The sequence below is a fragment of the Nocardioides caeni genome (assembly GCF_004912195.1).
GTDB lineage: Bacteria > Actinomycetota > Actinomycetes > Propionibacteriales > Nocardioidaceae > Nocardioides > Nocardioides caeni.
On record NZ_STGW01000007.1, the window covers coordinates 380 to 54206 of the forward strand.

At 70.7% G+C, this 53827-nt stretch carries 65 protein-coding genes and 1 pseudogene (1 of these 66 only partly in view); 17 read left to right on the plus strand and 49 right to left on the minus strand.

The features are described from left to right. Positions 1-26: 26 nt before the first annotated feature. Together ychF and E9934_RS11740 are read right to left on the minus strand one after the other, a co-directional pair. The gene (gene ychF / locus E9934_RS11735; protein WP_136563088.1) at positions 27-1100 is read right to left on the minus strand and encodes a redox-regulated ATPase YchF; all 1074 of its coding nucleotides are present in this window, start codon (positions 1098-1100) and stop codon (positions 27-29) included. An 80-nt stretch (positions 1101-1180) separates the two neighbouring features. Further along, positions 1181-2026, minus strand: a complete 846-nt coding sequence (locus tag E9934_RS11740) for a M57 family metalloprotease (protein WP_136563089.1) — start codon at positions 2024-2026, stop codon at positions 1181-1183. Between the two features lie 178 nt (positions 2027-2204). Here E9934_RS11740 and E9934_RS11745 point away from each other — a divergent pair, with 178 nt between their 5' ends. Next, positions 2205-2990: an exodeoxyribonuclease III gene (locus E9934_RS11745; protein ID WP_136563090.1), complete on the plus strand. Its 786-nt coding sequence runs from the start codon at positions 2205-2207 to the stop codon at positions 2988-2990. Positions 2991-3048: 58 nt separating this feature from the next. Then, on the plus strand, positions 3049-3501 hold the full coding sequence (locus E9934_RS11750) for a DUF6542 domain-containing protein (RefSeq protein WP_136563091.1): 453 nt from the start codon (positions 3049-3051) through the stop codon (positions 3499-3501). Here E9934_RS11750 and E9934_RS11755 read toward each other — a convergent pair. From E9934_RS11755 to E9934_RS11800, 10 genes are all read right to left on the minus strand, one after another. Then, a complete protein-coding gene (locus E9934_RS11755) occupies positions 3465-4088 on the minus strand; it encodes an L-threonylcarbamoyladenylate synthase (RefSeq protein WP_136563092.1) in 624 nt (207 codons plus the stop codon). The genes E9934_RS11750 and E9934_RS11755 overlap by 37 nt on opposite strands. A 17-nt stretch (positions 4089-4105) precedes the next feature. After that, positions 4106-5122, minus strand: a complete 1017-nt coding sequence (locus tag E9934_RS11760; protein WP_193556904.1) for a 4-hydroxy-3-methylbut-2-enyl diphosphate reductase — start codon at positions 5120-5122, stop codon at positions 4106-4108. Between the two features lie 90 nt (positions 5123-5212). Continuing rightward, the gene (gene rplQ / locus E9934_RS11765; protein WP_136563093.1) at positions 5213-5788 is read right to left on the minus strand and encodes a 50S ribosomal protein L17; all 576 of its coding nucleotides are present in this window, start codon (positions 5786-5788) and stop codon (positions 5213-5215) included. Between the two features lie 240 nt (positions 5789-6028). After that, positions 6029-7048, minus strand: a complete 1020-nt coding sequence (locus E9934_RS11770; RefSeq protein WP_136563094.1) for a DNA-directed RNA polymerase subunit alpha — start codon at positions 7046-7048, stop codon at positions 6029-6031. Positions 7049-7178: 130 nt separating this feature from the next. Further along, a complete protein-coding gene (gene rpsD / locus E9934_RS11775) occupies positions 7179-7787 on the minus strand; it encodes a 30S ribosomal protein S4 (protein ID WP_136563095.1) in 609 nt (202 codons plus the stop codon). Positions 7788-7819: 32 nt separating this feature from the next. Beyond that, positions 7820-8221, minus strand: a complete 402-nt coding sequence (gene rpsK / locus E9934_RS11780) for a 30S ribosomal protein S11 (protein ID WP_056750442.1) — start codon at positions 8219-8221, stop codon at positions 7820-7822. A 59-nt stretch (positions 8222-8280) separates the two neighbouring features. Beyond that, positions 8281-8652: a 30S ribosomal protein S13 gene (rpsM, locus tag E9934_RS11785; RefSeq protein WP_136563096.1), complete on the minus strand. Its 372-nt coding sequence runs from the start codon at positions 8650-8652 to the stop codon at positions 8281-8283. Positions 8653-8829: 177 nt separating this feature from the next. Next, on the minus strand, positions 8830-8943 hold the full coding sequence (rpmJ, locus tag E9934_RS11790; RefSeq protein ID WP_008361054.1) for a 50S ribosomal protein L36: 114 nt from the start codon (positions 8941-8943) through the stop codon (positions 8830-8832). Between the two features lie 42 nt (positions 8944-8985). Next, positions 8986-9207 (minus strand): translation initiation factor IF-1, encoded by a 222-nt coding sequence (infA, locus tag E9934_RS11795; RefSeq protein WP_028656368.1) that lies wholly within the window; start codon positions 9205-9207, stop codon positions 8986-8988. Positions 9208-9354: 147 nt separating this feature from the next. Further along, the gene (locus E9934_RS11800) at positions 9355-10404 is read right to left on the minus strand and encodes an LLM class flavin-dependent oxidoreductase (RefSeq protein WP_136563097.1); all 1050 of its coding nucleotides are present in this window, start codon (positions 10402-10404) and stop codon (positions 9355-9357) included. 87 nt (positions 10405-10491) lie between these two features. Between E9934_RS11800 and E9934_RS11805 the strand changes: the two genes are divergently transcribed. Next, positions 10492-11373, plus strand: coding sequence for an ABC transporter ATP-binding protein (locus E9934_RS11805; RefSeq protein WP_136563098.1), 882 nt, complete (start codon positions 10492-10494; stop codon positions 11371-11373). Then, positions 11370-12551, plus strand: coding sequence for an ABC transporter permease (locus tag E9934_RS11810; protein ID WP_136563099.1), 1182 nt, complete (start codon positions 11370-11372; stop codon positions 12549-12551). Before E9934_RS11805 ends, E9934_RS11810 begins: the two co-directional genes overlap by 4 nt. 5 nt (positions 12552-12556) lie before the next feature. Here the strand turns inward: E9934_RS11810 and E9934_RS11815 are convergent, their stop codons facing one another. The 26 genes and pseudogenes from E9934_RS11815 to rpsJ all read right to left on the minus strand — a co-directional run bounded on the left by E9934_RS11815 (position 12557) and on the right by rpsJ (position 28832). Further along, positions 12557-15106, minus strand: a complete 2550-nt coding sequence (locus tag E9934_RS11815) for an FHA domain-containing protein (protein ID WP_136563100.1) — start codon at positions 15104-15106, stop codon at positions 12557-12559. A gap of 102 nt (positions 15107-15208) precedes the next feature. After that, positions 15209-16369, minus strand: a complete 1161-nt coding sequence (locus E9934_RS11820) for an isochorismate synthase (protein WP_158294987.1) — start codon at positions 16367-16369, stop codon at positions 15209-15211. 2 nt (positions 16370-16371) lie between these two features. After that, a complete protein-coding gene (gene map, locus E9934_RS11825) occupies positions 16372-17193 on the minus strand; it encodes a type I methionyl aminopeptidase (protein ID WP_136563102.1) in 822 nt (273 codons plus the stop codon). 11 nt (positions 17194-17204) lie between these two features. After that, positions 17205-17777: an adenylate kinase gene (locus E9934_RS11830; protein ID WP_202977279.1), complete on the minus strand. Its 573-nt coding sequence runs from the start codon at positions 17775-17777 to the stop codon at positions 17205-17207. Next, the gene (gene secY, locus E9934_RS11835) at positions 17774-19084 is read right to left on the minus strand and encodes a preprotein translocase subunit SecY (protein ID WP_136563103.1); all 1311 of its coding nucleotides are present in this window, start codon (positions 19082-19084) and stop codon (positions 17774-17776) included. Before secY ends, E9934_RS11830 begins: the two co-directional genes overlap by 4 nt. Positions 19085-19291: 207 nt before the next feature. Next, positions 19292-19732, minus strand: a complete 441-nt coding sequence (gene rplO, locus E9934_RS11840) for a 50S ribosomal protein L15 (protein WP_136563104.1) — start codon at positions 19730-19732, stop codon at positions 19292-19294. 2 nt (positions 19733-19734) lie between these two features. Then, positions 19735-19923 (minus strand): 50S ribosomal protein L30, encoded by a 189-nt coding sequence (gene rpmD / locus E9934_RS11845; RefSeq protein WP_136563105.1) that lies wholly within the window; start codon positions 19921-19923, stop codon positions 19735-19737. Further along, the gene (rpsE, locus tag E9934_RS11850; protein WP_136563106.1) at positions 19923-20564 is read right to left on the minus strand and encodes a 30S ribosomal protein S5; all 642 of its coding nucleotides are present in this window, start codon (positions 20562-20564) and stop codon (positions 19923-19925) included. The genes rpmD and rpsE overlap by 1 nt, the downstream gene beginning before the upstream one ends. Before the next feature lie 25 nt (positions 20565-20589). Beyond that, positions 20590-20973 carry a 50S ribosomal protein L18 gene (rplR, locus tag E9934_RS11855; protein ID WP_136563259.1) on the minus strand — a complete coding sequence of 128 codons (384 nt, stop codon included), beginning with the start codon at positions 20971-20973 and terminating at the stop codon, positions 20590-20592. A gap of 2 nt (positions 20974-20975) precedes the next feature. Continuing rightward, the gene (gene rplF / locus E9934_RS11860) at positions 20976-21515 is read right to left on the minus strand and encodes a 50S ribosomal protein L6 (protein WP_136563107.1); all 540 of its coding nucleotides are present in this window, start codon (positions 21513-21515) and stop codon (positions 20976-20978) included. Positions 21516-21535: 20 nt separating this feature from the next. Next, positions 21536-21940 carry a 30S ribosomal protein S8 gene (gene rpsH / locus E9934_RS11865; protein WP_136563108.1) on the minus strand — a complete coding sequence of 135 codons (405 nt, stop codon included), beginning with the start codon at positions 21938-21940 and terminating at the stop codon, positions 21536-21538. A 67-nt stretch (positions 21941-22007) separates the two neighbouring features. Next, positions 22008-22193 (minus strand): type Z 30S ribosomal protein S14, encoded by a 186-nt coding sequence (locus E9934_RS11870; protein ID WP_056599702.1) that lies wholly within the window; start codon positions 22191-22193, stop codon positions 22008-22010. A gap of 1 nt (position 22194) precedes the next feature. After that, on the minus strand, positions 22195-22773 hold the full coding sequence (gene rplE, locus E9934_RS11875; RefSeq protein ID WP_162851550.1) for a 50S ribosomal protein L5: 579 nt from the start codon (positions 22771-22773) through the stop codon (positions 22195-22197). Further along, a complete protein-coding gene (gene rplX / locus E9934_RS11880; RefSeq protein WP_238694923.1) occupies positions 22773-23168 on the minus strand; it encodes a 50S ribosomal protein L24 in 396 nt (131 codons plus the stop codon). Before rplX ends, rplE begins: the two co-directional genes overlap by 1 nt. Then, positions 23168-23536 carry a 50S ribosomal protein L14 gene (rplN, locus tag E9934_RS11885; protein WP_011757324.1) on the minus strand — a complete coding sequence of 123 codons (369 nt, stop codon included), beginning with the start codon at positions 23534-23536 and terminating at the stop codon, positions 23168-23170. The genes rplX and rplN overlap by 1 nt, the downstream gene beginning before the upstream one ends. A gap of 91 nt (positions 23537-23627) precedes the next feature. After that, complete coding sequence (rpsQ, locus tag E9934_RS11890) at positions 23628-23900, minus strand: 30S ribosomal protein S17 (RefSeq protein WP_136563109.1); 273 nt, start codon at positions 23898-23900, stop codon at positions 23628-23630. Further along, entirely contained in the window at positions 23900-24139 is a 240-nt protein-coding gene (gene rpmC, locus E9934_RS11895; protein WP_136563110.1) for a 50S ribosomal protein L29, read from the minus strand. The genes rpsQ and rpmC overlap by 1 nt, the downstream gene beginning before the upstream one ends. After that, the gene (rplP, locus tag E9934_RS11900; RefSeq protein ID WP_038681126.1) at positions 24139-24558 is read right to left on the minus strand and encodes a 50S ribosomal protein L16; all 420 of its coding nucleotides are present in this window, start codon (positions 24556-24558) and stop codon (positions 24139-24141) included. The genes rpmC and rplP overlap by 1 nt, the downstream gene beginning before the upstream one ends. A gap of 3 nt (positions 24559-24561) precedes the next feature. Continuing rightward, positions 24562-25386: a 30S ribosomal protein S3 gene (rpsC, locus tag E9934_RS11905; RefSeq protein ID WP_136563111.1), complete on the minus strand. Its 825-nt coding sequence runs from the start codon at positions 25384-25386 to the stop codon at positions 24562-24564. After that, on the minus strand, positions 25386-25808 hold the full coding sequence (gene rplV / locus E9934_RS11910; protein WP_136563112.1) for a 50S ribosomal protein L22: 423 nt from the start codon (positions 25806-25808) through the stop codon (positions 25386-25388). The genes rpsC and rplV overlap by 1 nt, the downstream gene beginning before the upstream one ends. Next, complete coding sequence (gene rpsS / locus E9934_RS11915; RefSeq protein ID WP_136563113.1) at positions 25805-26086, minus strand: 30S ribosomal protein S19; 282 nt, start codon at positions 26084-26086, stop codon at positions 25805-25807. Before rpsS ends, rplV begins: the two co-directional genes overlap by 4 nt. A gap of 15 nt (positions 26087-26101) precedes the next feature. Then, positions 26102-26938: a 50S ribosomal protein L2 gene (rplB, locus tag E9934_RS11920; RefSeq protein WP_136563114.1), complete on the minus strand. Its 837-nt coding sequence runs from the start codon at positions 26936-26938 to the stop codon at positions 26102-26104. Then, positions 26938-27240 carry a 50S ribosomal protein L23 gene (gene rplW / locus E9934_RS11925; protein ID WP_136563115.1) on the minus strand — a complete coding sequence of 101 codons (303 nt, stop codon included), beginning with the start codon at positions 27238-27240 and terminating at the stop codon, positions 26938-26940. Before rplW ends, rplB begins: the two co-directional genes overlap by 1 nt. An 11-nt stretch (positions 27241-27251) precedes the next feature. Then, positions 27252-27857, minus strand: a pseudogene (gene rplD / locus E9934_RS11930) (50S ribosomal protein L4); the annotation flags it as partial. A gap of 5 nt (positions 27858-27862) precedes the next feature. Then, entirely contained in the window at positions 27863-28513 is a 651-nt protein-coding gene (rplC, locus tag E9934_RS11935) for a 50S ribosomal protein L3 (protein WP_136563117.1), read from the minus strand. Positions 28514-28523: 10 nt separating this feature from the next. After that, complete coding sequence (gene rpsJ / locus E9934_RS11940; RefSeq protein ID WP_136563118.1) at positions 28524-28832, minus strand: 30S ribosomal protein S10; 309 nt, start codon at positions 28830-28832, stop codon at positions 28524-28526. Between the two features lie 476 nt (positions 28833-29308). Between rpsJ and E9934_RS11945 the strand changes: the two genes are divergently transcribed. From E9934_RS11945 to E9934_RS11965, 5 genes are read left to right on the plus strand one after another with little or no spacing between them, the layout of a single operon-like run. Beyond that, entirely contained in the window at positions 29309-30454 is a 1146-nt protein-coding gene (locus E9934_RS11945) for a DUF7847 domain-containing protein (RefSeq protein WP_136563119.1), read from the plus strand. Continuing rightward, positions 30451-31113 (plus strand): DUF4129 domain-containing protein, encoded by a 663-nt coding sequence (locus E9934_RS11950; RefSeq protein WP_136563120.1) that lies wholly within the window; start codon positions 30451-30453, stop codon positions 31111-31113. The genes E9934_RS11945 and E9934_RS11950 overlap by 4 nt, the downstream gene beginning before the upstream one ends. Further along, on the plus strand, positions 31110-32270 hold the full coding sequence (locus tag E9934_RS11955) for a DUF4350 domain-containing protein (RefSeq protein WP_136563121.1): 1161 nt from the start codon (positions 31110-31112) through the stop codon (positions 32268-32270). Before E9934_RS11950 ends, E9934_RS11955 begins: the two co-directional genes overlap by 4 nt. Continuing rightward, positions 32267-33325: an AAA family ATPase gene (locus E9934_RS11960; protein WP_136563122.1), complete on the plus strand. Its 1059-nt coding sequence runs from the start codon at positions 32267-32269 to the stop codon at positions 33323-33325. The genes E9934_RS11955 and E9934_RS11960 overlap by 4 nt, the downstream gene beginning before the upstream one ends. A gap of 22 nt (positions 33326-33347) precedes the next feature. Next, positions 33348-34673, plus strand: coding sequence for a DUF58 domain-containing protein (locus E9934_RS11965; protein ID WP_136563123.1), 1326 nt, complete (start codon positions 33348-33350; stop codon positions 34671-34673). 89 nt (positions 34674-34762) lie between these two features. Here the strand turns inward: E9934_RS11965 and E9934_RS11970 are convergent, their stop codons facing one another. Then, on the minus strand, positions 34763-35767 hold the full coding sequence (locus E9934_RS11970; RefSeq protein WP_238694924.1) for a stage II sporulation protein M: 1005 nt from the start codon (positions 35765-35767) through the stop codon (positions 34763-34765). Positions 35768-35808: 41 nt separating this feature from the next. Between E9934_RS11970 and E9934_RS11975 the strand changes: the two genes are divergently transcribed. From E9934_RS11975 to E9934_RS12000, 7 genes are all read left to right on the plus strand, one after another. Then, positions 35809-36636, plus strand: coding sequence for an RDD family protein (locus tag E9934_RS11975; RefSeq protein ID WP_162851551.1), 828 nt, complete (start codon positions 35809-35811; stop codon positions 36634-36636). Positions 36637-36753: 117 nt separating this feature from the next. Continuing rightward, positions 36754-37776: an AAA family ATPase gene (locus E9934_RS11980; RefSeq protein WP_136563263.1), complete on the plus strand. Its 1023-nt coding sequence runs from the start codon at positions 36754-36756 to the stop codon at positions 37774-37776. A gap of 9 nt (positions 37777-37785) precedes the next feature. Next, the gene (locus tag E9934_RS11985) at positions 37786-38676 is read left to right on the plus strand and encodes a DUF58 domain-containing protein (protein WP_136563125.1); all 891 of its coding nucleotides are present in this window, start codon (positions 37786-37788) and stop codon (positions 38674-38676) included. Continuing rightward, positions 38660-39172 (plus strand): hypothetical protein, encoded by a 513-nt coding sequence (locus E9934_RS11990; RefSeq protein WP_136563126.1) that lies wholly within the window; start codon positions 38660-38662, stop codon positions 39170-39172. Before E9934_RS11985 ends, E9934_RS11990 begins: the two co-directional genes overlap by 17 nt. Position 39173: 1 nt before the next feature. Beyond that, positions 39174-40223: a vWA domain-containing protein gene (locus tag E9934_RS19620; RefSeq protein WP_158294988.1), complete on the plus strand. Its 1050-nt coding sequence runs from the start codon at positions 39174-39176 to the stop codon at positions 40221-40223. Beyond that, entirely contained in the window at positions 40220-41179 is a 960-nt protein-coding gene (locus E9934_RS19625) for a VWA domain-containing protein (RefSeq protein ID WP_158294989.1), read from the plus strand. The genes E9934_RS19620 and E9934_RS19625 overlap by 4 nt, the downstream gene beginning before the upstream one ends. After that, entirely contained in the window at positions 41176-41886 is a 711-nt protein-coding gene (locus tag E9934_RS12000; protein ID WP_136563127.1) for a hypothetical protein, read from the plus strand. The genes E9934_RS19625 and E9934_RS12000 overlap by 4 nt, the downstream gene beginning before the upstream one ends. On the opposite strand, the gene E9934_RS12005 is transcribed toward E9934_RS12000, so the two are convergent. Genes E9934_RS12005 through E9934_RS12020 form a run of 4 tightly spaced genes read right to left on the minus strand, consistent with a single transcriptional unit; the run spans position 41887 to position 46401 of the window. Then, positions 41887-42600 carry an SRPBCC family protein gene (locus tag E9934_RS12005; protein WP_136563128.1) on the minus strand — a complete coding sequence of 238 codons (714 nt, stop codon included), beginning with the start codon at positions 42598-42600 and terminating at the stop codon, positions 41887-41889. Positions 42601-42614: 14 nt separating this feature from the next. Then, the gene (locus E9934_RS12010) at positions 42615-43472 is read right to left on the minus strand and encodes an FAD binding domain-containing protein (protein WP_136563129.1); all 858 of its coding nucleotides are present in this window, start codon (positions 43470-43472) and stop codon (positions 42615-42617) included. Then, entirely contained in the window at positions 43469-45925 is a 2457-nt protein-coding gene (locus E9934_RS12015) for a xanthine dehydrogenase family protein molybdopterin-binding subunit (protein ID WP_136563130.1), read from the minus strand. The genes E9934_RS12010 and E9934_RS12015 overlap by 4 nt, the downstream gene beginning before the upstream one ends. Continuing rightward, on the minus strand, positions 45922-46401 hold the full coding sequence (locus tag E9934_RS12020; RefSeq protein ID WP_136563131.1) for a (2Fe-2S)-binding protein: 480 nt from the start codon (positions 46399-46401) through the stop codon (positions 45922-45924). The genes E9934_RS12015 and E9934_RS12020 overlap by 4 nt, the downstream gene beginning before the upstream one ends. 137 nt (positions 46402-46538) lie before the next feature. Between E9934_RS12020 and E9934_RS12025 the strand changes: the two genes are divergently transcribed. Then, positions 46539-47249, plus strand: a complete 711-nt coding sequence (locus tag E9934_RS12025) for a YwaF family protein (RefSeq protein ID WP_158294990.1) — start codon at positions 46539-46541, stop codon at positions 47247-47249. Here E9934_RS12025 and E9934_RS12030 read toward each other — a convergent pair. The 6 genes from E9934_RS12030 to groL form a co-directional block, all read right to left on the minus strand. Further along, positions 47218-48459 carry a sigma-54-dependent transcriptional regulator family protein gene (locus E9934_RS12030; protein WP_136563133.1) on the minus strand — a complete coding sequence of 414 codons (1242 nt, stop codon included), beginning with the start codon at positions 48457-48459 and terminating at the stop codon, positions 47218-47220. The two genes, E9934_RS12025 and E9934_RS12030, sit on opposite strands and share 32 nt — an antisense overlap. A 65-nt stretch (positions 48460-48524) precedes the next feature. Continuing rightward, entirely contained in the window at positions 48525-49643 is a 1119-nt protein-coding gene (locus E9934_RS12035; RefSeq protein WP_136563134.1) for an XdhC family protein, read from the minus strand. Beyond that, positions 49636-50754, minus strand: coding sequence for a vWA domain-containing protein (locus E9934_RS12040; RefSeq protein WP_136563135.1), 1119 nt, complete (start codon positions 50752-50754; stop codon positions 49636-49638). The genes E9934_RS12035 and E9934_RS12040 overlap by 8 nt, the downstream gene beginning before the upstream one ends. Next, on the minus strand, positions 50751-51638 hold the full coding sequence (locus E9934_RS12045) for an AAA family ATPase (RefSeq protein WP_136563136.1): 888 nt from the start codon (positions 51636-51638) through the stop codon (positions 50751-50753). Before E9934_RS12045 ends, E9934_RS12040 begins: the two co-directional genes overlap by 4 nt. 9 nt (positions 51639-51647) lie before the next feature. Further along, positions 51648-52247, minus strand: coding sequence for a nucleotidyltransferase family protein (locus tag E9934_RS12050; protein ID WP_136563137.1), 600 nt, complete (start codon positions 52245-52247; stop codon positions 51648-51650). Positions 52248-52409: 162 nt separating this feature from the next. Further along, positions 52410-53827 carry the 3' portion of a chaperonin GroEL gene (groL, locus tag E9934_RS12055; RefSeq protein ID WP_136563138.1) on the minus strand. It continues 220 nt past the right edge of the window, so 1418 of the gene's 1638 nt are visible here — the last part of the coding sequence; its start codon lies off the right edge, out of view; it ends in the stop codon at positions 52410-52412.

Consider the following 53827-nt stretch of genomic DNA (forward strand, 5'->3'; position numbering starts at 1 on the left):
CTGGCGCGACGCAGTCGCGTGACGGATCACACGTTGAAGCGGAACTCCACCACGTCGCCGTCGGCCATGACGTAGTCCTTGCCCTCCATGCGCACCTTGCCGGCCTCCTTAGCCTTGACCATGGTGCCGGCCGCGAGCAGGTCGTCGAAGGAGACGACCTCGGCCTTGATGAAGCCCTTCTCGAAGTCGGTGTGGATGACGCCTGCGGCCTGCGGGGCGGTGTCGCCCTTGCGGATCGTCCAGGCGCGCGACTCCTTGGGGCCGGCGGTGAGATAGGTCTGCAGGCCGAGGGTGTCGAAGCCGACGCGGGCCAGGATCTCGAGGCCGGGCTCGGTGACGCCGGCCTCGGCGAGGAACTCGGTCGCCTCCTCGTCGTCCAGCTCGATCAGCTCGGACTCGAACTTGGCATCGAGGAAGATCGCCTCGGCGGGGGCGACCAGCTCGCGCATCTGCTGCTTGAGCGCCTCGTCCTGCAGCTCGTCGGCGTCGCAGTTGAAGACATAGATGAAGGGCTTGGCCGTCAGCAGCGACAGCTCGCGCAGCAGGGCGCGGTCGATGAAGGTCGCGATGATCGGGGTGCCGGACTCCAGCGCCTCCTTCGCCTCCTTCGCCGCCTCCAGGTTGGCGACGAGCTCCTTGGCCTTGCGCGACTCCTTCTCCAGCCGAACGACCGCCTTGTCGACCGTCTCCAGGTCCGCGAGGATGAGCTCGGTCTGGATGGTCGAGATGTCGTTGCCGGGGTTGACCTCGCCGTCGACGTGGGTGACGTCCTCGTCGCGGAAGACGCGCGTCACCTGGCAGATCGCCGCGGACTCACGGATGTGGGCGAGGAACTTGTTGCCCAGGCCCTCGCCCTGCGAGGCGCCGCGCACGATGCCGGCGATGTCGACGAACTCGACGGTCGCCGGCAGGATCCGCTCGGAGCCGAAGATCTCGGCGAGCTGCGCGAGGCGTGGGTCGGGGACACCAACGACGCCGACATTGGGCTCGATGGTGGCGAACGGGTAGTTCGCCGCGAGGACGTCGTTCTTGGTCAGCGCGTTGAAGAGCGTCGACTTGCCTGCGTTGGGGAGACCGACGATACCGATGGTGAGTGCCACGGGGCGCGATTCTATGGCCGCACGACGAGGGGACCCGAATCTCCGTCCGGGCCCCCTCGCCGCGAGGGATCAGCGCAGCGTCAGGATCCGTAGAGCGCCCGCAGCCCGGCGGCGTCAGAGGCCTGGAACTCCAGGTCGCTCGAGCTGCCGTTGCACTGCGGGTAGTGCATGATCGACGCGGCGTCGTACGGCGTCAGGGGGCGCCAGTTGTTGTCCTCGAAGCAGGCGCCCGCCTCAGGGCGCGTGTGCTCGTGGCGGAAGCCGAGCACGTGGCCCAGCTCGTGGCCGAGGATGTCACCCGGCTCCCAGTTGCCGGACGACCAGATCGAGTCGTCGATGAGCACGTTGCGCTGCCGCTTCGAGGTGCTCGGGAAGAACGCGCGGGCGATGTACTGCGAGGTGCTGACCGGCTCGACGGAGAACACCACGCTGTTGTTGCGGACGTTGCAGCTGCCGTCCTGGCTGGTGACGTGGACGAAGTTGACCCGCGAGGACGCGGCCTCCCACAGTCCGGCGCCGGCGCTCATCGCGGCAGCCACGACGGCGTGCCGGCTGCCGAACCGGGTGCTGACGCAGTAGGTCAGGTTCGCGGCGGTGGCCGAGCTCCACTTGTCGTCGACGCCGCCGACCGTGTTGACGACGAGATCGGCGTCGTGGGTGTCGCGGTCGTGGTTGCCGAAGGGCAACCCCACCATCCGGTCGTAGAACGCCCGGAGGCCGGCCCTGGTCGAGACGACCTCGTCGCCGTTGACGACGTAGGCACCATCGACGTCGACGTAGGTGGCGGCCTCGAACTCCCTGAAGGTCGGAGCCTCGCCCGCCGTGTCGGCGCCGTCGGCTGCGGCCGAGGAGACGACGGCCCCCGCCAATGCCGCGACCAGGCACGCCGTGCCGGCGGAAATCCTGCTGATCCGAGTAGTCAACATCAAAGAACCTTTCGCCCGAGAGTGGATCGAGCACATCGAAACCCGCGTGAGCACCGACGGACAAGAGTTCTTGCGGTTCAAAAAGGCGCAGGGCCCGCGGCTGCACGAACGTGAGCCGCGGACGGGTTGCTCCCCGCCACCTGTCCGGCCGACGACCGACCACGGATAGCCTCTCCGGGTGCGGATCGCGACCTGGAACGTCAACTCCCTGCGCTCTCGGATCGACCGGGTGGAGGCGTTCCTGGAGCGCCATGACATCGACGTGCTCGCGCTGCAGGAGACCAAGGCACGCGAGGAGCAGCTGCCGCTGATGGGGCTCCAGGCGCGGGGCTATGACGTCGCCGCCCACGGCCTCAACCAGTGGAACGGCGTCGCGCTCATCAGCCGGGTCGGGCTGGAGGACGTCGCCGTCGGATTCCCGGGGCAGCCCGGTTGGGGCGACCCGACCGAGACCGAGGCGCGAGCTCTCGGCGCCACCTGCGGCGGAGTGCGGATCTGGAGCCTCTACGTGCCCAACGGCCGCAAGCCCGACGACCCGCACTATGCCTACAAGCTCGACTGGCTCACCCGCCTGCAGACGGCCGCAGCCGACTGGCTGGACCAGCCCACGGCACTGGTCGGCGACTGGAACATCTGCCCGACCGATGACGACGTCTTCGACGTCGCCCAGTTCAGGAACTCGACCCACGTCACCCCCGCCGAGCGAGCCGCGTTCCAGGCATTCCTCGACGGCGGCTGGCACGAGGTCACCCGCGCCCACGCCCCCGGCTACACCTACTGGGACTACTACCGCCAGCGCTTCGAACGCGACCGCGGCCTCAAGATCGACTTCGTGCTCGGCTCCCCCGCGCTGGCCGCGCGGGTGACGACCGCCTTCATCGACCGCGACGAGCGCGATCCCTCACTGGGGTCGACCTCTCCCTCGGACCACGCCCCCGTCGTGGTCGATCTCGCCGACGCCTGACCCGCCGGGAACGGCGCGGCACCGTCGACCGTCCCGGCTCCGGACCTACCGTGGACGGGTGACCAGCGTCCTCGCCCGCCGCGAGTTCGCCCGTGGCGAGGCCGCCGCGGGCGAGGTGGCGCGGCTGTTCGTCGCGCTGGTCATCACCATGGTGGCGCTCGACCTGGTGCTGTCGGCCGGACTCGGCCTGTTCTTCGATCTTGGCTTCGTCTGCCTCTGCGTGGGGGCTGGGCTGGCCGTTCGTCCCCACGAGTTCTTCACCGTCGGCGTGCTGCCGCCCCTGACGATGCTCCTGGTCGTCGCGCTGGTGGCGATCGGCGACCCCGCCGCCGTTGCCGACGCCGAGGACGGGTTCGTGCAGGCCACCGTGACGGGCCTGTCCCGCCACGCGATCGCGCTGGTGCTGGGCTACGGCGCCTGCCTCGGCCTGCTGTCGCTGCGGCACTCGGCTGCCACGGACCCGCAGGGCCCCGATCAGGCGAGGAAGCGGTCCGGGTCGCCCGCTCCGTGACGGATGACCTCCGGCGCACCTTCCGACCAGTCCACGACGGTGGTCGGCTCCGCCGGCGTCTCGCCTGCCTCGACGACGATGTCGACGTCGTGGTCGAGGTCCTCCTTGATCTCCCAGCCCATCGTGCGCGGCTCGGACTCGCCGGGGAGGATCAGCGTCGAGGTCAGCAGCGGCTCACCGAGCTCGGCCAGCAAGGTCTGCACGAACACGTGGTCGGGGATCCGGACCCCGACCGTGCGCTTCTTGGGGTGCAGCAGGCGCTTCGGCACCTCCGGCATCCCCGGGAGGATGAAGGTGTAGGGACCGGGCGTCGCCGCCCGGATGGCGCGAAACGCCACGTTGTCGACGTGGACCATCTGGCCCAGCTGCGAGAAGTCCCGGCAGACCAGCGTGAAGTGGTGCTTGTCGTCGAGCCCGCGGATCCGCAGGATCCGGTCGCGACCCTCGCGGTTGCCGATGCGGCAGCCCAGCGCATAGCCGGAGTCTGTCGGATAGGCGATCAGGGCGTCGTCGTTGAGGGCGTCGACGATCTGCTGGATGACCCGCGGCTGCGGGTTGTCCGGGTGGACGTCGAGATAGCGGGCCACGAGGTCCTCCTCGGACGCTAGAGCCGGACGGCGGTCTTGGTGCTGCGACCGGCCGCCTTGAGGTCACGGTGCAGCTCCTTGGGGAGCGAGAATGCCAGCGTCTCCTCGGCCGTCTGGACGGCCCGCGCGTCGGGGTAGCCCCGCTCGGCGAGATAGGCCAGGACCTCGGTGACGAGGTGGTCGGGGACCGAGGCGCCCGACGTGACACTGACGGTCGCCGCCCCGTCGAGCCAGGACTCGTCCAGCTCGGACACGTCGTCGATGCGGTAGGACGCCTTCGCGCCCGCCTCCAGCGCCACCTCGACGAGCCGCACCGAGTTGGACGAATTGGCGGAGCCGACGACGATCACGAGGTCGGCGGCGGCGCCGATCTCCTTCACCGCGACCTGCCGGTTCTGGGTGGCGTAGCAGATGTCGTCACTCGGCGGGTCCTCCAACTGGGGGAACTTCGCCCGCAGCCGTCGCACCGTCTCCATGGTCTCGTCGACGCTGAGGGTGGTCTGGGAGAGCCACGCCAGCTTGGCGTCGGCGGGGAACTCGAGCCCGGCGACATCGTCCGGATGCTCGACCAGGACGGTCTGCTCGGGTGCCTCGCCCGCCGTACCCTCCACCTCCTCGTGACCGGCGTGTCCGATCAGCAGGATGGTGTAGCCGTCGGCCGCGAAGCGGACCGCCTCGCGGTGCACCTTGGTCACCAGAGGACAGGTCGCGTCGATCGTCTTCAGCTCACGCCGCGCGGCCTCGTTCACGACCGCGGGAGAGACGCCGTGGGCGGAGAACACCACGCGCGCACCGGCAGGGACCTCGTCGAGCTCCTCGACGAAGATCGCGCCCCGCGCCTCCAGGTTGGCGACGACGTGCTTGTTGTGGACGATCTGCTTGCGCACGTAGACCGGGGCGCCGTAGAGGTCCAGCGCCTCCTCGACGGTGACGACCGCGCGGTCCACGCCGGCGCAGTAACCGCGAGGGTCGGCGAGGAGCACCTGCCGCTCGCCGTCCTCGATGAGGCGCGGGGTTCCGAGGTCGATCGTCATGGTTCCAGTCTATCGAGGGGTCGGGGAGCAGCCGAAAAGGCGGACACCCCGCCGCGACGCGCGCGGCGGGGTGTCCCAAGGATCCGTGGATCAGGCCTTCTCGGAGTCCTCGGCGGTCTCCTCGTCGGCAGCGGCGGTGTCCTCCGCGGCCTCGACCGCAGCCCCCTCGGTCTCGAGGACCTCGGTCGGCTCGGCCTCGGTGATCACGTCGGCCTCGGCCTCGGTGGCCTCCACCGGCGCCTCCTCGACGGCCACGGGTGCGGCGGTCCCGGTGCTCGGCGCGGACGGCGCGAACGCCTCGGTCACCAGCTCGATGACAGCCATGGGGGCGTTGTCGCCCGCACGGTTGCCGATCTTGGTGATCCGGGTGTAGCCACCGGGACGCTCGGCGAAGGTCGGCGCGATCTCGGTGAAGAGGACGTGCACGACGCCCTTGTCACGAATGACCTTGAGGACCTCACGACGCTGGTGCAGCGGGTTGTCCCCGTTGTGCGCCTTGCGCGCCTTGGTGATCAGCTTCTCGGCGTAGGGCCGCAGGGTGCGGGCCTTGGCCTCGGTGGTCGTGATCCGGCCGTGCTCGAAGAGCTGGGTGGCCAGGTTCGACAGGATCAGCCGCTGGTGAGCAGCCGAACCGCCGAGGCGGGCACCCTTCTTGGGCTTGGGCATTGCTGTCTCTCTTTCCTGCCCGGCCGTATGAGGTACCGGGGATCAGTTCCGGCCGTGTCAGGTACCGGAGTTTCAAGGGGGTGGTGCTGTGTCGTGCTGCGGCCAGACCAGGTCTGGACCTACGCGGGACAACTGCCGCGTGGCAGCGTGTCGCCCCTGCGGCGAAGCCGCTCGGATGGCGAGCCTGGGCCCGCAGGGCCCGGGCGAGTCATCCGATGGGCGACACGCTCACGCCATCAATCAGAACTGCTCGTCCTCGACGAACGAGGCGTCGTCGTCCTCGTCGCCGTAGGCCGCGAGGGCGGCCGACGGGTCGAAGCCGGGGGCGCTGTCCTTGAGGGACAGACCCATCTCGTGCAGCTTGGCCTTGACCTCGTCGATGGACTTCGCACCGAAGTTGCGGATGTCCAGCAGGTCCTGCTCCGAGCGGCTCAGGAGCTCACCCACGGTGTGGATGCCCTCGCGCTTGAGGCAGTTGTAGGACCGGACGGTCAGCTGCAGGTCCTCGACCGGGAGGGCGAGGTCGGCGGCGAGCTGCTCGTCGACGGGCGACGGGCCGATGTCGATGCCCTCGGCCTCGACGTTGAGCTCACGGGCCAGGCCGAAGAGCTCGACCAGCGTCTTGCCGGCCGACGCGATCGCGTCGCGGGGCAGGATCGACGGCTTGGTCTCGACGTCGATGACGAGCTTGTCGAAGTCGGTGCGCTGCTCGACACGGGTGGCCTCGACCTTGTAGGTCACCTTCAGGACCGGGCTGTAGATCGAGTCGACCGGGATGCGGCCGATCTCGTTGTCGGCGCCCTTGTTCTGGACGGCCGAGACATAGCCGCGGCCACGCTCGACGACGAGCTCGAGCTCGAGCTTCGCGTTGTCGGAGAGGGTGGCGATCTTCAGGTCGGGGTTGTGGACCTCGACGCCGGCCGGCGGCGCGATGTCGGCACCCGTGACGTCACCGGCACCGGACTTGCGCAGGTACATCGTGACGGGCTCGTCGTGCTCGGAGGAGACGACGAGGCCCTTCAGGTTGAGGATGATCTCCGTGACGTCTTCCTTGACGCCCTCGATGGTCGAGAACTCGTGGAGGACGCCGTCGATCTTGATGCTCGTGACCGAGGCACCGGGGATCGAGGAGAGGAGGGTACGACGCAGCGAGTTGCCGAGCGTGTAGCCGAAGCCGGGCTCGAGCGGCTCGATGACGAAGCGCGACCGGAACTGGTCGACGGTCTCCTCCGACAGGGTGGGGCGCTGTGCGATGAGCACTTGTTTCTTTCCTTTCCGGGCCGACCGCTATATGAGGACCCAGACGTGGTGCGGAATGGGGAGAAGAAGTGGCGGGGACCACACTGCCCGCCCCGGCGTCTCCGTGGAGGGAGCCGGGGCGGGCGCGTGATCACTTCTTGGAGTAGTACTCCACGATGAGCTGCTCCTGGATGGGCAGGTCGATCTGCTCACGGGTGGGGACCTGGTGGACCAGGATCCGCATCCGCGTCGGCAGGGCCTCGAGCCAGGCCGGGACGATCCGCTCGCCGTGGGTCTCCCGAGCCACGATGAACGGGGTCATCTCGAGCGACTTCTCGCGCACGTCGATGATGTCGTACTGGGTGACCTGGAACGACGGGATGTCGACCTTGCGACCGTTGACCAGGAAGTGACCGTGGGTCACCAGCTGGCGAGCGTGGCGGCGGGTGCGGGCGAAGCCGGCACGGTAGACCACATTGTCGAGGCGGCACTCCAGGAGCTGGACGAGGTTGTCGCCGGTCTTGCCCTGGCGACGGGCAGCCTCCACGTAGTACTTGTGGAACTGCCGCTCCAGCACGCCGTAGGTGTAGCGGGCCTTCTGCTTCTCCTGCAGCTGGTTGCGGTACTCGCTCTCCTTGATCCGCGCGCGGCCGTGCTGGCCGGGGGGGTAGGGGCGCTTCTCGAAGGCAGCGTCGCCGCCCACGAGGTCGACGCCGAGACGGCGCGACTTCTTGGTGAGAGGTCCGGTGTAACGGGCCATGGTGGTATCTCCTCTAAGTCCTGGTCAGACGCTCAGACGCGCCGGCGCTTCGGCGGGCGGCAGCCGTTGTGCGGGGCGGGGGTCACGTCCTGGATGGTGCCGACCTCGAGGCCGATCGCACCCAGGGAGCGGATCGCCGTCTCGCGGCCCGAGCCCGGGCCCTTGACGAAGACGTCGATCTTCTTCATGCCGTGATCCATCGCCCGACGGCCCGCGGCCTCAGCGGCCATCTGAGCGGCGTACGGGGTGGACTTGCGGGAGCCCTTGAAGCCGACGGTGCCGGCAGAGGCCCACGAGATCACCGCACCGGTCGGGTCGGTGATCGTGACGATCGTGTTGTTGAACGTGCTCTTGATGTGGGCCTCGCCCTGAGCGACGTTCTTCTTCTCCTTGCGGCGCACCTTCTTGGCGCCCGCGCGAGCCTTGGGAGGCATGCGTTATCTCCTTCGAGGAAGTCTGGTCGTGAGTCCGTGACGAGCCGGGAGGGCTCGGGTCACTTCTTCTTCTTGCCGGCAACCGTGCGCTTCGGGCCCTTGCGGGTGCGAGCGTTGGTCTTGGTGCGCTGACCGCGGACCGGAAGGCCCATGCGGTGACGGCGACCCTGGTAGCTGCCGATCTCGATCTTGCGGCGGATGTCGGCCTGAACTTCGCGACGGAGGTCACCCTCGATCTTGAAGTTCGCCTCGATCTCGTCGCGGAGCTTGACCAGCTCCTCGTCACCCAGCTCGTGGACGCGGAGGTTCGGGCTGACGCCGGTGGCCTCCAGCAGCTGCTGGGCGCGGGTACGGCCGATGCCGTAGATGTAGGTGAGAGCGACCTCGATGCGCTTGTCGCGCGGCAGGTCCACTCCGACGAGGCGAGCCATGGTGGCTTCCTTTCGAACTGCACGGTGGTGTGGTCGTGATGCGTCCAGCTGGTCGTGCTGTTGGGTGCCGGCTCCGGCCATCCGCTCCGGAGGTGGTTCACCGCTGTCCTGGGACGGCGGCTAAGCAATCACGTAGATGTCGTATTCAGTTGTGGGCCCGGGGCCGTGCGGCGGGGCTCAGCCCTGGCGCTGCTTGTGGCGCGGGTTCTCGCAGATCACCATGACGCGGCCGTGGCGACGGATCACCTTGCACTTGTCACAGATCTTCTTCACGCTCGGGTTGACCTTCATGTCAGCCCTTTCTTGCTAGTGGCGGGACAGGTGAGCGGTGGCTCACTTGTAGCGGTAGACGATCCGCCCGCGAGACAGGTCGTAGGGCGAGAGCTCCACCACCACGCGGTCCTCGGGGAGGATCCGGATGTAGTGCTGACGCATCTTTCCGCTGATGTGAGCGAGGACCTTGTGGCCGTTGCTCAGCTCGACGCGGAACATGGCGTTCGGAAGGGCCTCCACGACGGAGCCCTCCATCTCGATGACGCCTTCTTTCTTCGCCATGCCGTCCTTCTGGTTGGGGATGTCTACCGGCGGTCCGGGAACCTCCGTGCCACGCTGCGTGACGCGGTGGACCTCGCAGGGCGTGCACCACACACGGAACCCACGTTGGACCGACACGCCAGTCTATGGTCCGGCGCGTCGCAGGAACTAATCGGCGAGGAGCTGCAGCGTGCGCTCGCGCGCCCTGGCGGAGCGGGGGTCGGCGCCCGCGAAGGCCGACCCGACGGGGTTGACCATCACCTCGTCCACGCCGTACGACGCCGCGAGGTCGGCCAGCTGCGCGCGGGCCGTGGCCGGGTCGCCGATCACCCAGCGCCGGCGCATCGCCTCGACGAGCTCGTCGTGGCCCGGCGGCAGGCCCGCGTCGACGATGGTCTCGGCGTCCTCGACGAGCCGCTGGGCCGCCAGGGGCGCGCCGGTGCGCAGGGACAGCATCTGCAGCAGCTGCGGCAGCGCCAGGCGGTGGGCCTCCTCGGCGGTGTCGGCCACGGAGACGTTGACGGTGAGGAATGTCCGGGGCTCGTCGAGGAGGTCGGAGGGCTGGAAGGTGGAGCGGTAGAGGTCGAGCGCCTCCGCCGTTCCGGAGCCCGAGAAGTGGTGGGCGAAGACGTAGGGCATCCCCTTCGCCGCCGCCATCCGGGCGGAGTAGTCCGAGGAGCCGAGCAGCCAGATCTCGGGCACGCTCGTCGCCCCGGGCGTGGCCCGCAGGACGTGCTGGCGGCCCCGGAGGGCCAACCCGACGCCGGCAGGCTCCATCATGGCGAGCACGTTGTCGACGTACTCCGGGAAGCGGGTGACGGCCTCGTCGCTCACGCCGCCGGCGCCGTGCCGCAGCGCCCAGCTGGTCACCGGGTCGCTGCCCGGCGCTCGACCGATGCCGAGGTCGATGCGGCCGGGGAAGGCGGCTTCGAGGAGGGCGAACTGCTCGGCGACCACCAGCGGGGCGTGGTTGGGGAGCATCACTCCCCCGGAGCCGACCCGGATCCGCTCGGTGGCGGAGGCGATGAGACCGATGAGGACCGGCGGGTTGGTCGCCGCGACGGCCGGCATGTTGTGGTGCTCGGCGATCCAGTAGCGGCGGTAGCCGAGTCGGTCGGCCGCGCGGGCGAGGTCGAGGGTGGCGGCGAGGGCGTCGGCCGACGTCTGGTCGCTGCGCACCGGGACGAGGTCGAGGACGGAGAGGGCGAGATCAGGCATCGAGGACCCAAGGCTCGCGAGGGCGCTGACATTCCCGACGGCGCCGGTGGACGGGCCACGCAGCCGCTCGTTGGCTACGGTCGACCCATGCTCGAGGTGATCGGCCTGACCCGTCGCTTCGGCGACCTGCTGGCCGTCGACGACGTGTCCTTCTCGGTGCCGGCAGGCGGCCTGACCGGGTTCGTCGGCGGCAACGGCGCCGGCAAGACCACCACCATGCGGATGGTGATGGGCGTGCTCGCGCGCCACGCCGGCGAGGTGACCTGGCAGGGTCGGCCGGTGACGGACGAGGACCGGCGCCGTTTCGGCTACATGCCCGAGGAGCGTGGCCTCTATCCGAAGCAGGCGATCCTGGACCAGCTCGTCTATCTCGCCCGCCTGCGCGGTCTCGACGCAAGTCGCGCGCGCACCGAGATCGGCGAGCTGCTCGAGCGGTTCGGCCTCGGTGGTCGGACCAGCGACCCGCTGGAGAAGCTGTCGCTGGGCAATCAGCAACGGGTGCAGATCGTCGCCGCCCTCGTCCCACGACCCGACGCGCTGATCCTCGACGAGCCGTTCTCCGGGCTGGACCCGACGGCCATCGAGGCCATGGCCGATCTGTTGCGCGAGCGCGCCGCCGAGGGCGTGCCGGTCGTCTTCTCCTCCCACCAGCTCGACCTCGTCGACCGTCTCTGCGACCGGCTGGTGGTGATGGCGCGCGGCCGCGTGGCCGCCCAGGGCACGGCCGACGAGCTGCGGGCCGGTGCGCCGGTGCGCTACCGACTGCGGCTGGAGGCGGACGCCGGCTGGACGGCCGAGGTCCCGGGCATCTCGCTGCGCGAGCACGACGGCGTCGACGCACTGGTCGAGGTGGCCGAGGCCGGCGCGGAGCAGGAGCTGCTGCGGCAGGCGAGCGCCCGCGGCGCGGTCCTGGACTTCGGCCGGGTGGTTCCCCGGCTCAGCGAGATCTACCGCGAGGTGACGGCATGACCACCCCGAACCCCCCGGTCTGGCGGGTCGTCGCAGCGCGGGAGGTCGCGGTCAAGCTGAAGGACAAGTCCTTCGTGCTGGGCTCGCTGACGACGCTGGCGATCATCGTCGCGCTCATCGGACTGCAGGTCTTCCTCGACAGCCGGACCGACACCCACGACATCGCGGCGACCACGCCGGAGGCCGGACGCCTGGTCGAGGCGATCGCCGCGGCCGCACCCGAGATCCAGGACGGCGTCGCGATCACCCTTGTCGAGGAGGACGACGATGGGGCCGCGCGCTCCGCCGTCGACGACGAGGACGTGGACGCCTGGCTGACCCAGGACGACGACGGCGGCTGGCGACTGGTGACCAAGGACGACGCAGACTCCACGCTGCTCACCATCATCGAGAGCGTCGTCCGGGCCGAGGTGCTCGCGACCAACGCCGAGGACGCCGGCACGAGCGTCGCCGAGCTGACCGCCGGCACCGAGCTGACGACCGAACAGCTCGAGGGAAACCCCGAGCTCTCCGAGCTCCAGGACATCCTCGGCTTCGCGCTGGCGTTCATGTTCTACCTCGCCTCGATCATCTTCGGGATGACGCTGGCCCAGAGCATCACCGAGGAGAAGCAGTCCCGCATCGTCGAGATGATCGCGGCCGCCGTACCACTGCGGCAGCTGCTCGCCGGCAAGATCGTGGGCAACACGGTGCTGGCGGTGGCGCAGATGGCGATCTATGTCGCGATCGGGCTGGTGGGGTTGAGCTTCACCAGCTTCGGCGACCTGGTCCCGGGCGTGACCGGCACGATGGTGGGGTTCCTCGCCTTCTTCCTCGTCGGCTTCCTGGCCCTGTCCTGCCTCTGGGCGGTGGCCGGCGCCCTGGCCAGCCGCAACGAGGACCTGCAGTCCACCTCGACCCCGGTCACGATGCTGCTGATGCTGGTCTTCCTCGGCTCCGCCTTCCTCGAGGGACGATGGGAGACGATCGGCTCGTTCATCCCGCCGCTGTCGGCGGTCGCCATGCCGGTCCGTCTCGTCAACGAGGACGCCACGTGGTGGGAGGCGGCGATCGCCCTCGGGCTGCTCCTCGCCCTCGCAGCGGCGCTGGTGGCGATCGCCGAGCGGATCTATCGCCGTGCGCTCATGCAGACTGGCGGCAAGCTGTCGATGCGACAGGCCTGGCAGCTCGAGGAATGACCGGGTCAGTCGTCCGCGGTCGCCGAGCGCCGGGCGAGGACCAGGCCGATGCCGAAGGCCATCAGACCGAGGACACCCAGCACCATCAGGTCCATCAGGTAGTGGCCGGCACCGGCACGGATGATCCAGTCCTCGGGGTCGTCGCCGACCTTCGGCGGCAGCTCCATCGCCGACGCGCTCGCGGCGTAGCCCCAGCGTGACGGCGCGAGCCACGCGATCTGCTCGAGCAGCGCGCGGCCGGCCACCTGGAAGAGGGCACCGGACAGCACGAGCTGGAGCATCACGACCCCGACCAGTGCCGGCATCGTCTGCTCGTTGCTGGTGACGACCGCGGAGAGCGCAAGGCCGACGACGGCCATCGTGAACGCCAGGGCCCCGATGGCGATGGCGACCCGGACGGTGCCGAGGCCACCGTCGGCACCCGGGGCGCCGACCGTGGCGAGGAAGGTGACGACCAGACCCTGCACGAACGCAGCAGTGCCGAGGACCATCACCTTGCTGGTGAAGTAGAGACCGGGCGAGAGGCCGACGGCGTACTCCCGCTTGAAGATGGGTCTCTCCCCCACGAGCTCACGGATGGCGAGGGCCGTGCCCATCAGGCAGGCGGCGACGATGAGCACCGTCAGCCGGGTCTTGGCGTCGGCGGAGGACTCCCCCGCCGCGGCCGCCTCCGCGACCGAGAAGCCGAAGTCGCCGGGCACGATGCGGCTGAGTCCGCCGAGGATCAGCGGGAGCAGGAGCAGCATGCCGAGGAGAAGGCGGTCGGCGAGCACGACGGCGAGGTTGCGCTTGACGAGGGTGGCGAGCTGGCGCGACGCCGACTGACGCGGCGGCGCGGGGACCCCGGCGCCGTATGACTGCTGCGGCATGGCGGAGGTGTCGACGGCGTGCTGCGGCACGGGGATGCGCTGCCACAGGTCCGGGTCGTCCAGCAGGTCGAACACCTCGGGATAGTTGGTCTTGCCGAAGTGGGCGAGCACGCCGCTGGGCGGACCGAAGTAGGCGATCCGGCCGCCCGGGGCGAGCACGAGCACGTTGTCGCACACGTCGAGGGCCAGGACGGAGTGCGTCACGACCATCACGACGCGGCCGTCGTCGGCCAGCCCGCGGAGCTGCTTCATGACCTCAAGGTCCAACCCGGGGTCGAGTCCCGAGGTCGGCTCGTCGAGGAAGAGCAACGGCGGCGCCGTCAGCAGCTCGGTGGCGATGGAGACCCGCTTGCGCTGACCTCCGGAGAGCTGGGTGCCGATCCGGTTGTCCATCCGCTGCACCAGCTGCAGCTGGTGGGCGACCTGATCGACGCGTGCGTCCCACTCCTGCGCCGTGGTGTCGGGGGGCAGCCGCAGCTCGGCCGCGAACCGCAGGCCCTGCCGGACCTTCAGCTGCGGGTGCAGGATGTCCTGCTGCGGGACGAGGCCGATCTGGAAGCGCAGCTGGTCGTAGTGCTGATAGAGGTCGTGTCCCTGCCAGATCACCCGTCCGTGGCTGGCCGGCTTCAGGCCGGTCAGGGCACCGAGCAGCGTCGACTTGCCTGCGCCGGACGGGCCGATCACCGCGGTCAGGCTGCGGGACTCCAGCTTGAACGAGATGTTCTCGATCAGCCGTTTGCCACCGGCGACGACCTGGGTCAGCCCGTCGGCATAGAGGGTCAGCTCGTGCGCGGTCTGGGAGGCGACCAGCTGGTGCCCGTCCCAGCGGAAGGTCTGGTTGCCGACGATCACCTCGGAACCGACGGGCATCTGGACGGCGCCCTGGACCCGGTGGCCGTTGACGAAGGTGCCGTTGAACGAACCGAGGTCGTGCAGCACCGCCAGCGACGTCGCCGTCGGCGGGTCGAGGCGCGCATGCCGGCGGCTCACCAGCGCGTCGTCGAGCACGATGTCGTTGCCGTGGTCGCGGCCGATCGTCAGCGACCGACCGGCCTGCAGGTGCTGCGGCAGGACGACCGAGTGCCCGTGCGGCAGCTGCCCCGGAGGGAGTACGCCGGCAGGCCGCCAGGCGTCCGCGGGGGCTCCGCTGGCCGGGAGCTGCGGCGGCGGGAGGTTGCGCCAGAACTCCCCGGCCGGAGCCGGCTGGCCCTGCTGGCCCTGCTGACCCTGCTGGCCCTGATGGCTGGGGTGCCCGGCCGTGGACGGCGTTGCGGGCACCGGGCGGGAGGAGACCGGCGGCACCTGTGCTGACGGTGACGGTGCTGACGGTGACGGTGCGGACGGGGGCGCCTGCCGATAGGGCGGCGGCTGGGGCGCCGGGGCACCCGTCCCCTGCCCGACGAGCACGGTCAGGACGACGGCCTCACCTGCCGGACCGCCGAGGTTGAGGCTGACTGCTCCACCGGTGAGCGGCAGCCGGGTGACCCGCTGGCCCGCGACGAACGTGCCGTTGGTGCTCGCGTCGACCACGACCCAGGCGCCGTTCTCGACCTGCAGGAAGGCGTGGTGGCGCGAGGCGCGGACATCGGTCACGGGGACGTCGCAGTCGAGCTCTCGACCGATCACCACCCGTGGTCCGTCGAACGTGCGGGTCGTCCCCGACCACTGCACCTGGATTCGGTCCACTGGTGGTCATCCTCGTCGGTCGGCTCGGGAGCGGGCTTTCGGCCTTGAACACTAACGGATCAGGCCGGTGACCGAGATGAGTTCCGATGTCCGGCCGAGCCTTCACCCACCGGGCGGGGTGAAGCCGGTCACGCGGGCCATCGTGGTGAGCTTCGCGCCGGTCTCACGGACCTCAGCGGCTGGGTCCGACCCGGCGACGATGCCCGCGCCCGCGAAGAGCCGTAGTCGCTCGCCGTCGAGGACGGCGGCGCGGATGGTGATGGCGAACTCGCCGTCGCCGACGGCGTCGACCCATCCGACGCAACCGGCGAACCAGTCGCGCAGGTCACCTTCGAGATCGGCGATCACGGCGTTGGCGGCGGCCGTCGGCACGCCACCCACGGCCGGCGTCGGGTGGAGCAGCTGGGCCAGCCGGAGTGCGCTGGGGCCCTCCGTGCCATCGGCCAGGCGGGCGCGGATCGGCGTGGCGAGGTGCCACACGGTGTCGGTCGACATCAGCTCGGGCGTCGCGGGATGCTCGATCTCCACGCAGACGTCCTCCAGCGCGCGGACGATGGCCTCGACCACGAAGGCATGCTCGGCGAGGTCCTTGGCCGAGTCACGGAGCCCGTCGGCCCGCCGGGCGTCCTCGGTCGGATCATCCGACCGCGGCACCGAGCCGGCGAGCGGCGTGCAGGAGATCTCGCGTCCGGAGCGGCGCACGAGCAGCTCGGGGCTGGCGCCGACGAGGATCGGGCCGTCGAGGGGCGTCGCGCCGTCTGCGGTGCCGGCAACCAGGGGCACACTGAAGACGTAGCGGCCGGGCCGCGTCGTCAGCAGCCGGTCGATGATCTCGGCCGGCACCAGGCTGGGCGTGCTCACGACGTCGAGGCAGCGGCCCAGGACGACCTTGTGCAGGTCGCCCGCGGCGATCTTGTCGAGCGCAGCCTCGACCATCCCGGCGTACTGCTCCGGCGTGGGGAACTCGGTGACCTCGTAGCGGCGCTCGACCGCCTCGACAGGGTGCCGCCGCAGGGTGCGTTCGGCGCCCGTGACGACGTGCGCCAGCCCCGGTGCCCCGGCGGCGAACGACAGCGCGACGAGCGCCCGCTCCCCCGGCGCGAGAACGGCGCGGACCTCCTCAGCCCAGCCCGGGTCCGCGCCGTCGGGGGTCGACCACGTCCGCCGTACACCGTCGGCAACGTAGGCCAGCTCGCCGGAGGCGAAGAGGAGCGGCCGCTCGGCCAGCGCTGCCGGGGTGATCGGCGTCGGGTCGTCGCCCACGCTCACTCGCCGCCGTAGGGGACGCCGAGCGCCTCGAGCCGCTCGCGACCGCCGTCCTCGGCGGTGAGCACCCAGACGCCGGTGTCGGTGAGGGCGAAGGTGTGCTCGAAGTGGGCGGCCCAGCTGCCGTCGGAGGTCACGACGGTCCACTCGTCGTCGGCGAGGTCGGTGCGCGGTCCACCGAGCGTGATCATCGGCTCGACCGCGAGTGCCATCCCCTGCTTGAGCCGCGGGCCGCGACCGGCACGTCCCTCGTTGGGGACGTCGGGGTCCATGTGCATCTCGCTGCCGATGCCGTGGCCGGTGTAGCCGCTGACGATGCCGTAGGCGCCGCGGGAGCGGACGTGGGACTCGACGGCGTGCGAGATGTCGCCGACCCGTCCGCCGACCGACGCGGCCGCGAGGCCGCGCCACAGCGACTCCTCGGTCACCTGCATCAGCTCGGCGACCTCGGGGCGCACGTCTCCGACGGCGACAGTGATCGCGGCGTCACCGTGCCAGCCGGCCACGATCGCGCCACAGTCGATGGAGATGATGTCGCCGTCGACGAGAGGGCGGTCGCCCGGGATGCCGTGCACCACCTCGTCGTTCACCGACGCACAGATGGTCGCCGGGAAGGGCGGATGCCCGTAGCCGAGGAACGACGGGGTCCCGCCGCCCGCGCGGATCGTCTCCTCCGCGAGCGCGTTCAGCTCCGCAGGGGTCACCCCGGCCCGCACGGCGTCGCGCAGCACGCCCAGGGTCTGGCCGACCAGGAGCCCCGCTGCGCGCATGGCGCGCACCTGCTCGGGACTCTTGATCTCGATCCGGTGGTCGAAGAACACCGCGGTGCGGCTCAGTCCTGGAGGTCGTCGAGGGCGGCGAAGATCCGCTGCTGGACCTCGTCGATCTCGCCCATGCCGTCGACGCGCACGACGATGCCACGCTCGTCGTAGACCGCGATCAGCGGCTCGGTCTCCTCGGCATAGACCTCGAGCCGACGCCGGATGACGTCCTCGGTGTCGTCGGCGCGACCCTCGATCTCGGCCCGCTTGAGCAGGCGAGCGACGACAGCCTCCTGGTCGACGGTCAGCACCAGGACGGCGTCCAGGTCGTGCTCTCCGGCCTTGAGCATGCCGTCGAGCTCGGCGACCTGCGCGAGGGTGCGCGGGTAGCCGTCGAGGAGGAAGCCGCCTGCGGCGTCCGGCTCGGCGATCCGACTGCGGACCATGTTGTTGGTGACCTCGTCGGGGACGTACTCACCGGCGTCCATGTATCGCTTGGCCTCGACACCCAGCGGCGTGCCGCCGCTGACGTTGGCGCGGAAGATGTCGCCGGTCGAGACGGCCGGGACGGAGAAGTGATCGGCAACAGCCTTCGCCTGGGTGCCCTTGCCGGCACCCGGCGGGCCCATGATCAGAAGCCTCAACGCAGGAATCCTTCGTAGTTGCGCTGCTGGAGCTGGCTCTCGATCTGCTTCACCGTGTCGAGTGCGACGCCGACCATGATCAGGATGGACGTTCCGCCGAACGGGAAGTTCTGGTTGGCCTCGATCATCACGAACGCGATCAGCGGGACGAGGGAGATCATGCCGAGGTAGAGAGCGCCCGGGAGCGTGATGCGGGACAGGACGTAGGACAGGTAGTCCTGGGTCGGCTTGCCCGCCCGGATCCCGGGGATGAAGCCGCCGTACTTCTTCATGTTGTCGGCCACCTCTTGCGGGTTGAAGGTGATCGACACGTAGAAGTAGGTGAAGAAGATGATGAGGAGGAAGTACGCCGCCATGTGGGCCGGGTGGCTCTGGTCGACGAAGTACTTGTTGAGCAGCTCGATCGCGCGGTTGGGGTCCGGGTTGTTCTGGTTGAACTGGACCGCCATCGCCGGCAGGTAGAGCAGCGAGGACGCGAAGATGACAGGGATGATGCCGGCCTGGTTGACCTTCAACGGGATGTAGGTCGAGGAGCCGCCGAACATCTTGCGCCCGACCATCCGGCGCGCGTACTGCACGGGGATCCGGCGCTGGGCCTGCTCGATGAAGATGACGGCCGCGACGATGACCAGACCGATCGCGATGACAACACTGAAGACCCACCAGCCCTGGGTGATCTTCACCTGCCACAGCGAGGCCGGGAAGGTCGCGATCACCTGGCAGAAGATCAGGATCGACATGCCGTTGCCGACGCCACGCTCGGTGATCAGCTCACCGAGCCACATGATGACGGCCGTGCCGGCGGTCATCGTGACGACGAGCACCAGGAACGCCTGGGTGCCGCTGTCGTGCAGCAGGTCCAGCGTGCACCCGGTCAGCAGGTTGCCGCTGCGCGCGAGCGCGACGATGCCGGTCGCCTGCAGCACGGCCAGGCCCAGGGTGAGGTAGCGCGTGTACTGCGTGATCTTCGTCTGACCGGCCTGGCCCTCCTTCTTGAGGGCTTCGAGGCGCGGGATCACGACGACGAGCAGCTGCAGGATGATGCTCGCGGTGATGTAGGGCATGATGCCGAGCGCGAAGATCGTCAGCTGGAGCAGCGCACCACCCGAGAACAGGTTCACCAGACTGTAGAGACTGGCGTTCTCGCCGTTCTGGGCGATGTCGATGCACTTCTCCACGTTGGAGACGTGGACACCGGGAGCAGGGATCTGCGAGCCGGCCCGGAAGATCACGATGACCAGCAGGACGAACAGCAGCTTGCGCCGCAGGTCCGGGGTCCGGAAGGCGTTCACGAACGCGCTGAGCACTCGGGTCCTCTTTCTACTCCAGGAAACCGCTTCGCCGGTCGGCATGGCACGACTGCGGCGATGGCAAGCGGCCGCGGGAAGCCTAACAGGGGGGTTGTTGCAGCTGCGCTGCGCTCCGGACCGGTGTCCTCACCGGCTCCGAGCCGCAGATGCGCGAAGGGCGCGGTACGCCGGCCGTGGCCGGCGTCCGCGCCCTCCGCGATGCGATCACAGGACCGTGACGGTCCCGCCGGCGCCCTCGATCTTCTCCTTGGCAGAGGTCGAGAACGCGTTCGCGCTCACAGCAACCTTCACGGTCAGGTCGCCCTGGCCCAGCACCTTGACGGGCTGGCCCTTGCGGACCGCGCCGCGAGCCACGAGGGTCTCCGGCGTCACGTCACCACCCTCGGGGAACAGCGTGCTGATCTTGTCGAGGTTGACGACCTGGAAGGTCACCTTGAACGGGTTCCGGAAGCCCTTGAGCTTCGGCAGCCGCATGTGCAGCGGCATCTGGCCACCCTCGAAGGCCACCGGGACCTGGTACCGGGCCTTGGTGCCCTTGGTACCACGACCGGCGGTCTTGCCCTTGGAGCCCTCACCGCGACCCACGCGGGTCTTGGCGGTCTTGGCACCCGGGGCAGGGCGCAGGTGGTGCAACTTGAGAGTCATGGTCACTCGCCTCCGACGACCTCGAACGTCACCAGGTGACGAACGGTCTGGATCATCCCGCGGATCTCGGGACGGTCCTCCTTGATCACGACGTCGCCGATCCGCTTGAGACCGAGGCTGCGCAGCGTCTCACGCTGGTTGGCCTTGGTGCCGATCTTCGACTTGGTCTGCTGGACCTTCAGCTGTGCCATCAGGCCGACACCGCCTCAGGTGCGGTCTTGGCGGCAGCAGCAGCGGCCTCGCCCTCGGCCTTGGCCTTGAGCAGCGCCGCCGGAGCGACGTGCTCGACCGGCAGGCCACGACGGGCAGCGACCGTCTCGGGCATCTCCAGCATGCGCAGCGCCTCGACGGTCGCGTGCACGATGTTGATCTGGTTGGACGAGCCCAGCGACTTGCTGAGCACGTCGTGGATGCCGGCGCACTCGAGAACGGCGCGCACCGGGCCACCGGCGATCACACCGGTACCGGGAGCAGCCGGACGAAGGAAGACCACGCCTGCGGCCTTCTCGCCCTGCACCGGGTGCGGGATCGTGCCCTGGATGCGGGGGACGCGGAAGAAGTTCTTCTTCGCCTCCTCGACACCCTTGGCGATCGCCGCGGGAACTTCCTTGGCCTTGCCGTAGCCGACGCCGACCAGGCCGTCGCCGTCACCGACGATGACGAGGGCGGTGAAGCTGAAGCGACGACCACCCTTCACGACCTTGGCGACGCGGTTGATGGCAACGACGCGCTCGACGTACTGGCTCTTCTCGGCGCCGCCACGGCCGCCGTCGCGACCGCCACGGCCACCACGGTCGCCACCCGTCCGCTGTCCGCGCTGGGGTGCACTCATGATTTCTCCTCAGTCCTGTTCGCGGTCAGAAGGTCAGGCCGCCCTCGCGGGCGCCATCTGCCAGGGCCGCGATGCGACCGTGATACTTGTTGCCGGCGCGGTCGAAGACGACCGACTCGACACCCTGTTCCTTGGCGCGGGCGGCGACGAGCTCGCCGACCTTCTTGGCCTTCGCGGTCTTGTCCCCGTCGAGTGCGCGCAGGTCGCCCTCGAGGGTCGAGGCCGAGACCAGCGTCTTGCCGACCAGGTCGTCGACGACCTGGGCGGTGATGTGCTTCGTCGAGCGGGTGACCACCAGGCGCGGACGCGCGGCGGTACCGGACAGCTTCTTGCGGCCCCGGATCTGGCGGCGCAGCTTGGAGCTGGCTCGCGAGGAGAGGTTCCGCTTGTGCTTGAGCGTGATCGCCATGGTCACTTACCAGCCTTTCCGACCTTGCGGCGGACGTGCTCGCCCGCGTAGCGGACGCCCTTGCCCTTGTAGGGCTCCGGCTTCCTGAGCTTGCGGATGTTGGCCGCGACCTCACCGACGAGCTGCTTGTCGATGCCGACCACGCCGAGCTTGGTCGGGCCCTCGACGGCGAAGGTGATGCCCTCCGGCGCGTCGAAGATGATCGGGTGCGAGTAACCGAGCTGGAACTCCAGCTGGGTCGGGCCCTTGGACAGGACGCGGTAACCCACGCCCACGATCTCGAGCTTCTTCTCGTAGCCGTCGGTCACGCCGACGACCATGTTGTTGATCAGCGTCCGGGACAGGCCGTGGAGCGACTTGGAGGTCCGCTCGTCGTTGGGGCGCTTGACGTCGAGGACGCCTTCACCCTTCTCGACGGTGATCGGGTCGGACACCGTGTGCGACAGGGTGCCCTTGGGGCCCTTGACGATCACGGTCTGGCCGTCGATCTGGACATCCACGCCACCGGGGACCGGAACGGGGAGCTTGCCAATGCGAGACATCTACCTGATTCCCTTCCCACTCACCAGACGTAGGCGAGGACTTCCCCACCCACGCCCTTCTGGTTGGCCTGACGGTCGGGCAGGAGGCCCTGGCTCGTCGAGATGATCGCGACGCCCAGGGCGCCGAGCACCTTCGGGAGAGCCGTGTGCTTGGCGTAGACGCGCAGGCCGGGCTTGCTGATCCGGCGGACGCCCGCGATGGAGCGCTCCCGGTTGCGGCCGTACTTGAGGGTGACGGTCAGCAGCTTGCCGACGCCGTTCTCGTTGTCGGCCACGGCGAACGAGGTGATGTAGCCCTCCTGCTTGAGGATCTCGGCCACACCCTCCTTCAGCTTGCTGTACGGCATGGTCACCGCGTCGTGGTACGCCTGATTGGCGTTGCGCAGACGCGTGAGCATGTCTGCGATCGGGTCAGTCATCGTCATGATGTGTGTTCTTTCTCGAAGTGGTTTCGCGACGCGTCAGTGGCGGCGCGACCTGCTACGTGGTGGGTTACCAGCTCGACTTGGTGACACCGGGCAGCTCGCCACGGTGCGCCATCTCGCGCAGGCAGATACGGCACAGGCCGAACTTGCGGTAGACGGACTTCGGACGGCCGCAGCGCTGGCAGCGGGTGTAGCCGCGAACAGCGAACTTCGGCTTGCGGGCGGCCTTGACCTTGAGGGAAGTCTTCGCCATGTCAGTTCTCCTTGAACGGGAAGCCGAGCTGCTTCAGCAGCGCCCGACCCTGCTCGTCGTTGGTCGCGGTGGTCACGATGGTGATGTCCATGCCCCGCTGGCGGTCGACCTTGTCCTGGTCGATCTCGTGGAACATGACCTGCTCGGTCAGGCCGAACGTGTAGTTGCCGCGGCCGTCGAACTGCTTGGGCGAGAGACCACGGAAGTCACGGATGCGGGGCAGCGCGAGCGCCAGCAGCCGGTCCAGGAACTCCCACATCCGGTCGCCACGCAGCGTGACGTGCGTGCCGATCGGCATGCCCTCGCGCAGCTTGAACTGGGCGATGGACTTGCGGGCCTTGGTGACGGCCGGCTTCTGGCCGGTGATCGCGGTGAGGTCGCGGATCGCGCCCTCGATCAGCTTCGAGTCACGCGCAGCCTCGCCGACGCCCATGTTGACCACGATCTTCACCAGACCGGGGACCTGCATGACGTTGGCGATCTCGAACTCGGTGCGCAGCGCCGGGAGGATCTCCTCACGGTACTTCGTCTTGAGCCGGGGCGTGACCTTCTCGGCCACGTCGACGGTGGTCTCGGTCATCAGATTTCCTTCCCGGTCTTGCGGGAGATGCGGACGCTGCGGGTCGAGGCGTACTCCGAGCCGTCGGGACGACGCTTGGTGACCTCGACGCGCTTGTGGCCGACGCGGGTGACGCCGTCACCCTCGACGAGCATCACGTTGGAGACGTGGATGGGCGCCTCGGTGGTGATGATGCCGCCGGTGTTGCCGGCACGACCACCCTGGTCGACGACCTTGGTGTGCTTCTTGATGCGGTTGACACCCTCGACGATCACCCGCTCCTCCTCACGGAGGACCTTGATGATCTTGCCCTCGGCACCCTTGTCCTTGCCGGCGATGACCTTGACGGTGTCGCCCTTCTTGACGTGCAGGTGGGGCTTCTTGCGGGTCTGCTCGGACTTCTTGCGGGTAGCCATCACAGCACCTCCGGCGCCAGCGAGATGATCTTCATGAACTTCTTCTCGCGCAGCTCGCGGCCCACGGGGCCGAAGATACGCGTGCCACGGGGCTCGCCGTCGTTCTTGAGGATCACCGCGGCGTTCTCGTCGAAGCGGATGTAGGAGCCGTCGGGACGGCGCCGCTCCTTGACCGTGCGGACGACGACCGCCTTGACGACGTCACCCTTCTTGACGTTGCCACCGGGGATGGCGTCCTTCACCGTGGCGACGATGACGTCGCCGATCCCGGCGTAGCGACGACCGGAACCGCCGAGCACACGGATGCAGAGGATCTCCTTCGCACCGGTGTTGTCGGCGACCTTGAGTCGCGACTCCTGCTGAATCATCAGTTTCTCCTGGTTGTCGTGCCGGTTCTCGCAGCCTCAGCGGGCCACGAGCCTTGCCGAACGGGGGTAGTCCTCGCCTGGCGGCGAGAGGTCACTTCGCGCGCTCGAGGATCTCCACCACGCGCCAGCGCTTGGTGGCCGACAGCGGGCGGGTCTCCATGATCAGGACACGGTCGCCGACGCCGCAGTCGTTCTGCTCGTCGTGGGCCTTGAGCCGCGTGTTGCGACGCATGACCTTGCCGTAGAGGGCGTGCTTGACGCGGTCCTCGACGGACACGACCACGGTCTTGTCCATCTTGTCGCTCACCACGAGGCCCTCACGAGTCTTGCGGCTGTTGCGCTCGGTGGCAGTCGAGTCGGTCATCAGTTCTCCTCCTCCGCGCCCGGCGCGGTCCGGATGCCGAGCTCGCGCTCACGCACCACGGTGTAGATCCGGGCGATGTCCTTCTTGACCGTGCGGAGCCGCCCGTGGCTCTCCAGCTGGCCGGTGGCCGCCTGGAAGCGCAGGTTGAACAGCTCCTCCTTGGCCTCGCGCAGCTTGGCCTCGAGGTCGATGTTGTTGAGCTCGTCGAGCTCGTGAGCCTTCGTGACGTTGCTGGCCATCAGAACTCACCGGCCTCTCGGGTGATGAAGCGGCACTTCATGGGGAGCTTGTGGATGGCACGGCGCATCGCCTCGCGGGCGACGTCCTCCGGCACACCGGACAGCTCGAACATGACGCGGCCGGGCTTGACGTTGGCGACCCACCACTCCGGCGAGCCCTTACCGGAACCCATGCGGGTCTCGGCCGGCTTCTTGGTGAGGGGGCGGTCCGGATAGATGTTGATCCAGACCTTTCCGCCACGCTTGATGTGGCGGGTCATCGCGATACGAGCGGACTCGATCTGGCGGTTGGTCACGTAGTGACCCTCGACCGCCTGGATACCGAAGTCACCGAACGCGAGCGACGTACCGCCCTTGGCAGCACCCCGACGCTTCGGGTGGTGCTGCTTGCGGTGCTTGACGCGACGCGGCATCAACATGGGTCAGGACTCCGATCCGGTGCTCGGCTCGGCAGCCGGCGTCTCGACGGCCTCCGCGGGAGCGGAGCCCTCGGCACGGTCCGAGCGGTTCGGGCGGTCGCCGCGCGACCCACGGGTCGGGCGGTCGCCACCACGGTTGGGACGGCCACCGCGGCCGGGGACACCGGCGCGGGCAGCGGCCTGGGCCTGGCGCTCGGCACGGGTGCCGGCGACCTCGCCCTTGTAGATCCAGACCTTCACGCCGATGCGGCCGAAGGTCGTGCGGGCCTCGTAGAAGCCGTAGTCGATGTCGGCGCGGAGGGTGTGCAGCGGCACGCGACCCTCGCGGTAGAACTCGGTGCGCGACATCTCGGCGCCGTTGAGACGACCCGAGCACTGGATCCGGATGCCCTTGGCACCGGAGCGCATCGAGGTCTGCATCGCCTTGCGCATCGCACGACGGAACTGCACACGGCCGGAGAGCTGCTCGGCGACGCCCTGGGCAACCAGCTGCGCGTCGATCTCGGGGTTCTTGACCTCGAGGATGTTGAGCTGCACCTGCTTGCCGGTGAGCTTCTCGAGCTCGCCGCGGATGCGGTCGGCCTCGGCGCCGCGGCGGCCGATGACGATGCCCGGACGCGCGGTGTGGATGTCGACACGGACCCGGTCACGGGTGCGCTCGATCTCGACCTTCGCGATGCCGGCCCGCTCCATGCCCTTGCTGAGCAGCTTGCGGATGGCGACGTCCTCGCCGACGTACGACTTGTAGAGCTTGTCGGCGTACCAACGCGACTTGTGGTCGGTGGAGATGCCGAGGCGGAAGCCGTTCGGGTTGATCTTCTGGCCCATTACTTCTTGCCCTTCTTCCCGGCGACGACGTCCGCCGGCTGCACGGCGATGGTGATGTGGCTGGTGCGCTTGTTGATCCGGGTGGCCCGGCCCTGCGCACGCGGACGCCAGCGCTTCATCGTCGGCCCCTCGTCCACACGGGCGACGGCGACGACCAGGTCGCCGGCCGCGAGGCCCTCGGTGGTCTCGGCGTTGGCAACGGCGCTCTCGATGACCTTGTAGACGGTCTCCGCCGCGGACTGCGGGGCGAACTGCAGCAGGGTCAGCGCCTCGTCGACGGGCAGGCCGCGGACCAGGTCCACGACGCGGCGCGCCTTCAACGGGGTGATCCGCTGGAAACGGGCGGTCGCGAACGCGCCGGGCTCCTCGCCCAGCAGCGACTCACGCCGCGCGCTCGTGCGGTGACGCTCGGTGGTGCTCATCGACGACGTCCCTTCCGGTCTTCCTTGACGTGACCGCGGTAGGTCCGGGTCGGGGCGAACTCGCCCAGCTTGTGGCCGACCATCGAGTCCGAGATGAAGACCGGCACGTGCTTGCGACCGTCGTGCACCGCGATGGTGTGACCGATCATCGAGGGGATGATCATCGAACGGCGCGACCAGGTCTTGATGACGTTGTGGGTGCCCTTCTCGTTCTCGGCGTCCACCTTCTTGAGGAGGTGGCCGTCGATGAAGGGGCCCTTCTTCAGGCTGCGAGGCATGTCAGTTCTTCCCTATCAGCGCTTGTTCTTGCCGGACTTGCGGCGACGGATGATCTGGCTGTCGCTGGCCTTGCGCTTGCGCGTACGGCCCTCGGGCTTGCCCCACGGCGAGACCGGGTGGCGACCACCGGAGGTCTTGCCCTCGCCACCACCGTGCGGGTGGTCGACCGGGTTCATGACGACACCACGGACGGTCGGGCGCTTGCCCTTCCAGCGCATGCGGCCGGCCTTGCCCCAGTTGATGTTGGACTGCTCGGCGTTGCCGACCTCGCCGACGGTGGCGCGGCAGCGCACGTCGACGTAGCGCATCTCGCCCGAGGGCAGACGCAGCGTGGCGCGGGAGCCCTCACGGGCGACGAGCTGCGCGCTGTTGCCCGCGGAGCGGGCCATCTTGGCGCCGCCACCGGGACGGAGCTCCACGCAGTGGATCGTCGTACCGACGGGGATGTTGCGCAGCGGCAGGTTGTTGCCGGGCTTGATGTCGGCACCCACACCGGACTCGACCCGCGCGCCCTGCGCCAGGTCCTTCGGCGCGACGATGTAGCGCTTCTCGCCGTCGGCGTAGTGCAGCAGCGCGATGCGGGCGGTGCGGTTGGGGTCGTACTCGATGTGAGCGACCTTGGCCGGCACGCCGTCCTTGTCGTAGCGACGGAAGTCGATGACGCGGTAGGCGCGCTTGTGACCGCCACCCTGGTGCCGGGTGGTGATCCGGCCCTGGTTGTTGCGGCCGCCCTTCTTGGGCAGCGGCCGGGTCAGCGACTTCTCAGGCGTCGTCCGGGTGATCTCGGCGAAGTCGGCCACCGAGGAGCCACGACGGCCCGGGGTGGTCGGCTTGTACTTGCGGATAGCCATCAGGCCTGACCTCCGAAGATGTCGATGCGGTGACCCTCGGCCAGGCTGACGATGGCGCGCTTGGTGTCCTTGCGCTTGCCCATGCCGTTGCGGGTCCGGCGGGTCTTGCCGGGCCGGTTGAGGGTGTTGACCGAGGTGACCTTGACGCCGAAGACCTTCTCGACCGCGATCTTGATCTCGGTCTTGTTGGCGTCAGGCCGCACGATGAACGTGTACTTGTTGTGGTCGAGGAGGCCGTAGCTCTTCTCCGACACGACCGGCGCGATCAGGATGTCGCGGTGGTCCTTGTGCAGGGTGCTCATCAGTTGTTCTCCTCACTCACGGACGTGCCGGAGGCGACGAGGCGGTCGAAGGCGGCCTTGCTGAACACCACGTCGTCGCTCGCGAGCACGTCGTAGGTGTTGAGCTGGTCGACCGCGACGATGTGCGCCTCGGGGGCGTTGCGCAGCGAGAGCCAGGTGACGCTGTCGGCGCGCTCGAGCACCACGAGGAACTTGCGGCGGTCGCTCAGCTCGAAGAGCGAGGCGAGCGCGGCCTTGGTCGACGGCTTGTCACCGGAGACCAGGGCCTCGACCACGTGGACGCGCTCGTTGCGGGCGCGGTCCGACAGGGCGCCCTTGAGCGCCGCGGCCTTCATCTTCTTCGGGGTGCGCTGGCTGTAGTCACGCGGCTGCGGACCGTGGACGACGCCACCACCGGCGAACTGCGGCGCGCGGGTCGAGCCCTGGCGGGCGCGGCCGGTGCCCTTCTGCTTGTAGGGCTTGCGGCCACCACCGCGGACCTCGCCGCGGGTCTTGGTGGCGTGCGTGCCCTGGCGGGCGGCGGCGCGCTGGGCGACGACGACCTGGTGGATCAGCGGCACGTTGACCTCGACGCCGAAGATCTCGGCGGGCAGGTCGACGGAAAGCTTCTTGGCCATGGTGATCAGCCCTTCTTCGCAGCAGTGCGGAGAACGACCAGGCCGCCACGGGGGCCGGGAACGGCGCCCTTGATGAGGACCAGGCCCTTCTCGACGTCGACGGCGTGGACGGTGCCGTTCTGGGTGGTGACGGTGTCGGAACCCATCCGGCCGGCCATCCGCAGACCCTTGAACACGCGTCCGGGCGTGGCGCAGGCGCCGATCGAGCCCGGCTTGCGGTGGTTGCGGTGGGCACCGTGCGAGGCGGAGACACCGGCGAAGCCGTGCCGCTTCATGACACCGGCGAAGCCCTTGCCCTTGCTGGTGCCGGTCACGTCGATGGCCTGGCCGGCCTCGAACGTGTCGACGGCCAGCTCCTGGCCCACGGTGTACTCGGACGCGTCGGCCGTGCGGATCTCGACGACGTGACGGCGCGGGGTCGTCCCGGCCTTGGCGAAGTGGCCCGCCTGCGGCTTGGTGACCTTGCGGCCCTCGATCTCGCCGTAGCCGATCTGGATGGCGTTGTAGCCGTCCGGCTCGGGCTGGCGGACCTGGGTCACGACGTTGGTGCCGGCGGCGACCACGGTGACGGGGACGACGCGGTTGTTCTCGTCCCAGAGCTGGGTCATGCCGAGCTTGGTGCCCAGCAGTCCCTTCACGTTGCGCTCAACAGTCATGTCAACTACCTCAGAGCTTGATCTCGATGTCGACACCGGCCGGCAGGTCGAGGCGCATGAGGCTGTCGACGGTCTTCGGCGTGGGGTCGATGATGTCGATGCGGCGCTTGTGGGTGCGCATCTCGAAGTGCTCGCGCGAGTCCTTGTACTTGTGCGGCGAGCGGATGACGCAGAACACGTTCTTCTCGGTCGGCAGCGGCACCGGGCCGGCGACCTTCGCGCCCGTCCGGGTGACGGTGTCAACGATCTTGCGCGCCGAGGTGTCGATCACCTCGTGGTCATAGGCCTTGAGCCTGATGCGGATCTTCTGTCCCGCCATAGGTCTCTCTCGTCCTTCTCGTCGTACGACTCGGGCTGTGTCCCGTTGGTCCTGTTTCGCTCCGACCCCCGAGGTCGGGCGTGTCGCACCCGGTTGTGGGCACGCACGTCTCCCCTGGGGAAGTGGAGCTGTTGTTCTGCGCTGCATCGGGTCTCACCCACCGGCCCCCGGCGAGCCGGTGATCGGTTGGTGCGCGGTGCGACCGAACGTCGACGACCTCGCACGCTCCTGGCGAAACGCCGCCGGCCAGGAGTCCTGTCCAGCGGCGCTCCCAGAGGGAGACACGATTCAGTAGTCAAGGTGTGTCGCACCCCGACGATCCCGTCGGAGCAACCGGAACATCTTGGCAGAGTTCGCAGCGCCCTCCAAATCGTCGCGGCCGGGAGCCTCGCCTCCCTGGCTCCCCCGTCCCCGCACCCGCAGACGCCGGGATGCAAGGATGAGGATCGCCGCCTGCACAGCCGACGAGGAGAGCGATGACCGACGGGCCGACGCACTACCCGCCGCCGGGCGCGCCGCTGCCGGAGGAGCCCGAGCCGCCGCGTGCCATGACGGGCGGCACTCGCCCGCCGGGTCCGCCCGCGGGCGGACCCCCACCGCCACCGACGCCCTGGGCGCCGTACGCCCCGCAGGGCGGGGGCGGACCCGCGCCGCAGCCCGGCTACCTGTTGGGCGCCGCCCACAAGCCCGGCGCCTTCCCGTTGCGTCCGCTGACGCTGGGGATGATCTATGACGGCGCGTTCCGCCTGATCCGTTTCAACCCGAAGGCCACCGTCGGCGCCGCGGTCCTGGTCACGGCGGTCGCAATGGCGATCCCGATCGTGATCACCGCCGTGCTCACGTTCACCGTCGGTCTCGCCATCGACGCCAGCGGGGACGTCGAGAGCGAGATCAGCACCGCGGACGCCGCCGGTCTGGTCGCGGCCTACGGCTCGCTCCTGCTCTCGATCGTGCTCGCCCAGATCGGCGTCATCTTCGTGACCGGCATGGTCGCCCACGTGGCCCGTGCCGCGGCGGTCGGACGACGGATGTCCCTCGGAGAGGCGTGGGCGGCCACCCACGGCAAGCGTTGGCGCCTGCTCGGGCTGACCCTGCTGATCAACACCGTGTTCCTCGTCCTCTTCGTGGTCTACGTCGTGCTCTGGGTCCTCGTCGTCGTGGTGAGCCCGGGCCCGTGGCCGATCGTCGCGTGGGGGCTGATCACGGTCCCGGCCATGATCTGTCTCTCGGCCTGGCTGTGGACGCGGCTCTACTACCTGCCCGTGCCGCCGCTGATGCTGGAGGACGTGGGCGTCTTCGGGGCGCTGGGCCGCTCGTGGACGCTGACCTCGCGTCAGTTCTGGCGGACGTTCGGCATCGGCCTGCTGACCGTGATCATCGGGTCGATCGCGGGCTCGATGCTGTCCTCGCCGGCGTCCTTCATCGGACAGATCGCCGCCTTCGCGCTGCCGGAGTACGCCGCACTGCTGCTCGTCCTCACCCAGGCGTTCGCCCTGGTGGTGCAGAACGCCTTCTATGCGCCCTTCCTGGCCGCGGTCAGCTCCGTGCAGTACCTCGACCTGCGGATGCGCAAGGAGGCCTTCGACGTCGAGCTGCTGCGCGAGGCGGGCATCGTCTCGTGACGGGTCCTCTCCTGACGGGCGGGGGGCTCGAGGTGCCGACGTTCCTCGTCCTTCGCGACCCTCCGCTCGACCCGAGCGGCGACGACGCGCGCAGCGACCTGCGCCGCGAGCTGGCGAAGCCGGAGTACTACGACCGCAACGTCCTCGACCGGATCGTCGGCTGGATCCAGGGACTGTTCGACGACACCGTCGCGGCGGCGTCCGGCGCCCCACCGGTGAGCGTCGCGGTGACGATCCTCGTGGCGCTGGCGCTGATCACGGCGATCATGCTGGTGGTCTCGCGGGCGCGGCGCACCGCCCGGGCCGAGCGCTCCGGCGCTCCCGCCCTCGCCGACGAGGCGATCTCGGCCGACGCACTGCGGGCTCGGGCGGAGCAGGCCCTGGCCGCCGGGGACGCAGCCGCGGCGCTGATCGACGCGTTCCGCGCGACGGCCGTCCGACAGGTGGAGCGGGACCGGATCGACGACGTCCCACAGGCCACCGCCCTCGAGCTGGCGCGAGCGCTCGCCGCCGCCTTCCCGGACCACGCAGCCGAGATCCACCGTGGCGCTGGCCTCTTCGACGAAGTGCTCTATGGCGACCACCCCGCCACCGTCGACCAGGCCCGCTCCCTGCTGAGCCTCGACGACGCCCTCGGCGGACGGGCGGTGCGACGGTGAGCGCCGCGCTCAACGCGACGACCGGTGCCGTCACGACGACCGGTCGCCTCCGGCGCTGGCTGCTGATCGGGCTCGCCATCGCAGCCGCCCTCGCCCTGGCCGTGTGGACCACCCGCGACAGCGAGGAGTGGCCCGACCCCCTCGACCCCCGCAACCCCGGCCCGGACGGCGCCCAGGCACTGGCGCGGGTGCTGGAGGACCAGGGAGTCGACGTCCGCATCGTCCGCTCCGCCGACGAGCTCGAGAGCGAGGACATCGACGACGACACCACGGTCGTCGTCACCGCGACGTCGTCCCTGTCGCCCACCACGACCGACCGGCTCCGCCGCCACGCCGCCCCCGGGCGGATCGTCCTCGTCGACCCCTCCCACCTCGTGCTCCAGGCCTACGACGACCGGATCACCGCACGCGCGGGATCGGCCGACGGCGTGGTCGCTGACTGCACCGGCGACACCGCGCTGGGCGACCTCCGGCTGGACGTGGAGCAGTCGACGGTCTTCGACGACGTCCCGACCGGTCGCGAGACCTGCTTCGCGACGGCCGACGGCGACGTGCTGGTCTCCGATGCCGACGCCGGCATCGTGCTGTTCGGCGCCGGTGACGCGCTGACCAACGAGCAGGTCACCCGCGGTGACAACGCCGCCGTCGCGTTGCGACTCCTCGGTCGCGACACCGAGCTGGTCTGGTACGTCCCCGACCCCACCGACGCCGAGCCCGACGAGGCGGTCACCCTGTCGTCGCTGATCCCCCGCTGGATCCAGCCCGGGCTCTTCCTCGCCGCCCTGGCGGCGCTGGCCCTCGTCCTGTGGCGCGTACGACGCCTCGGGCCGCTCTCGCGCGAGCCACTGCCGGTCGTGGTGCGCGGCGTGGAGACCGCGCACAGCCGCGGCCGGATGTATCGGCGCAGTGGCGACCGCGGGCACGCCGCCGCGGCCCTGCGCCGCGCCGCACGCGCCGACGTCGCCGCCCACCTGCGGCTGGACCGTCGCACTCCGCCGCTCGAGGTGGCCGAGGCCGCGGCCCGCCACCTGGGCGCCCGGCTCGACGACATCGCTGCGCTGCTGACCGACGACCAGCCCCCGCCCGCCAACGACCACGACCTGGTCCGGCTGGCCCACGAGCTCACCCGCCTGAGGAGAGAGGTACGACGAGGATGAACGACCTGACCGGGACACCATCACCCCAGCCGCCCCAGCCGCCCGAGCCGGGGAGCGGCACCACGCCTCCCCCGCCGCCGACCGGCGCGGGCGCCGACGACGCGGTGCGCGACCGGCTGCTCGCCGTACGCCAGGAGGTGGCGAAGGCCGTCGTCGGCCAGGACGCCGCGGTGTCCGGGCTGCTGGTGGCCCTCCTGTGCGGCGGGCACGTGCTGATGGAGGGGGTGCCCGGCACGGCCAAGACGCTGCTCGTGCGCACGCTCGCGGCCAGCCTCGCCGTCGAGACCCGACGGGTGCAGTTCACGCCCGACCTGATGCCGGGCGACATCACCGGCTCGCTGGTCATCGATGCGACCGCCGGCCGTTCGGGCGAGCTGACCTTCCGCGAGGGCCCGGTCTTCACCAACCTGCTCCTGGCCGACGAGATCAACCGGACGCCCCCGAAGACGCAGTCGGCGCTGCTGGAGGCCATGGAGGAGGGGCAGGTCTCCGCCGACGGCGTCACCCGACGGCTGCCCCGCCCGTTCCTCGTCGCGGCCACGCAGAACCCGGTCGAGTTCGAGGGCACCTATCCGCTGCCCGAGGCGCAACTGGACCGCTTCCTGCTCAAGGTGGTGCTGCCGATCCCGCCGCGCGACGACGAGATCGCCATCCTGTCCCGCCACGCCGACGGCTTCGACCCACGCGACGTGGCCGGCGCGGGCGTCACCGCCGTCGCCACCGCGGACGACCTCGAGGCCGGGCAGCGGGCGGTCAAGGCCGTGCAGGTCTCGCCCGAGGTGTCGACCTACATCGTCGACATCGCTCGCGCGACCCGTCAGTCGCCGTCACTGTCGCTGGGCGTGAGCCCCCGCGGCGCGGCCGCGCTGATGCGCGCGGCACGGGCCTGGGCCTGGCTCTCGGGCCGCGACTTCGTGACACCCGACGACGTCAAGGCGCTCGCCCATGCGGCGCTGGCCCACCGCCTGTCCCTGCGACCCGAGGCCGAGCTCGAGGGCGTGGACGTCGCCCAGGTGCTGGCCTCCGCGATCGGCTCCGTGCCGGTCCCCCGCTGAGACACCCGCGACGAGGACACCGATGGTCATCTCCGGACGCGTGCCGCTGCTGCTCCTGCTGGGGCTGCCGGCCGTCGTCCTGCGCCCGAGCGCCGGCACGGTGTGGCTGTGGCTGCTGGGTGTCCTCCTCCTCGTGGGCCTGGACCTCGCGCTGACGGCATCTCCGGCGGCGGCGACCCTCAGCCGCCGCCAGCCCGGCACCGTGCGACTCGGCGACCCGGCGACCTCAGGCCTGGTCGTCGGCAACCCGGGCACACGGACCCTGCGCCTCCATGTCCGCGACGCCTGGCAGCCCTCGGCCGGAGCCAGCGACAACCGGTTCCGGCTGACGCTGCGGGCCGGCGAGGATCGCCGTACGACGACACCGCTGCTGCCCCGTCGACGCGGCGACCTGCGCGCGGCCGGCGTCACGGTCCGGTCCTGGGGTCCGCTCGGACTGACGGGTCGACAGCGGACCTACGACGTCCCGGGCACCGTCCGGGCCCTGCCGCCCTTCGAGTCCCGCAAGCACCTGCCCTCGCGGCTGGCTCGCCTGCGCGACCTCGACGGCCGCGCCGCGGTTCGGGTCCGCGGCCAGGGCACCGAGTTCGACTCACTGCGGGAGTACGTCCGCGGCGACGACGTCCGCTCGATCGACTGGCGGGCGTCCGCGCGCTCGCCCCAGGTCGTCGTCCGCACCTGGCAGCCGGAGCGCGACCGCCGGGTGGTCGTCGTCCTCGACACCTCCCGCACCTCGGCGGGCCGGGTCGCCCGCACGGCCGACGACGCCGCCGAGGACGGCATGCCGCGTCTGGACGCCGCCATGGACGCCGCCCTGCTGCTCGCCGCCCTGGCGTCGCGTGCCGGCGACCGGATCGACTTCCTCGCGGGCGACCGCCGGGTCCGCGCACGCCAGCGCATCGCCGGCGCCCGCGACGTCGCGGCGCGTCTCCAGGAGCAGATGGCCGACCTGGAGCCCGTCCTCGCCGAGGCGGACTGGGACGCCCTCGCCGGCGGCGTGCAGGCCTTCGGACGCCAACGCGCCCTCGTCGTGATCCTCACCGCACTCGAGCCCTCCGCGATCGAGGAGGGCCTGTTGCCGGTCCTGCCGGTGCTGACCCACCATCACCGGGTCGTCCTCGCCAGCGTTCGCGACCCCGAGCTGGGCCGTCTCGCCACCCTCGGCGAGCGCCCCGACGCCGATCAGGCGTACGCCGTCGCAGCGGCCGAGCACGAGCTCGACCGCCGCGCCCGGATGCGCGAGGTGCTCTCGCGTCTCGGTGTCGACGTCGTCGACGCGGAGGCCGCGCAGCTGCCGCCCGCCCTCGCCGACCACTACCTGCACCTCAAGGCCCAGGGCCTGCTGTAGCCGCTCGCCTGCGTTCGTCGAGGAGCTTGCAGGCGGCGCCTGCGGCGCCGGACGGCGGGAGGCGGCGTCGGCGCCGACCAACGGAGGCGTCAGGCCTGGGTGGCGACGCGGTCCTCGAGCAGGTCGGCGCCCAGGTCGCCCGTCGCGCCGCGGGCGGCTGCCGCGCGGCCGAGGACGAAGACGTAGGCGAGGAAGGCGACCTCGGCGAGGACGCCGATCGCGATGCGGGCCCAGGTGGGCAGGGGCGAGGGCGTCACGAACGCCTCGACGATGCCGCTGAGGAGCAGGAGGAGGCCGAGGCCGAGCGCGACGGTGGCGGCGGTCCGGCCGGCACTGGCCAGGGCCGCCGAGCGGCTGAGCCCGCCCGGCTCGATCCACGACCAGAACAGGCGCAGTCCCACACCACCAGCCACGAAGACACAGGTGAGCTCGAGCAGGCCGTGCGGGATGATCAGGCCCCAGAAGAGTGCGCCGCGATCGTGCTGGATCATGATCGAGCCGACGACCGCCAGGTTGGCGACGTTGTTGAAGAGCAGCCACACCACGGGCAGCCCGAGGATGCCCAGCGCGATGCACAACGCGCTGACCCAGGTGTTGTTGATCCAGACCCGGGTGGCGAAGGCGCTGGCGGCGTTCTCGCTGTAGTAGCTCTCGAAGTCGCTGTTGACCAGCTGGTCGACCTCGGCAGGGCCGATCAGCGCCTGCTCGACCTCGGGGTGGTGCACGAGCCAGGCCATCATCACGCCGGTCACGATCACGTTGGCGAGCAGGCAGCCCAGCCACCACCACCGCAGCTGGTAGAGCGCGGCCGGGAACCGATCGGTCAGGAAGGACGCGACACCGCGCCAGCTCGGCACCCGCGAGGACAGCATCGCGATCCGGGCGCGGCCGAGCAGGGCGGACAGGTAGGCCACGAGCTCGCCGTCGGGCGCGGAGGTGCGCACGACCGAGAGGTGCGTGGCGACCTGCTGGTAGCGGTCGACGAGCTCGTCGGCCTCCGCACCGCTACGGCGCCGCTGCCGGACGAGCTGCTCGAGCCGCTCCCACGATCGCGCATTCGCCATGACGTAGGCGTCGATGTCGATCCGGGGCACGCTCGCCAGCCTACGGGGAGTCCGCCAGTAGGCTCGCGGTGATGCCCGCCGACTTCGCCACCGTGACCGCCGATGACCTCGTCACCGGCGAGGGCGTGGCGCTGGACCTGCCGGCGGCGACCCTCGGGCTGCGGATGGCCAGTGGGCTGCTGGACATGGTGGTCACCGTCGTGACCTTCATCGGGCTCTACCTCCTGCTGCTGGTCGCGGCGCTGCCGTTCGCCGATGCCGCGCTGTTCGCGGCGGCGCTGGTGCTGACGATGGTGCTGACGTTCCTCGCACTGCCCTCGGCCCTGGAGACGCTCACGCGGGGCCGTTCGGTGGGCAAGCTCGCCTTCGGGCTGCGCACGGTCCGCGACGACGGCGGACCGATCAGCTTCCACCACGCACTGGTCCGCTCAATGATCGGCTTCGTCGAGATCTATGCCTTCACCGGCGCCCCGGCCTTCTTCTCGATCCTGCTGAGCTCACGGGGCAAGCGGCTCGGCGACTACGCCGCGGGGACCTACGTCGTCCGCGACCGGGTGCGCCTGCGCCTGCCGGCCCCGCCGCCGATGCCGCCGCAGCTGGCGGACTGGGCCCGCCGGGCCGACCTGGCGGCGCTGCCGACCGGTACGGCGCTGGCGGTGCGCCAGTTCCTGGGTCGGTTGCCGACGCTCGACCCGGTGTCGCGGGACCGGGTGGCGCGGGGACTGCTGGCCGACGTAATCCCCCACGTCGCCCCCGCACCACCGCCCGGCGCGCCACCTGAGCTGGTGCTGGCGGCGGTCGTCGCCGAGCGGCGCGAGCGCGACCTCGTCCGCCTGGGCCGCGCCGAGTCGTTGCGTGAGCGCCTCACCGCCCGTGATCCCGGCATGCTCCCTCGGTAGGTTTGACGCGACCGCCCCGAGGCAGGCTGCTCCGGGCCACATGGCTGATCCGCACGCACCTCGGACAGGAGCACTGCCCGCATGACCGACCTCACGTCGCCCACGAACCCCGCCGGCATGACGATCCGCCGTCACGAGGTCGGCCAGCAGGCGCCCCTGACCGCTGACGAGCTGGCCCGGGCCAGCGAGCGGATCAACCGGATCTCGGAGGCGTTCTCGAGCCGGGTCGTGGGGCAGCACCGGGTGCGGACCGCGCTGCTCGTGACCCTGCTGGCCGAAGGCCACGTGCTGCTCGCGAGCGTCCCCGGCCTGGCCAAGACCCTCGCGTCGTCGACGCTCGCCCAGTCCGTCAGCGCACGGTTCACGCGCATCCAGTGCACGCCCGACCTGCTGCCGAGCGACATCATCGGCACCCAGGTCTACGACCCCCGCCGCCACGAGTTCGAGACCCAGCTCGGGCCGGTGCACGCCAACTTCGTGCTCCTCGACGAGATCAACCGGGCCAGTGCCAAGACCCAGTCGGCGCTGCTGGAGGCGATGCAGGAGCGCCAGACCTCGATCGCCGGACAGGTCCATCCACTGCCCGACCCGTTCATGGTGCTCGCCACCCAGAACCCGATCGAGGAGGAGGGCACCTATGTCCTGCCGCACGCGCAGATGGACCGCTTCCTGCTGAAGGAGATCGTCGACTACCCGAGTGAGGACGACGAGCTCATGGTCCTCGAGCGCATCGATGACGGCACCCTCGGCCAGCACATGGCCGACGTCTCGCCGGTCGCCACGACGAGTGATGTCGCCGAGCTGCAGGAGCTGGTCCGCCGGGTCTACGTCGACCCGGCCATCAAGCGCTACGTCGTCTCCGTGATCCGGGCGACCCGCAATGTCGGCCAGCTCCTCGGCCCCGAGCTGGGCAACTACGTCGAGATCGGCGCCAGCCCGCGCGGATCGATCGCGTTCTTCCAGGCAGCGCGCGCGATGGCGGTCGTCCAGGGCCGGCACTACGTCATCCCGGAGGACGTCCGCGAGCTGCGGCACAGCGTCCTGCGGCACCGGATCCACCTCAGCTTCGAGGCCCTCGCGGACCGGGTCCGTCCCGAGACGGTGATCGACGCCGTCTTCCGCGCCGTCCCGACGCCCTGAGGCCGGCGCATGACCGCGCACCTGACCAGGATCAAGACCCGGCTCTCGATCCACGCCCACCGCAAGGTCCGTGGGCTGCTCGAGGGTGACTACGCCGCCATCCACGTGGGCCGCGGGATGGACTTCAACGACCTGCGCTCCTACGTCCGCGGCGACGACGTCAAGGACATCGACTGGAAGGCCTCGGCCCGGGCCCGCCAGCTGCTGGTCAAGCGCTACGTCGCCGAGCGCAAGCACACGGTGCTGCTCTGCGTCTCGACCGGTCGCAGCATGGCGGCGATGAACGACGCGGCGGTCGACAAGCGCGACCTCGCCGTGTTCGTGTCCGGGGTGATGGGCCTGCTCGCCGTGCAGCACGGCGACCCGGTGGGCCTGGTGCACGGCAACTCCCTCGATCAGCACAGCCAGCCCGCGAAGAGCGGCGAGCTCCACCTCGAGCGGTTGCTCGGCGTGGTCCACGGTGCGATCGGTCCGGGCTCCCCGGCCGGCGACCTGCCGGCGCTTCTCCGCTACGTCGTGCGGACGGTGCGGCGCCAGACGATCCTCGTGGTCGTCACCGACGACACCTCGCTCTCCGAGGACACCGTCGACCTGATGCGGCGTCTCTCGGTCCAGCACGAGGTCCTCTTCCTCACCATCGGCGACCTCGACCCGACCCTGCCGTCGGTGGCCGACCGCCGGCTCGTCGACGTCGACGCGGGCGTCGAGATCCCCCGGTGGCTGCGGCGCGACGCCCCACTGTCGCGCGAGTACGCCGAGCTGGTGGCCAGCGAGGACCTGCAGCTGCGACGGCGGCTCGACCAGGTCGGTGTCGTCCACGAGCGCGTCGCCGACACCGACGGCGCGATCACCGCCATCCACCGGCTCCTGGAGAGGCACCGCCATGCGCGCCGCCGCTAGCCGGGTCCTTGCCGACGAGCTGCCGGAGGAGTTCAGCGGACCGGTGGCCTACTCCGACCGCTGGCTGTGGATCGTGCTCGGTCTGCTGGTCCTGGTGCTCGTCTACTACGTGGCTGCCTGGTGGTTCACCCGCGCCCCGAAGCCGGCGACGATCGCGCGCCCACGGGTCGACGTACCGACCGTGCGGGAGCGTCACCTGCAGCGCATCGACGAGGTCGTGGCCCAGGTGCGGGCCGGTGACCTCGAGCCGCGGGCGGGCCACCAGCAGCTCAGCGACGTGGTGCGCTCCTTCGTCGCCGAGGTGACCACGCTGCCGGCCCGCACCATGGCGCTGGCCGACTTCCGTCATCGGGCGCCGGAGGCGCTCGTGGCAGCGATCGAGCTGATGTATCCGCCCGAGTTCGCCCCTGACGACACCATCGCCCGCGACCGGTTCGAGGACGCCGCCGGCCAGGCCCGGCAGCTCGTCGGCACGTGGCAGGGAGGCGATGTCTGACATGAGCGTCGGATGGCAGAGCGAGGACGTGGCCCTGCGGTGGCCGTGGCTGGTCGTCGCCCTCATCGCCCTCGTCGTGGTGCTGCTGGTGTGGTGGGGCGTGGTCCGCGGGGGCCGTCCTCCCGCCGGAGCGGCGTACGTCGCCCACGCGACCCGGCTGCGGAGCCTGCCGCGCTATCAGGCGCTCGTGCAGCAGCGTCGGGTGATCGGTGTGCTGGTCAGCATCGCGGCGCTGGTCACCGCCGCCGGCGCGATCGTGCTCGCGGGCCGGGTGCAGGAGCGGCAGACCCTGGAGCAGAACGACCGCACCCGCGACATCATGCTGTGCCTCGACGCCTCGGGGTCGATGGCCGAGGTCGACGCCGACGTGCTGCGGGAGTTCCGCACCATCGTCGACGGCCTGCAGGGCGAGCGGATCGGGCTGACGATCTGGAGCGGCGTCGCGATCACGATCTTCCCACTCACCGACGACTACGACTACGTCGTGGACCAGCTCGCGGAGGCGGAGGCGGCCTTCGCGTCCGGCGACGTCCACAGCGACGACTACGCGCTCTACACCGCCGGCACGGTCATCGACTGGGACGTGCAGTCCCAGCTCGGCGACGGGCTCGCGTCCTGCGTCCAGCGCTTCGACCGGCGCGACGAGGACCGCAGTCGCGCGATCGTCCTGGCCTCGGACAACGAGCCTCTCGGCGAGGGCATCTTCACGGTCGAGGAGGCCGCCGAGTTCGCCGCCGACGAGGAGGTCGTCGTGCACGGCATCGCCGCGCCGCTGACGGCCGACCGGCCGCGGGCGGAGCAGCAGTTCGCCGAGGCGATGTCCACCACGGGTGGTTCCTTCTCGCTGCTCGGAGAGGACGGCAGCGCGGCGGCCGTCGTCGAGGCGATCGGGGAGCTGGAGGCCGTGGAGATCGACCGACCGCCGTTGGCGCAGGTCCTCGACCGGCCCACGGCGGGCACCCTGCTCGCCGGACTCGGCCTCGCCGGTCTCGTCCTGGTGTGGATCGCCGAGGCGATCCTGGCGTTCCGCGGACGAAGGAGGACACCGTGATCGGCCCCGTGGCCGCGACCGGCCTGACCATCGCCCGACGGGTGGCGATCGTCCTTGCCTTCGTCGCCGTCCTGCTCCGTCCTGGTCTCGGCGAGGCCGAGTCGCCCGTGCAGCTCAGCGACCTCGACGTCCTGGTCGTCCTCGACGTGACGAGGTCGATGGCTGCGCTGGACCACCAGGCAGGAGAGGACAAGGAGGCGCGGATCACCGGCGCCAAGGCCGACCTCGCCGATCTCGCTGCGGCGCTGCCCGGCGCCCGCTTCGGCATGGTCACCTTCGGCGCGGAGGGCCGGCTGACGGTCCCGTTCACGACGGACGCCGCGGCCTTCCTCGCCGCGGTCGAGACGACCTACCTGGAGCGCCCCCGCGACGGCGCGGGTTCCCGAGCCGACCGCGGCGCCTCCGAGACGACGGCCGTGCTGGCCCGTGCCGAGGAGCAGCGCCCCGAGCGGAGGCGCATCGTCGTCTACGTCGGCGACGGGGAGGACACCTCGGAGGAGGGCGCGGACCAGACCTTCGAGGACGCCGCCGATCTCGTCGCCGACGGCGTCGTCCTCGGCTACGGCACCGAGGACGGGGCCGCGATGCCCGCCTCGGACGACCTCGACGACTCCGAGGGCTATGTCGAGGATCCCGAAACGGGAAGCACCGCGATCTCCCGCGCCGACTTCGACAACCTGCAGGCGATCGCGCACGAGCTCGGCGTGCCCTACGTCCACCGCACCAGCTCCGGAGGCATCGACGACATCGCCGAGGACTTCGAGTCGTCGTACGTCGACGGCGAGGGCGGCCGCGACGATCGGCCGGCCGAGCACGACCTGACCTGGGTCGCCGGCCTGGTGCTGCTCGCGCTGGTGCTGCTGGAGCTGCGGGCGGGTTGGCGGTCCACCTGGCGTGCGCACCGCACCCTGGACGACCGAGGCCCCGCCGGCCGAGCGAAGGGGGCGCGGGCATGACCTCGACCAACCCACGCAGCGGGCTCCGGACGATCCTCGTGCTCGCCGGGATCCTGCCGACGCTGATCGTCCTGGCGTTCGCCGTCAAGGTCGGGCTGATGCTGCGGGCCGATGCGGCCGGACGCGATGCCTTCGATCGCGGCGACCACGACGGAGCGGCCGCCGACTTCCACGGCAACCGGAGTCTCAACTGGCTCGAGCCGTGGATCGCCGCCTTCGGCGAGGGCGCCAGCTGGCACGCCGACGGCGACCCGGGCCGGGCGATCGGCAGCTACGAGAAGGCGCTCGAGGACGTGCCGGACGCCGAGGAGTGCACCGTCCGGATCAACCTCGCCCTCGCCCACGAGTCCGTCGGCGACACCTTCCTGGAGGACCAGGACACCGAGGCCGCGGTCGAGTCGTGGCAGGCCGGACTCGACGCCCTGCGCGAGGCGGACTGTCCGACGGACGCCGGTCGCGGCAAGGAGCAGAGCGAGGACGCCGCCGCCGTGGAGAAGCGGCTGGAGGAGAAGCTGCAGCAGCAACAGCAGGATCCTCCGCCCCAGCCGCAGGAGCCCGAACCAGAGCTGCAGGAGCCGCCCCCGGACCCGGGCGAGGACCCGCGCCAGGAACGCCTCGAGCGCAACAACCAGCAGGGCCGGAGCCAGCGTCGCGAGGACCAGGAGCTCTACGACGACGGCAACTACGGGTTCCCCGAGAGCTGGTAGCTACCGGGACAGCACCCTCCGCAGCAGCGCCAGGAGCGCGACGACCCCCAACCCGATCGCAGCCTTCTTCCCATAGGTCCGGAGCAGGATCGGCACCACGGTCGAGCCGAGGTCGAGGGCGTCGTCGGCCGGAGTGGGCGCGGGCGCGGCACGGGCAGGCGCCGGGGTGGGGGCCGGGACGGACGCCGGTGGTGGTGCCGCGGCCGCCGGCTCGGGATCCGTCCCGGCGGCCGCGGAGTCCTCGGTGGGTGGCACGTCGCCGGCCAGGCGCTGCTCGAGGCAGGTGACGAACTGGCCGAGCAGCTTGTCGGAGACGTCCTGCATGACGCCGCGTCCGAACTGCGCCGGCTTGCCGGTGATGGCGAGGTCGGTGACCACCTCGACCCGGGTCGCCGGGCCGTCGGCGGCCATGGTGACCGTCACGGTCGCCCCGGCCGTGCCGTTGCCCCGCTTGTCGCGGCCCTTGGCCACCACGACGAACCGGCCCGCCGACTCGTCACGTTCGGTGAACGAGCCGGCACCGGCGTACACCAGGGCGATCGGGCCGAGCTTGACCTTGCAGGTGCCCTCGAAGGTCGGGTGCCCGTCGGCGTCCTCTCCGACGGCGGTCACCTGGGCGCCGGGGAAGCACTCGGCGAGCCCGCCGATGTCCTGGAAGTGTGACCAGGCGGCATCGACGGCGGTCGGGACGGTGAAGGAGTGGGTGAGCTCCATCCGTGGCGCCGTCCTCAGCCGCGACCCGCAGCGGCCAGCACGGCCCGGCGGGTCATCACGGTCGCGATGTGGCGGCGGTAGTCGGCGTCGCCGTTGAGGTCGCTGGGCGGGTTGGTGCCGTCGGCGACGAGAGCGGCGGCGCCGGCGACGGCGTCCTCCGTGGCGGGACGGCCGGCGAGCGCCTCCTCGACCGCGTGGGCGCGCAACGGGGTCGAGCCCATGTTGGTGAGCCCCACCCGCGCCTCGGCGATGGTGTCGCCCTCGAGCCGGACCGTCGCCGCGACCGCCACGATCGGCCACTGGTGGGCGATCCGCACGAACTTCTCGTACGACGCCCCCCAGCCGTCGTGCTTCGGGACCCGCACCTCGGTGAGGATCTCGTCGTCGGAGATCGCCGTCTCGAAGAGGTCGACGAAGAAGTCGGCGCCCGGGATCTCCCGGGTGCCGCCGGGACCCTGGACGACGAAGGTCGAGCCGAGCGCCAGCGCCGGCGCCCCGAGGTCGCCGGCCGGATCGGCGTGGGCGAGCGCCCCGCCGAAGGTGCCGCGGTGGCGGACCTGGGCGTCGGCAAGGTGCGTGATCGCCTTGCTGATCAGCAGCGCGTGCTCGTGGACGAGCGGATCGCGACCGACGTCGTGGTGCGTGGTCATGGCGCCGATCACGAGGTGGTCGCCCCCGTCGCGGACGCCACGCAGGCTGTCGATGCGGCCGAGGTCGATCACCCACTCGGGGGCGTTGAGCCGCATCCGCAGGACGGGGAGGAGGCTCTGGCCGCCGGCGATGATCTTGGCGTCGTCGCCGTGCTCGGCGAGGGCGGCGAGCGCCTCCTCGACCGAGGTCGGCGCGACGTACTCGAAGGCTGCGGGGATCACTGGACCCCTCCTTCCGTCTCGTCGAAGTGGGGCATCGCTGCCTCGGTTGTCTCGCCGCCGGACGAGCCGTCGTTGATGGCTCGCCAGACCCGCTCGGGGGTGCAGGGCATGGTGATGTCGTTGACGCCGAGGTGGCGGACGGCGTCGACGACGGCGTTGACGACGGCCGGCGTCGAGGCGATGGTGCCGGCCTCGCCGACGCCCTTGGTGCCGAGCGAGTTGGTGGTGGACGGCGACGTCGTGTGGTCGATCTCGAAGGTGATCGTGTCGGCCGCCGTGGGCAGCAGGTAGTCGACGAACGAGCCCGTGACGAGGGTGCCGTTCTCGTCATAGATCGCCTCCTCCCACAACGCCTGGGCGATGCCCTGCACCAGGCCGCCGTGGACCTGTCCGGCGACGATCAGCGGGTTGATGACCACCCCGATGTCGTCGCAGCAGACGTACTTGCGGAGCTTGACCTGTCCGGTCTCGGTGTCGACCTCCACCGCGCAGAGGTGGGTGCCGTGGGGGTAGTTGAAGTTCACCGGGTCGTAGGTCGCCTCGGAGTCGAGCGAGGGCTCCATCCCGTCCGGCAGGTTGTGCGCGGCGAAGACGGCGGTGGCGATCTCCTGGATCGCCATCCCCTGGTCGGTCCCCTTGACGGTGAAGCTGCCGCCGCTGAACTCGAGGTCGTCGGCGGAGGCCTCGAGCAGGTGGGCCGCCACGGGCCGTGCCTTCTCGATCACCTTGTCGACAGCCCGCACCAGGGCCTCGCCGCCGACGACCAGACTGCGGGACCCGTAGGTGTCGAGGCCCTTGTGCGAGATCTGCGTGTCCCCGTGGAGGATCTCGACGTCCTCGAACGGTACGCCGAGCCGGTCGGCCACGATCTGGCTGAACGCGGTCTCGTGCCCCTGGCCGTGGGCGGACGCCCCCGTGACGACCTCGACCGTGCCGGTCGCGAGCATCCGGACCTCCGCGTGCTCCCAGCCGCCGGCGCCGTAGTTGAGGCTGCCGAGCACCCGGGACGGTGCGAGTCCGCACATCTCCGTGAAGGTCGAGACGCCCAGTCCGAGCTGGACCTTGTCACCGCGGGCGCGGCGCTCGGCCTGCTCGGCGCGGAGGGCGTCGTAGCCGAACATCTCCTTGGCCCGCGCGGTCGCGGCTTCGTAGTTGCCGGAGTCGTACTCGAGTCCCGCGACCGTGGTGAACGGGAACTCCTCGTGGTTGATCCAGTTGCGCTCGCGGATCTCGAGCGGGTCGACGCCGACCTCGGCGGCGAGCTCGTCCATCAGCCGCTCGATCGCATAGGTCGCCTCGGGGCGTCCCGCGCCGCGGTAGGCATCGGTCCAGGCCTTGTTGGTGAGGACGTTGGTGGTCTGGAACTGGTAGGCGGGGAACTTGTAGATCGCGTTGAACATGAACGCGCCGAGCACCGGCACACCGCCGCCGACGATGGCGACGTAGGCACCGAGGTCGGCGAGCAGGTCGACCTTGAGCCCGGTGACCGTGCCCTCTTTGGTCGCCGCGAGGGTGAGCCGCTGCCACTGGTCGCGGCCGTGATGGGCGGTGAGCAGGGATTCGCTCCGGGTCTCGGTGAACTTCACCGGCTTGCCGAGCCGGCGCGCCACCGCGAAGGCGATCATCTCCTCCGGGGTCTGCTGCAGCTTGCCGCCGAAGCCGCCGCCCACGTCGGGGGCGATGACCCGGATCTTCGACTCCGGGACGCCGGTCGTCGCCGCGAGCGCGAAGCGCAGGATGTGCGGGATCTGGGTCGCCGACCAGATGGTGATCTGCTCACCGGTCGGGTCCACGACGACGCTGCGCGGCTCCATGAAGGCGGGGATCAGCCGCTGCTGACGGTATTCGCGCTCGATCAGGATGCCGCTGTCGCGGGCCTCGGCGATGGCGGCCTCGACGTCGCCGCCGGTCCCGGCCTCGGCGGAGTCGAATCGCCACACGGCGGTGACATTGGTGCCGAGGTCGGGGTGCGCGAGCGTCCCCCCGCTCTCGTGGGCGGCCGCTGCCTCCTTGAGGTCGAGCGCGGCCGGCAGCTCCTCGTAGTCGACCTCGACGAGCTCCGCGGCGTCGCGGGCCTCGGCGGCGCTGCGTGCGACGACGACGGCGACGGTCTCACCGGCGAACGCGACGCGATCGGTCGGCATGGGGAGGTGGTCGGGGGTCACCTGGTCCTCGACGACCGGCCAGGCGTTGATGCAGGCACCCTGTGCCTCGCCGAGGTCCGCGCCGGTCAGCACCGTGACGACATTGCGACCGGCCTTCGCCGCGGAGGTGTCGATGGAGGTGATGCGCGCGTGGGCGAAGGGGCTGCGGACCATCGCCAGGTGCAGCATCCCCGGCAGCGTGATGTTGTCGGTCCAGCGGGTGCGGCCCGTGATCAGTCGCTGGTCCTCCTTGCGTCGACGGTCCCGCCCGATCTCGGCCTGGGCCGCGGGCTCCTGGGTCGCGGTCATGCCGACGCTCCTTCCGTCGTACCCGCCGCGTGCTGAACCGCGCGGACGATGTTGTGGTAGCCCGTGCAGCGGCACAGGTTGCCCTCGAGACCGAGCCGGATCGCCTCCTCCGACGGGTCCGGGTTGTCCTTGAGGAGGTCGACGGTCTGCATGATCATTCCGGGGGTGCAGAATCCGCACTGCAGGCCGTGGCACTCGCGGAAGGCCTCCTGCACCGGGTGCAGCGTCCCGTCCTCCGCGGCCAGGCCCTCGATGGTGGTGACCTCGGCGCCGTCGGCCTGGACGGCGAGGACGTTGCACGACTTCACGCTCGTGCCGTCGAGGTGGACGGTGCACGCCCCGCAGTTGCTGGTGTCGCAACCGATGACGGTGCCGGTCTTGCCGAGCTGCTCGCGCAGGTACTGCACCAGCAGCATCCGCGGTTCGACGTCGTCGCTGACCTGCGATCCGTCGACGGTGAGGTTGATCCGGGCCATGACTCTCCCTTGAGCGCAGGAACCTGTGACCCGGCTCACGCTAGGCACCGTGGGTTGGCACGAGGTTGGCGCGGACCGTCGACGGTTTGAGTACCCATACGGCGTGCCCGGCCGGCCGACTCCGACAGGCTGGTGACGTGGTCACCGACGGGAGCCACCAGTTCACGACCCTCGGCGCCTCCCACCTCACCGCGCTCGCGGTCTTCCTGATCCTCTGCTGGCCCCTGGTCGTCCTCGGGCGGCGGCAGCGCGTGACGGGCGACGACCTCCGCTTCCGTCGCGCGTTCGCCGTCGCGATCCCGCTCTTCACGATCCCGATGCAGGCGCTGCAGTTCACTCCCTCGGAGTGGGACCTCGACACCTCCCTGCCGCTGCAGATCTGCGACTTCGCCTGGGTGGTCGCGGTGTATGCATTGTGGACCGGCCGACGCTGGGCGGCGAGCGTCAACTGGCTGTGGGGCACGACCCTCACCCTGCAGGGCATGATCACCCCCGACCTGGGCTCTGGCTGGGCCGAGCCGCGGTTCTGGATGTTCTGGGGCATGCACGCGCTGATCGTCTGGTCGGCGATCTATCTCGTCTGGGGCCTGCGCATCACGCCCCGCTGGCGCGACTATCGCCTGACCGTGGCCCTGACGACCCTGTGGGCGGCAGCCGCGATGACCTTCAACGCCATCGTGGGCACCAACTACGGCTACCTCAACGGCAAGCCGCACCGCGCCTCCGTACTGGACGCGCTGCCGGCCTGGCCGACCTACGTCGTGATCGAGGTCCTCGTCGTCTCGGCCGTCTGGGCGCTGATGACGTGGCTGTGGGTCAGGCGTCCGCAACCGCCAGTCGCGCCTTGAGCAGCGGTACGGCGGGGTGGTGCTCGCGTCCCTCGGCACGGAGCCGCAGCAGGCAGGCCTCCAGCACCGCGGTGTCGTAGGGCGCCAGCTCGATGTAGTGCAGCACCGCGTCGGGCTGGGGGTCGGCGAGCAGGGCCTCGCGGACGGCGACGGCGACGTACTCCCCCATCTGGACGAGGGCCGGGCTCTCCGTGCCGGGCAGCAGGTCGCCGCCGTAGGCGTCGACGGCCGCGGCGACGTCGCCACGGCGCAGCAGCCCGAGGACATGGTCGACGTCGGTGGCGATCGGCATCAGCAGGCGGTAGGGGCGGGAGGCGAGCTGTCCGGCGAGGGCGTGGCGCAGGTGCGAGACCTCCGCCTTGAGCGTGGAGAACGTGACGGCGTGGTCGCCGTAGAGCATGGCGTGGAGCTGCTCGAGGGACAGCCCGTCGGGGTGCAGCGCCAGCAGGGCGAGGATCTCGCTCTGTCGCCGGTTGAGCAGCAGCCGCTGCCCGTCGACCCGTGCCTCCGCCGTGCCGAGCACGCTCAGCACGAGGCCCGGCTCCGCGACGCCCTCGGTCACTGACGTCCCGTCGACGTAGTGACGGGTGCTCGGCAGGGCCTGCTCGACGAGGCGGGCCAGGACCCGGGCGGTGGCCAGTCCGATCGGGTGGGTGCGCTCCCAGGTCGTGGAGATGTCGAGCACGCCGAGCTTGGCGCCGCTGACCGGGTCGTGCACGGGCGCGGCCCAGCAGACCCAGTTGTGCACGATCGGCGCGTAGTGCTCGGCGCTGAAGACCATCGCCGGGCGGTCGAGCCGGTTGGCGAGATCGAGCGCATTGGTGCCGACCGAGCGGTCGTCCCAGCGACCGCCCACCACGAAGTTGACGCTCTCGGCCTTGCGCCGCATCACGCGGCCGCCGTAGGTCCACAGCACGCGGGTGTCGGGGTCGGTGACCGCGAGGACGAGGTCGCCGTCCTCGGCCGTGCGCCGCAGCTCCTCCTCCACCCGCTCGACCGCGACCTGCAGCGGCGAGCCGTCCCAGAAGGACCGAGTCTCCGCCTCGTCGGCGAGCGGTGCCTCGACGACGTCGCGGGCGACCGTCGTGCCGGAGCGCTGCCAGCTGTCGAGGATCTCGGGGCGCACCAGGGTGGCTGCCCGGTCGCCGTCCTCGACGAAGGTGGACCAGGCGGACAGGGCGGCGCGGCGTCGCTCGAGGAGCTCGTCCATGGCGTGCACAGTACCCCCGGTGGCGTGACGGGCGTCACCCCTTCAGCGGGCGGCCGGCGGCCGGGTCAACCGTGGATGCGACCCGCCCGCTCGCCGAGCGGCTCGCCCGACCCGCCCCAGCGGCCCGCCACGATCTCCGCGGCGATGCTGATCGCGGTCTCCTCCGGCGTACGCGCGCCGAGGTCGAGGCCGATCGGGCTGTGCAGCCGCGCGAGCTCGTCGTCGTCGAGGCCGGCCTCGCGCAGGCGCTCCATCCGGTCGTCGTGCGTGCGGCGTGAGCCCATCGCGCCGACGTAGCCCACCTCGGGCAGGCGCAGGGCGACCTCGAGCAGCGGGACGTCGAACTTGGGGTCGTGCGTCAGCACGGTGACGACCGTGCGACGGTCGATGCGTCCCGCCTCCTGCTCGGCGGCCAGGTAGCGGTGCGGCCACTCGACCACGACCTCGTCGGCCCCCGGGAAGCGACTGGTCGTCGCGAACACCGGCCGGGCGTCGCAGACCGTGACCCGGTAGCCGAGGAATCCGCCGACCCGGGCCACCGCCGCAGCGAAGTCGATCGCACCGAACACCAGCAACCGCGGGGCGGGCGCGAACGCCCACACGAACACCCGCATCCCCTCGCCACGGCGCTCGCCGTCGGGCCCGTAGGACAGCGTCCCGTGGTGTCCCGCCGCCAGCAGGCCCAGGGCGTCGTCGCGGACCGCGTCGTCGATCCGGGCACTGCCGAGGCTCCCCACCACGCCAGCGTCGGGGCGGATGACGGTCCGGCGCCCGACGTACGACGGATCGGGATGCTCCACGATCGTGGCGACCGCGACGGGCCGGCCGGCGTCGATGTCGCCCGCGATCTCGCCGAGCTCGGGGAAGGTCTCGCGGCTGACCTTCTCGACATAGACGTCGAGGATGCCGCCGCAGGTCAGGCCGACGGCGAAGGCGTCGTCGTCGGAGACGCCGTAGCGGTGCAGCTGGGGTGTCCCGGACCCGACGACCTCCTGGGCCAGGTCATAGACGGCGCCCTCCACACACCCACCCGAGACCGAGCCGACGGCGGACGCGTCCGGCCCGACCAGCATCGAGGCGCCCGGTGGGCGCGGGGCGGAGCGAAAGGTCGCGACCACGGTGCCCATGCCGACGGTCTCGCCGGCCTCCCACCAGGCCAGCAGCTGGGGCAGCACCTCACGCATCGGCCAGCACCTCCACGAGCTCGGCGAAGGTCGCCAGCGAGTGGCCGGCGACGAAGTGGTCGACGTGCGGCAGGACGGCGACGATCCCCTGCTGGAGCGGGGCATAGCCGTCCTTGCCGCGGTGCGGGTTGACCCACACGACACGGTGCGCGAGCCGGTGCAGCCGCTCGACCTGCTCGCCCAGCAGGCGCGGGTCGCCCCGTTCCCAGCCGTCGCTGAAGATCACCACGACCGCGCCGCGGGCCAGGCCACGCTGGCCGTGCCGGTCGAGGAACGCCCGGAGGGTCTCGCCGAGCCGCGTGCCCCCCGACCAGTCCGGTACGACGCCACCGGCGGCCGCGATCGCGCGGTCGGCGTCACGCAGGCGCAGCGGCGGGGTGATCCGGGTGAGCCGTGTGCCGAGGGTGAAGGTCTCCACGCCCGGTCCCGCCTGCGCGATGCGGTGCGCCAGGCGGAGCAGCGCGTCGGCGTAGCCGCCCATCGAACCGGACACGTCGACGAGCAGCACGACCCGGCGGGCGCGGGTCGCGCGGCGACGATGGTGGATCCGCGCCGGCTCGCCCATCCGGCGCAGGCTCGCGCGCAGCGTGCGGGAGACGTCGACGGCTCCTCGGCGATGGGGCGAACGGCGGGAGGTCGACCGGACCGGGAGCCGCACCCGCAACGAGGCGAACAGGCGCGCGAGCAGGGCACGCTCGGTCGGGTCGAGGGTGGCGACGTCACGGTGCCGGAGAACCTCCGCGGCGCTGGCGGCGGCGCGGAGGGGATCGTCGTCGACTTCCGATCCGGCGCCAGCGGCCTGGTCGTCGGGGAGCAGCCCGACCCCGGGTCGTTGCTGCACGCCACGAGGGCGCAGGGTCGGCTCCGCGGTGTCCCGGCTGAACCACTCGTCGAAGAGCCGGTCGTGGCGCTCGAGGTCCTCGCGGCTGGCGCAGAGGGTCGACCGTCCCGCCATGCGGGTGGCTGCCCGGTCGGCGAGGCCGACGATCCTCACCGCGTCGAGGTAGCTGCGCGTCCGGTCCTGGGTGACGCCGACGCCCGCCGCCCGCAGGGCGACGGTGAACCCGACGAGCACCTCGTCGGGTTCCCGGAGCAGCACGGGCGCGGTCATGCCGACAGCATCCGGTCGAGGGCGGCGCGTACCCGCTCGGCGTCGTCGCGATGCTTCACCAGCGCACCCAGGGTCCGCGCCGCCGTCTCGACGTCGAGCTCGACCGTGCCGAGGTGCTGCAGGGCGCGGGCCCAGTCGAGGGTCTCGGCGACGCCGGGCGGCTTGAGCAGGTCGATGCCGGCCTCGCCGTTCCGGAGGCGCTGGACCACCGCGACCACCTGGCGCCCCAGGTCGGCGCTCACCTCCGGGGCGCGGGAGCGCAGGATCGCGACCTCGCGCTCGAGTCCCGGGTGCTCGATCCAGTGGTAGAGGCAGCGCCGCTTGAGGGCGTCGTGCAGCTCGCGGGTGCGGTTGGAGGTCAGCACGACCGTCGGCGGCGTCGCGGCCCGCACCGTGCCCAGCTCGGGGATCGTGACCTGGAAGGTGGACAGGACCTCGAGCAGGAAGGCCTCGAACTCGTCGTCGGCGCGGTCGATCTCGTCGACGAGCAGCACGGCAGGGCTCTGCTGGAGCGCGGCCAGCACCGGGCGGGCGAGCAGGAAGCGCTCGTCATAGAGGCTCTTCTCGGTCTCCGCGACCTCGCCACGGGTGTCCCCCGAAGCCGCCTCGAGCGCCCGCAGGTGCAGGATCTGACGTGGGAAGTCCCAGTCGTAGAGGGCCTGGGTCGCGTCGATGCCCTCGTAGCACTGCAGCCGGATCAGCGGCTGCCCCAGCGTCTGGGCGATCGACTCGGCCAGCGCGGTCTTGCCCGTGCCGGGCTCGCCCTCGAGCAGCAGGGGTCGTCGCATCTCGAGCGACAGGAACAGCACCGTCGCGAGGTCGTCGTCGCAGAGGTAGCCGGTCTCCTCCAGTCGACGCGCCAGCTCGGCGACCCGGGTGTCCATGCGGCGAGGCTAGTGAGGCGCGCGTTGGCCGGGGGTTGGTCGGTCGACGTCGACTCCCGTGGCGAGGTCGCCGCACTCGACGAGGGTCGGTGCGTTGGCCGCGAGGTAGTGCCGCGCGCCCTGGTCTCCGGCGGCGGCGTCGGCCACCCCCGCCCAGTGGTCGCGGCCCAGCAGGACGGGATGCCCCGGCACTCCGTCGTACGACGCCCGGGCCAGTGTCGTCGCCCCGGGCCCGGCTGCCGCGAGCACTCGAGCGACGACCTCGGCGCCGACGTCCGGGAGGTCGACGAGGTGGACGAGCGCGGCGTCTGGCCCGGCCTCCGCGAGGGCATCGAGGCCCGCTCGCAGCGACGCGCCCATCCCCGCCTGCCAGTCGTGCGCGCGCACGACGTCGACGCGGGTCAGGTCGGGCAGGCCGTCGGCGAGCAGCCACTCGGCCTCGTCCGCGGCGGCGCCCAGCACCACGACGACCCGATCGCAGCCTCCCGCGAGCAGCACCCTCACCACGCGGGTCAGCCAGGGTCGGCCGGTCGCGTCGCGGACGAGCGCCTTGGGCTGACCCATGCGGCGACCGGCGCCGGCGGCGAGGAGGAGACCGGTGGCGGCCATGGTCCGACTCTGCCACGGACGCACGAATGCACGGCGAACCCGTCGAACGACCGCGATCCGATCAACCAGGTTGATCGGATCGCGGTCGCTGCCCGCGAACGCCACAGGGCCCCCGCCGGAGCGGGAGCCCTGTGGATGATGCTCAGGTGAAGCGGGGACTCCTCAGAAGTCCATGCCGCCCATGCCACCCATGCCACCGGTCGGGTCGCCACCTGCGGCGGCCTTCTCCGGCTTGTCTGCCACGACGGCCTCGGTGGTGAGGAACAGCGCGGCGATCGACGCGGCGTTCTGCAGGGCGGAGCGGGTGACCTTGGCCGGGTCGATGATGCCGGCGCCGAGCAGGTCGACGTACTCACCGGTCGCGGCGTTGAGGCCCTGGCCGGCGGGGAGGTTGGCGACCTTCTCCGCGACGACACCGCCCTCGAGGCCGGCGTTGATGGCGATCTGCTTCAGCGGAGCGGACAGCGCGACCTTGACGATGTTGGCACCAGTGGCCTCGTCGCCCTCAAGCTCGAGCTTGTCGAAGGCCGTGGCACCGGCCTGGACGAGCGCGACGCCGCCACCGGGGAGGATGCCCTCCTCGACGGCCGCCTTCGCGTTGCGCACGGCGTCCTCGATGCGGTGCTTGCGCTCCTTGAGCTCGACCTCGGTGGCCGCGCCGACCTTGATGACGGCCACGCCGCCGGCCAGCTTGGCGAGGCGCTCCTGCAGCTTCTCGCGGTCGTAGTCGGAGTCCGACTTCTCGATCTCGGCGCGGATCTGGTTGACCCGGCCCTCGATCTGGCCCTGGTCGCCGGAACCCTCGACGATGGTGGTCTCGTCCTTGGTGATGACGACCTTGCGGGCCTGGCCGAGGAGCTCGAGACCGGCGGTCTCCAGCTTGAGGCCGACCTCCTCGGAGATGACCTGGCCGCCGGTGAGGATGGCGATGTCCTGCAGCATGGCCTTGCGACGGTCACCGAAGCCGGGAGCCTTGACGGCGACCGACTTGAAGGTGCCGCGGATCTTGTTGACGACCAGCGTGGACAGGGCCTCACCGTCGACGTCCTCGGCGATGATGACGAGCGGCTTGCCCGACTGCATGACCTTCTCCAGGAGCGGCAGCAGGTCCTTGACGTTGCTGATCTTGGAGTTGGCGAGCAGCACGTAGGCGTCCTCGAGGACGGTCTCCATGCGCTCGGGGTCGGTGACGAAGTAGGCCGAGATGTAGCCCTTGTCGAACCGCATGCCCTCGGTGAGCTCGAGGTCGATGCCGAACGTGTTCGACTCCTCGACCGTGATCACGCCCTCCTTGCCGACCTTGTCCATCGCCTCGGCGATGGCGTCGCCGACGGTGGAGTCGCCACCGGCGGAGATGGTGGCGGTGGCGGCGATCTGCTCGCGGGTCTCGACGTCCTTGGCCAGGCCGAGGAGCTGCTCGGAGACAGCGGTCACGGCGGCCTCGATGCCGCGCTTGAGGCCCATCGGGTTCGCGCCGGCGGCCACGTTGCGCAGGCCCTCGCGGACGAGCGCCTGGGCGAGGACGGTCGCGGTCGTCGTACCGTCACCGGCGACGTCGTCCGTCTTCTTCGCGACCTCCT

Coding starts and splice junctions, on each gene's coding strand:
- E9934_RS12030 (WP_136563133.1), bottom strand. CDS start 48,459: ATGGACGAGCTCCTCGAGCGACGCCGCGCCGCCCTGTCCGCCTGGTCC.
- E9934_RS12005 (WP_136563128.1), bottom strand. CDS start 42,600: ATGGAGCTCACCCACTCCTTCACCGTCCCGACCGCCGTCGATGCCGCC.
- rpsC (WP_136563111.1), bottom strand. CDS start 25,386: ATGGGCCAGAAGATCAACCCGAACGGCTTCCGCCTCGGCATCTCCACC.
- E9934_RS19620 (WP_158294988.1), top strand. CDS start 39,174: ATGAGCGTCGGATGGCAGAGCGAGGACGTGGCCCTGCGGTGGCCGTGG.
- rpsM (WP_136563096.1), bottom strand. CDS start 8,652: ATGGCTCGCCTCGTCGGAGTGGACCTGCCGCGCGACAAGCGCATCGAG.
- rpsJ (WP_136563118.1), bottom strand. CDS start 28,832: ATGGCGGGACAGAAGATCCGCATCAGGCTCAAGGCCTATGACCACGAG.
- E9934_RS11805 (WP_136563098.1), top strand. CDS start 10,492: ATGCTCGAGGTGATCGGCCTGACCCGTCGCTTCGGCGACCTGCTGGCC.
- rplO (WP_136563104.1), bottom strand. CDS start 19,732: ATGACTCTCAAGTTGCACCACCTGCGCCCTGCCCCGGGTGCCAAGACC.
- E9934_RS11990 (WP_136563126.1), top strand. CDS start 38,660: ATGCGCGCCGCCGCTAGCCGGGTCCTTGCCGACGAGCTGCCGGAGGAG.
- rpsS (WP_136563113.1), bottom strand. CDS start 26,086: ATGCCTCGCAGCCTGAAGAAGGGCCCCTTCATCGACGGCCACCTCCTC.
- rplP (WP_038681126.1), bottom strand. CDS start 24,558: ATGTTGATGCCGCGTCGCGTCAAGCACCGCAAGCAGCACCACCCGAAG.
- rplQ (WP_136563093.1), bottom strand. CDS start 5,788: ATGCCCAAGCCCAAGAAGGGTGCCCGCCTCGGCGGTTCGGCTGCTCAC.
- rpsH (WP_136563108.1), bottom strand. CDS start 21,940: ATGACGATGACTGACCCGATCGCAGACATGCTCACGCGTCTGCGCAAC.
- rpsK (WP_056750442.1), bottom strand. CDS start 8,221: ATGCCTCCCAAGGCTCGCGCGGGCGCCAAGAAGGTGCGCCGCAAGGAG.
- rplV (WP_136563112.1), bottom strand. CDS start 25,808: ATGAGCACCACCGAGCGTCACCGCACGAGCGCGCGGCGTGAGTCGCTG.
- E9934_RS11740 (WP_136563089.1), bottom strand. CDS start 2,026: ATGTTGACTACTCGGATCAGCAGGATTTCCGCCGGCACGGCGTGCCTG.
- rpsE (WP_136563106.1), bottom strand. CDS start 20,564: ATGAGTGCACCCCAGCGCGGACAGCGGACGGGTGGCGACCGTGGTGGC.
- E9934_RS12020 (WP_136563131.1), bottom strand. CDS start 46,401: ATGGCCCGGATCAACCTCACCGTCGACGGATCGCAGGTCAGCGACGAC.
- E9934_RS11975 (WP_162851551.1), top strand. CDS start 35,809: ATGCCCGCCGACTTCGCCACCGTGACCGCCGATGACCTCGTCACCGGC.
- rplW (WP_136563115.1), bottom strand. CDS start 27,240: ATGAGCACCCTGCACAAGGACCACCGCGACATCCTGATCGCGCCGGTC.
- E9934_RS11800 (WP_136563097.1), bottom strand. CDS start 10,404: ATGCCTGATCTCGCCCTCTCCGTCCTCGACCTCGTCCCGGTGCGCAGC.
- rpsQ (WP_136563109.1), bottom strand. CDS start 23,900: ATGACCGACTCGACTGCCACCGAGCGCAACAGCCGCAAGACTCGTGAG.
- E9934_RS12045 (WP_136563136.1), bottom strand. CDS start 51,638: ATGGACACCCGGGTCGCCGAGCTGGCGCGTCGACTGGAGGAGACCGGC.
- E9934_RS11870 (WP_056599702.1), bottom strand. CDS start 22,193: ATGGCGAAGACTTCCCTCAAGGTCAAGGCCGCCCGCAAGCCGAAGTTC.
- E9934_RS12040 (WP_136563135.1), bottom strand. CDS start 50,754: ATGACCGCGCCCGTGCTGCTCCGGGAACCCGACGAGGTGCTCGTCGGG.
- E9934_RS11980 (WP_136563263.1), top strand. CDS start 36,754: ATGACGATCCGCCGTCACGAGGTCGGCCAGCAGGCGCCCCTGACCGCT.
- rplR (WP_136563259.1), bottom strand. CDS start 20,973: ATGGCGATCACGCTCAAGCACAAGCGGAACCTCTCCTCGCGAGCCAGC.
- rplN (WP_011757324.1), bottom strand. CDS start 23,536: ATGATTCAGCAGGAGTCGCGACTCAAGGTCGCCGACAACACCGGTGCG.
- E9934_RS11810 (WP_136563099.1), top strand. CDS start 11,370: ATGACCACCCCGAACCCCCCGGTCTGGCGGGTCGTCGCAGCGCGGGAG.
- E9934_RS12035 (WP_136563134.1), bottom strand. CDS start 49,643: ATGCGTGAGGTGCTGCCCCAGCTGCTGGCCTGGTGGGAGGCCGGCGAG.
- E9934_RS12015 (WP_136563130.1), bottom strand. CDS start 45,925: ATGACCGCGACCCAGGAGCCCGCGGCCCAGGCCGAGATCGGGCGGGAC.
- E9934_RS11945 (WP_136563119.1), top strand. CDS start 29,309: ATGACCGACGGGCCGACGCACTACCCGCCGCCGGGCGCGCCGCTGCCG.
- E9934_RS12000 (WP_136563127.1), top strand. CDS start 41,176: ATGACCTCGACCAACCCACGCAGCGGGCTCCGGACGATCCTCGTGCTC.
- rpsD (WP_136563095.1), bottom strand. CDS start 7,787: ATGGCCCGTTACACCGGACCTCTCACCAAGAAGTCGCGCCGTCTCGGC.
- rplE (WP_162851550.1), bottom strand. CDS start 22,773: ATGACCGAGACCACCGTCGACGTGGCCGAGAAGGTCACGCCCCGGCTC.
- rpmJ (WP_008361054.1), bottom strand. CDS start 8,943: ATGAAGGTCAACCCGAGCGTGAAGAAGATCTGTGACAAGTGCAAGGTG.
- rplC (WP_136563117.1), bottom strand. CDS start 28,513: ATGACTGTTGAGCGCAACGTGAAGGGACTGCTGGGCACCAAGCTCGGC.
- rpmC (WP_136563110.1), bottom strand. CDS start 24,139: ATGGCCAGCAACGTCACGAAGGCTCACGAGCTCGACGAGCTCAACAAC.
- E9934_RS11965 (WP_136563123.1), top strand. CDS start 33,348: ATGGTCATCTCCGGACGCGTGCCGCTGCTGCTCCTGCTGGGGCTGCCG.
- E9934_RS11960 (WP_136563122.1), top strand. CDS start 32,267: ATGAACGACCTGACCGGGACACCATCACCCCAGCCGCCCCAGCCGCCC.
- E9934_RS12050 (WP_136563137.1), bottom strand. CDS start 52,247: ATGGCCGCCACCGGTCTCCTCCTCGCCGCCGGCGCCGGTCGCCGCATG.
- infA (WP_028656368.1), bottom strand. CDS start 9,207: ATGGCGAAGAAAGAAGGCGTCATCGAGATGGAGGGCTCCGTCGTGGAG.
- E9934_RS11760 (WP_193556904.1), bottom strand. CDS start 5,122: ATGACGATCGACCTCGGAACCCCGCGCCTCATCGAGGACGGCGAGCGG.
- rpmD (WP_136563105.1), bottom strand. CDS start 19,923: ATGGCACAGCTGAAGGTCCAGCAGACCAAGTCGAAGATCGGCACCAAG.
- rplF (WP_136563107.1), bottom strand. CDS start 21,515: ATGTCTCGCATTGGCAAGCTCCCCGTTCCGGTCCCCGGTGGCGTGGAT.
- rplX (WP_238694923.1), bottom strand. CDS start 23,168: ATGGCTACCCGCAAGAAGTCCGAGCAGACCCGCAAGAAGCCCCACCTG.
- rplB (WP_136563114.1), bottom strand. CDS start 26,938: ATGGCTATCCGCAAGTACAAGCCGACCACCCCGGGCCGTCGTGGCTCC.
- E9934_RS11985 (WP_136563125.1), top strand. CDS start 37,786: ATGACCGCGCACCTGACCAGGATCAAGACCCGGCTCTCGATCCACGCC.